This window comes from Mycobacterium gordonae, assembly GCF_002101675.1.
Taxonomy (GTDB): domain Bacteria; phylum Actinomycetota; class Actinomycetes; order Mycobacteriales; family Mycobacteriaceae; genus Mycobacterium; species Mycobacterium gordonae.
In genome coordinates this window covers 1-57,219 of the sequence record NZ_LQOY01000080.1, presented here as the reverse complement: position 1 = coordinate 57,219, position 57,219 = coordinate 1, and the positions used below count along the sequence as shown (strand labels likewise).

Here is a 57,219-nt window from a genome sequence, read left to right as displayed (position 1 = left end):
CGCACCACGCAACAACACCACGGTGAGGTCGTCGTCCTCGGCGATCCTGTCCAGACACCGCGCGATGGTGTCGCGCATCGCCGGGTCATAGGTGTTGCGGCGCTTTGGGTTGTTGATGCACGGGCGCCGACGTCAGAGCCATCCCCGAAGACGGCAAGGTGATCTACGAGCGACCGTATCTGTCGACCTATGACCAGTGGGAGGCGCCGCTCGACGTGCCGCGCGGCGCTGCCGGAAAGGTCGACATCGGTCGTCCGTGAGCTGCTGCATGCTCAGGGCACCCGTGTCCAGGGCTGACAGTTCTGCGACTCGAAGGCCTTGACCGAGGTGTTGATGTTGGCGAACATCGGGCCGACCGAGATATTCGTCTGCAGCACATGCTCCTTGTTCGCGTCGGGCGTGCTGTAGGTGAACCAAGCACACATCGAGTCCTGCGTCGGCACGTTATTGATCCACACCCCGAACGTCGATGCGGACCCGGCAGTGCGGTACAGGCCGGGCGCTATGTCGGGTCCCACCACGAACACACCGTTGCCCGGGATAGGGTCCAGCGGCTCAGCGGCGGCCGGCGGTGCCGACGCGATAGCTGACACACCGGCCATGAGTACCGCGGCGGCACGCAATACGCGCATTCGATTCCCCTGTCATGTGACCCGTAGGGGCAGCGTATGTCCTCCGCTGACACCAGGACAAGGCCGTCAGGTCGCACCCGGCGGAGCGGCTGGAACCACCACGCCCCGTTCGATGAGGTGGTCGATCAGCGGGACCGCGCTGGCGGCCAGATGTTCCGACATTGCTGCGCGGGCCTGCTCCCCGTCGTGCCTGCCCAGCGCGTCCAGCACCCGTCGATGGTCGCGGACGGCCTGGTCGGGCCAGTGCTCGATCGTCGGGAACACCGATTCGGGTGCGTAACGCGTGATCTGCGACATCAGCTGAGCCAGTTTCGCCGAGTCCGCCGCGATGTTGACGGCCCGGTGGAATTCATGGTTCAGGCGCACCGTGCGCTCGTCGTCGTCGGCGGCGTACGCGGCTTCGAGTTGGGTCTGAATCTGGTGGAGTTCGCGCAACTGGTCGTCGCTGATGTTCAGCGCCGCGCGTGCCGCGAGCTCGCCGCCGACGTGGGCCTGGACGTTGGCGACGTCGGCGAGGTCGCGCTGGGTCAACGGCAGCACCACGAAACCGCGCCGGGGTTGTTGGGCCACAAGGCCTTCGGCGCGCAGCGCGAACAGCGCCTCGCGTACCGGCGTCACGCTCACACCCAATTCCATGGCCAGTTGATCCAGCCGCACATACTGACCGGCGGCGTAGGCCCCCTCGAAGATTCGCTTACGGACAAAACCCGCGATGTCCTCCGACAGCTGGGGCCGCGCGCCGAAATCGGGAATTGTCATGGCCTTACACCCGGTACTCGTCGAGCAGGCGCTTGCTGATGATGGACTTCTGGATCTCACTGGTCCCCTCCCCGATGAGCAGGAAGGGGGCGTCGCGCATCAGCCGCTCGATTTCGTACTCCTTGGAGTAACCGTAGCCGCCGTGAATACGGAAGCTCTGCTGGGTCACCTCGGAACAGAACTCGCTGGCAAGGTATTTGGCCATTCCCGCGGCCACGTCATTGCGTTCCCCGGAGTCCTTCAACCGGGCGGCGTTGACCATCATCAGGTGGGCCGCTTCGACTTTGGTGGCCATCTCGGCCAACTGGAATGCGATGGCCTGGTGGTCGGCGATCGGCTTGCCGAATGTCTGTCGCTGCTGGGCGTAGCGCACCGCAAGCTCGAACGCGCGCAGAGCGATTCCGCAGGCGCGGGCCGACACGTTGACCCGACCGACTTCGATGCCGTCCATCATCTGGAAAAAGCCCTGCCCGGGTTTGCCACCGAGGATGTCGTCGGCACCGGCGCCGTAGCCGTCGAAGATGAGTTCGGTGGTGTCGATGCCCTTGTACCCGAGTTTGTCGATCTTGCCGGGGATGATCAGGCCCGGGACGACTTCACCGAAACCCGTTGGCTTCTCGACCAGGAAGGCCGTCAGGTTGCGGTGCGGCTTGTCCGCGCCTTCGTCGGTGCGCACCAGCACGGCGACCAGCGTCGAGCTGCCGCCGTTGGTCAGCCACATTTTCTGGCCGTCGATGGTGTACGTGCCGTCGGAGTTGCGGGTGGCCCGGGTGCGGATCGCGGCCACATCCGAACCCAGTTCCGGTTCTGACATCGAGAAGGCGCCGCGCGTCTCGCCCGTGGCCATGCGTGGCAGGAACCGTTGTTTCTGTTCGTCGGTGCCGTGCTGGCGTAGCATGTAGGCGACGATGAAATGCGTGTTCAGCACGCCCGATACGCTCATCCAGCCGCGCGCTAGTTCTTCCACGCATAGCGCGTAGGTCAACAGCGACTCCCCCAGACCGCCGTATTCCTCCGGAATCATCAGGCCGAACAGGCCCATGTCGCGCAATCCGTCGACGATCGCCTGTGGGTAGGTGTCGCTGTGTTCGAGTTCCTGGGCGTTGGGAATGACTTCCTTGTCGACGAATTGGCGCACCGTTGCCACGATCTCGGTCTGGACTTCGGTCAGGCCGAGGGTCTGGGCGAGTTTAGTCATGCGCTGATTCCTCTCAGCCTGCAATGGTTTTCGCGGTGGCCAGCTGCGCGAGGTCGTCGGCCGTCAATCCCAGGTACTCGGTCAGCACACCGGCGGTGTCGGCTCCCAGCGCGGGCGCCGCCGCACTGGCCGGGTGGACCCCGTCGAACGCGACCGGCATCGCCGGGGCCAGATAATCACCGACGCCGGGCTGGTGCAACCGGGAAAAGAGCGGATTTTCGGTCACTTTCGGATCGTTGGCGACCTCGGAGAAGGTGCGGTATCTCTCGTGCAGCACCGTGGTGGCGGCCAACGCCGCGCTGACCTGCTCGGCGTCGTGCTCGGCGAACCACGTGGCGAACAGACCCGAGAGCACATCGCGGTAGCGGTAGCGGGTTCCTTCCTCACCGAAGTCCACCTCTAACGCTTCGGCGAGTGCCGCCACCGCCGCACCGGTGCCCGTCACCTCGACCAGGTCACGAAAGTGCCTTCGCGTCAACAGGACAACCATAAACCTGAGGCCGTCCCGGCTGACGAAGTCCTGACCGTACTGGCCGAAGATGGAGTTGCCGACCCGCGGCCGCTGGGTTCCGAGCACCTGCGGCTCGGTCAGCAGGCCCAGGTTTCCGGCGGTTGCCAGCGCGACGTCTTCAAGCGCGATGGTGACGCACGCGCCCTCTCCCGTCTGGTCCCGGCGGTGCACCGCCGACACCACCGCGAGCGCGGCGTACAAACCGCAGCTGACGTCCCAGGCCGGCAACACGTGGTTGATCGGGCCGGCGTGCTCGGCTGGGCCGGTGACGAGCGGAAAGCCGACGGCCGCATTCACGGTGTAGTCCACACCGGTGGACCCGTCGCCACGCCCGAGCAACTGGACGTGAATGACGTCAGAGCGCCTGGCCGCCAACGCCTCGTATCCCAGCCACGTCATGCCGGCGGCATTGGTGACGATGATCCCGTCGGATTCCGCGACCAGCCGCTGCACCAGCTCACGGCCCTGATCTGAGCGCAGATCGACAGTGACCGAACGCTTACCCTTGTTCAGGCCTGTCCAGTAGATCGAAGTGCCGCTGTCGGCCAGTGGCCAGCGCTGCACGTCCGACGCACCGCCGATCGGATCGACACGAATCACGTTCGCGCCCAGCTGGTTCAGCGTCATTCCGCATAGCGGCGCGGCGACGAAGCTGGAAACCTCGACGACGGTGATGCCGGCCAGCGGCAGTGCGGGACCGCTCATGTCACCCGCTCGAACACCGCTGCCAGGCCCTGGCCGCCGCCGATGCACATGGTCTCCAGCCCGTAGCGCGCCTGGCGGCGATGGAGCTCGCGTGCCAGGGTTGCCAGCATCCGTCCGCCGGTGGCTCCGACCGGGTGCCCCAGCGAGATGCCCGAGCCGTGCACGTTGGTGCGGTCGTGGTCGGCCGCAGCGAGCTTCCACTCCCGCATCACCGCGAGGGCTTGCGCGGCGAAGGCTTCGTTGAGCTCGATGAGGTCGATATCGCTCAGCCGCAGACCCGCCTTGGCGAGTGCGACCTCGGTGGCCGGCACCGGCCCGATACCCATCACGTTGGGCGCCACCCCGGCCTGACCCCACGACACCATGCGCACCAGCGGCGTCAAGCCCAGGTCAGCCGCCTTCTCCGGGGTGGTCACCACGCACATGGATGCCGCGTCGTTCTGCCCGCTGGCATTGCCGGCAGTGACGGTCGACTCCGGGTCTTCCTTGACGAGAACGGGTTTCAGCTTGCCCAGCGATTCCATCGTCGTGTCGGCGCGCGGATGTTCGTCGGTGTCGATCACTTCGTCGCCGTGGCGGCTGGCCACCGTCACCGGCACGATCTCGTCGGCCAGGACACCGTTCTTCTGCGCTGTGATGGCCCGCTGGTGCGACCGCACCGCGAGCTCGTCTTGCTCGCGCCGCGAGATGCCGTACTGGCGGCGCAGATTCTCGGCCGTCTCCAGCATGCCGCCCGGTACCGGGTAGTGGCGGCCACCGGCAGTGGTACGTCCGCGCGCCAGCCCGTCGTGCACCTGGACACCGGAACGTGATGCACCCCAGCGCATATCGGTGGAGTAGAACGGCACGTTGCTCATGCTTTCGCAGCCACCGGCGATCACCAGGTCGTTGTCGCCGGAAGCGACCTGTAGGCACGCTTGGATCACCGCTTGCAGCCCAGACCCGCAGCGCCTGTCGACCTGCATTCCCGGAACCGTCACGGGCAGCCCGGCATCCAGGGCCACTACGCGCCCGATCGCGGGTGCCTCGCTGCTCGGGTAGCAGTGGCCGAGGATGACGTCTTCGACGGCGTCGGGGGCCAGGCCGGTGCGTTGCAGCAGCCCTTGGAGCGCCGCGACGCCGAGGGCGACGGCGCTCAACGACTTGAACATTCCGCCGTACCGGCCGATGGGTGTCCGGACAGGCTCGCAGATCACCGCTTCCCGGCGAGCAGACGCAAAGGCGCCCAAATTCGTGCCGAATTGGGCGCTTTCGCGTCTGCTCGCGCCACTTGCCGCGTCACCGCTCACAGGTGACGGCCCCCGGTGATCTCCATGACCGTGCCGGTCATGTAGGACGACAGATCGGACGCCAGAAAGAGGGCGACGCTGGCCACTTCACCGGGCTCACCGGCGCGGCCCATCGGAACCTCGGCGACCTTGGAGTCCCAGATGCGCTGCGGCATAGCCTCGGTCATGGCCGAGCGGATCAATCCCGGGGCGATTGCATTGACCCGAACACCGAGGTAGGCAAGCTCTTTGGCGGCGGCCTTGGTCATCCCCACGATGCCCGCCTTGGCCGCCGAATAGTTGGTCTGGCCGATCATCCCGACCTTGCCGGACACCGACGACATGTTGATGATGGCGCCGCGCTTGTTCTCTCGCATAATCGCCGCGGCAAGCCGGGTGCCGTTCCATGTCCCTTTCAGGTGCACGTTGATGACCTGATCGAACTGCTCCTCGGTCATCTTGCGCATGGTCGCGTCCCGGGTGATTCCAGCGTTGTTGACCATGATGTCCAACCCGCCGAATTGCTCCAGGGCGGTGTCCAGCAGTGCCTGTACCTGGTCGGCTTTCGTCACATCACACCGAACAGCCAGCGCCACATCAGGCCCGCCCAGCTTCTCGGCAGCCGCCTCGGTGGCTTCGAGATTCACATCACCGAGCACCACCCGAGCGCCCTCGGCGATGAACCGTTCGGCGATCGCGAATCCGAGCCCCTGTGCCGCACCAGTCACAACCGCGGTCTGACCTTCCAGCAACGCCACCTGTCTCACGCACCCTTCGTCATGGGTCGCAGCCGGACCCGCGTCAAGCAATATCGTATTTCATATATGATATTGCCTTGTCGTGCCAAGCCAGCCCGAAGGAGCCCCTCACCATGACTTCAGAGGTCCCCGAAGTCTCTGACGAGGATTTTCAGGAAATCCTGGCGCAGACCCGCCACTTCATCCGAACTGCCGTGGTTCCTCGTGAACAGGAGATCCTCGACGACGACCGGGTGCCCGATGACCTACGCGATCAGGCCAAGAAGATGGGACTGTTCGGGTACGCGATCCCGCAGCGATTCGGCGGACTCGGCCTCAACCTGGTCCAGGACGTCGAGATGGCGATGGAGTTGGGGTACACCTCGTTGGCACTGCGGTCGATGTTCGGAACCAACAACGGCATAGCCGGACAGGTGCTGGTCGGCTTCGGCACCGACGAACAAAAGCGACGGTGGCTGGAATCGATCGCATCCGGCGACACCGTCGCCTCCTTCGCGCTGACCGAGCCCGGCGCCGGCTCCAACCCGGCCGGCCTGAAGACCAAAGCCGTTCGCGATCAACGGGACTGGGTGATCAACGGGCAGAAGCGCTTCATCACCAATGCTCCGGTCGCCGACCTGTTCATCGTCTTCGCCCGCACCCGGCCCGCAGACGACAAGGGCCCGGGCATCGCCGTCTTCCTTGTCCCGGCCGATGCGCCTGGCGTGGAAGTAGGAGTCAAGGACGCCAAGATGGGCCAGGAAGGGGCCTGGACGTCCGACGTCAGCTTCACCGACGTCCACGTCGACGACAGTGCTTTGATTGGCGGCAACGAGGACATCGGCTACCGCGCGGCCATGACCTCGTTGGCGCGCGGGCGAGTTCACATCGCCGCCATCGCCGTGGGCGCCGCGCAACGGGCGCTCGACGAATCCGTGGCGTATGCCGCCACCGCGACACAGGGCGGCACGGCGATCGGCAACTTCCAGCTGGTGCAGGCAATGCTGGCCGACCAGCAGACCGGCGTGCTGGCCGGACGGGCGCTGGTCCGCGACACCGCACGTCAGTGGGTCGACAATGTTGACCGGCGCATCGCACCGTCGGCGGCCAAGCTGTTCTGCACCGAAATGGCCGGCAAGGTCGCCGATCTCGCGGTGCAGGTCCACGGGGGCAGCGGCTACATGCGGGGGGTGCCGGTCGAACGCATCTACCGCGATGTGCGCCTGCTGCGCCTGTATGAGGGCACCAGCGAGATTCAGCAACTGATCATCGGGTCCAACCTCGTCAAGGCGGCGCAGCGATAGGGAGCCCCAGCGCTCCCAGATATCCGCGCCTGCGCGGATATCTGGACCCCGAAGGCGTAGGTGACATGATTCAGGGATTCGGGGCCAGCATGGACACGCACCTGATTCGCGTGATCAATGCGCCCGACAGGCGGGAACGGCGCCGGGCCGTCGACGACGCCGTCAAGCGCCTGCGGTTGTATGGCGTTGCCACTGACCGGATCCTCGGTTTGCCCGACGGGTCGACAGTTGTGTTTAACCGCAAGCAGATTGAGGAGATGGTGGCGCTTATTCCGACAAATGGGTCGTAATCAACGGACCAGGTTCAGCGTACCCAAGTCTCGAATCGCCTGACATCCGCGGGTGAGCATGGTCAGCACCATGTCATCACCACGGTCGGTAGAGGAGGCGAACGCAAACCCGAGCGCCGAGATCAGTGGCGCCTGAATCACTCCCAGTCGGTAGTCGCGCCAGCAGGTGTCGCGGTCGTAATCGGTGACGCCATGCCCCACGAGCGCTTGGTGGTAGTCATCGACCAGGCTTCGTTCGATACTCGCGCGTAATCGCGAATCAAGGCTGGTGGCCGTGAAATAGGCCAGGTCTCTCGCCGGGAGCCCGATGCCGAGTGTCTGCCAGTCGACCACACTCACCCGGGTGCGGCCGGGATCGAACAACAGATTGTCCAGCCGGTAATCACCGTGCAGCAAGGCGAAACGGTGATGCTCGGAGAGCAGCCACGGCGTCACCATACGCATTGAGGCGCTGAAGGTTTCGCGGTCTAGCTCGGTCATCCGGTTGCCGAGCTTGTCCAGAGTGATGTCGGCACTCAGCTTCGCCACATCCCCGAGACCTTTAGCCGATTCCTCGTCGGGCCGTCCGAATGCGATGCCCGGCAGATCGAGCCAAACCGGATCACACCACGTCGGTCCGTGTAGACCGGCCAACGCGGTCACCGACAACCGCGCCTCCCGCTCACCGCAACCCGCGATCTGATCGCCCTGTACCGCGGGAGCCTGATCGGCCAGCAGCAGCGCGTATTCCATTGCATCGTCGGTGATCTCACAATAGAAGCACTCCGGCACCGGCACCGACACCCGATCCGCCACGGAACTGTAGAACGAGCATTCGCTGCGATAACCGAAAACCACCCGATCCCGCACGGCGTCGTCTTGAGCCGGCAGCTTGATAACGAACGTCGGCGGCAACCCGCCCGCATCTGAACCATAGGTGGCCGTCACGCGGTAGGTGGCTCCGGTTTGCCCGGTGCCGATTGCCGCCACCTCGGCCGCTGCGACCTCGACGGACGTACCGCGCCGGCTGAGCACCGTCGACAACCACTCGGGCGTCACATCAGCGGGGTACCGCGGGATCGACATCAGGGCACTCACCACACGCCTCCAGCCTGGTTATGAGCCACGTAGGTGACTGTAAGGCATACGGCATCGGCTTCCGTACCCCCCGCGCTAGAAGCCTTTCGGCGCCTCTCGGACAGCCCGGACGGCGGACTCCTCGCCGTCGAAGTCGACGCGGGCTGCCCGGCCCACCGCGAACAGCAGCAACTCCTCGGGCTCTCCGGTGACCGTCACTGCCGGCCCCTTGCCTGCGGTCAGCAGCGTCTTGCCGTCGGTGGTGCGCAGCGCAACCCGGCCGGGAACCTTCGCCAGAGTGAGCCGGCCCATCAGCGGGACGGTCCTGGTGAGCCTGCTCTTGAGGTCCGGTTCGAGCACCCGGGGTTCCCAATTGGCGGCTGCGCGGCGAACATCCTCGTGGTGGATGAACATCTCCGCCACGTTGATCACCGGATCGAGCAGCTTGAACGGCGACAAAGTCGGTGGCCCGGCCGCGACCTTGTCCACCAGCTCATCCCAGCCGGTGCGCTCGGCGACCTCGTTCTGCACTTTTTCGGTGTACCCGGCAAGAGCTGGAATGAGGATGCCGGGGGCGGCGTCCGGCCGGGCCTCCCTGACGACCAGATGAGCGGCCAGGTCGCGGGTGTTCCACCCTTCGCACAGGGTGGGCGCCTCGGGACCCACGGCCCGCATCGTCTCCACCAGAGCCGCCCGCTCGCGTTGTGCAATTGACACGTGTACTCCTGTCAGTTTCGAGACGCACCGCGCCACCTGTGGATCGTATCGATTGGCCGACAGCGCGAGGTTTCGAAAGTTTGTGCGATGGCTATCCCGGCTGCGGAGGTGACAGACATGAGCGACAACGACGCACAACAACCCACCCAGGGGAACCCTGAAAAGGACCCATCCGACTGGGTCACCGGCGATGAGCCGATGACCGGCCCCCAGCGCAGCTACGTGCAGACCCTGGCCCAGGAGGCCGGCACCGATGTGCCCGACGACCTGACCAAAGCTCAGGCGTCCGAGATGATCGAGGAACTGCAGCAGAGGACCGGGCGCGGCACCGGTTAAGCTGCGTTCGAACGCAATTCGCGCAGTGCGGTGCGCAATCCGCGGCGTCGGCCTGTCTCGGGATCCACGAAGCTTTCCCGCAGGCCGGCGCGCACGCGGAACTTCAACTCCGAGCGGGTCTCCGGGGCGTCGTCGGAGGAGGCCTTGAGCATGCTGTCCGGCAAAGCAAGTTTGAGGATCGTCCAGAACGACTGGAAATATTGGCGGCCAAGGGATCCCGTTGTGTACGGCAGGTCGTACTTTTCGCACAGCTCGCGCACCCGCACGGAAATCTCGGCATAGCGGTTGCTGGGCAGATCCGGGAACAGGTGGTGTTCGATCTGGTAGCACAGGTTTCCGCTCATGAAGGCCATGATGGGGCCTGCGTTGAAGTTCGCCGATCCCAGCATCTGGCGTAGGTACCACTCGCCCTGGGTCTCGTTCTCGAACTCTTCCTTGGTGAACTTCTCTGCACCGTCCGGAAAGTGGCCACAGAAGATCACCATGTAGGCCCAATAGTTACGGATGAGATTGGCCACGAAATTGGCCTTCATGGTCTGTTTCCAATTGCGGCCGGTCAGAGCCGGGAACACCAGGTAATCCTTGCCGGCCTGCTTGGCGACCTTTGTTCCGATCACGCGCAGATCCTTGCGCGCCTCGGCCCACGTTTTCTCCTTCTTGCGAAGCTTCTTGGACTCGATGTGGTGCAGTGCGACGCCCCACTCGAACAACGTGCCGAGCAACATGTTGTAGATCGGGTTACCCAAATAGTAAGGCTCCCAGGGCTCGTCGCGAGTGACACGCATGATGCCGTAGCCGACGTCGGCGTCCAGGTCTACGACATTGGTGTACTTGTGGTGGACGAAGTTGTGCGAGTGCTTCCACTGCACGCTCGGGCAGGTGGTGTCCCACTCCCACTCGGTGGAATGGATCTCCGGGTCGTTCATCCAGTCCCACTGCCCGTGCGTGATGTTGTGGCCGAGTTCCATGTTCTCAATGATCTTCGCCATTCCCAGCATCCCGGTTCCTGCCAGCCAGGCGAACTTGTTTCGGCTGGCGAACAACGCAACTCGGCCACCGGCGGCCAGCGCGCGCTGGAACTGAATCGAGCGGCGAATGTAGCGCGCGTCGCGCTCACCGCGGGACTCCTCGATTTCGGCTCGGATCGCGTCCAGCTCCTGCGCGAGTTGCTCGACGTCCTCGGCGGTCAGGTGAGCGTATTCCTTGATATCGGTGATAGCCATTGATTACTCCTCTTAGATTTTGAGCGTGCAGTCGCCGGAGGCGGTGGAGATGCAGGTCTGGATGCGGTCGCCTTCGCGATGTTCGGTGCCCGACCTGAAGTCGCGGACGTGGCCCGCTTCCAGCGGCAGGACGCAGGTTTGGCAGATCCCCATCCGGCAGCCGAACGGCATCTGGATGCCCAACTTTTCCCCGGCGTCCAGAAGTGATGTGGCTCCGTCGATTTCGATGGTTTTGTCGGATATCGAGAAGGTGACCGTCCCACCTTCGCCGCCTTTGTCCGTAGCGGCGATCGTGAAGCGTTCCATGTGCAGCTGGTCGGCGAGATCCGCTTCTTCCCAATGCTTCTCAGCGTCATCCAGCAGAGCGGAGGGACCACAGACCCAGGCCGGGCGCTCCTTCCAATCGGTGGCGACTTCGGTGAGGCCGCCGAAGTCCAGGTGACCCTGCGTTTCGGTGAGCCGCAGATGAAGTCGGTAACCGGGCAGCGACTTTTCGAGTTCGCGCAACTCGTCGTAGAAGATCACGTCCGCTTCGCTGGGCGCGGAGTGGACGTGGACGATATCGGCCTGCTGCCCGCGAGACCGGAAGGTTCGCAACATGGCCATCACTGGCGTGATTCCGCTGCCGGCGGTGATGAAGAGGATTTTCTCCGGCGGCGGGTCGGGCAGTGCGAAATCCCCCTTGGGCGCAGCCAGTCGCACGATTGTGCCCGGTTCGACGCCCTTGACGAGGTGCGTGGACAGGAACCCTTCCGGAGTGGCCTTGACGGTGATGGTGATGTGCTTGTTGTCACGACGCGGCACCGAGGTCAGCGAGTACGAACGCCAGTGCCAGCGCCCGTCGATTCGCAGGCCGATGCCGACATACTGACCGGCCTGGTAGTCACCGGAGAAGCCCCACCCTGGCTTGATCGTCACGGTGGCCGAGTCTTCAGTTTCCGGTTGTACACCGACAATCAGGCCACGCAACTCCCGCGCCGACCAGAGCGGGTTCAGAAATTTCAGGTAGTCATCGGGCAGCAAGGGCGTGGTCGCCCGGGCTGCGAGCCCGCGCGCCACATTCGCCCATGGTGTCGAGGCTGTTTGCACGCCTTCTGCTGGCGCCTTGCTCCATCTCAAGACACTGCGAAGTGTCGAACCCATAGTTCTTCCCCGGTGGTGTCAGAAGTTTCCGTGAGACAGTTGAAGCACGGTACGTATGCAACTTCCCGATCCGGGCTTTCGATAAACACTTGTTCGCTGAAATGAGCGGAACGCTTAGAAAGGGTGAGTGCGGGCGGAGGGACTCGAACCCACACGCTCTAAGAGCACCGGCACCTAAAGCCGGCATGTCTGCCAATTTCATCACGCCCGCTGCGTTGCTCGATCGTACCGCCCGGTTTACCCAAGCCGCCGCGGACGCTGAAAGTGAAACCATGGCGGAGAATCGGCGACTTCGTCGCCCTCAGCTCACGCTGGAACGATGCCGTACCAACCACGCGGTACCGTCGTAGGGTGTCCACCCCCGTCCGCACCAGACGCCGCCGGCCGGCCGCGATAGCGCTGGTCGTCTTTGCGGCGTTGGGGTGTCTGGCGCTTGGCTGGTGGCAGTGGACCCGATTCGAGTCGGCATCGGGCGATTACCAAAACCTCGGCTACGCGCTGCAGTGGCCGATGTTCGCCGCGTTCTGCGTTTACGCCTACCGTAAATTCGTCCGCTACGAAGAGCTGCCGCCCGCGCCCCGAGAAACGGTCACCGAGATTCCTGCCGGCCTGCTACCCGAGCGGCCGAAGCCCGAACCACAACAGCCCGATGATCCCGCACTGCGCGAGTACAACGCCTACCTGGCCGAACTCGCCAAGGACGATGCGGCACAGCAGAAAAGGACGACGCATGAGCACACCTGAGACGCCCGAGCGCAGTGCTTCGGCGTTCCCCGCCGACAAAATCCGGACCGCACTGCTGGCGTACCGGGTGATGGCCTGGACGACGGGTATCTGGCTGATCGTGTTGTGTGGCGAGGTCGTCTCGCACCTGGTGTACCACCACGAAATCCGGTGGATCGAAGTCGTGCACGGCTGGGTCTACTTCGTTTACGTGCTCGCGGCGTTCAATCTTGCGATCAAAGTCCGCTGGCCGATCGGCAAGACTATCGGCGTGCTACTCGCCGGCACCATCCCACTGCTGGGCATCATCGTCGAGCAACGGCAGACCAAAGAGGTCAAGGCGAACTTCCCCGTCTGACCGCTTACAACGCCCGCAGCGCCGGCAGCAACAGGGCCAGCGCGCGACCGCGGTGCGATACCGCGTCTTTCTCGGCCGGGCTCAGTTGCGCGGCCGTCCGGCCATCGGCGCCGGCGGGAAGGAAGACGGGGTCGTAGCCGAATCCGCCGTCACCGCGCGACTCATGGGCAATGGCGCCGGGCCACTCGCCGCGCACCACGACCTCATCCATACCGGAGACCAGCGCGCAGGCCGACACGAACGCCGCCCCGCGCCGCTCGTCGGGCACGTCGCGCAACTGCGCCAACAACAGTGCAGTGTTGGCCGCGTCATCACCGTGCCGGCCCGACCAGCGCGCGGACAGCACGCCGGGCATGCCGTTCAACGCGTCCACTTCCAGCCCGGAATCGTCTGCCACGCTTGGCAATCCGGTTGCGGTGTACGCGTCACGCGCCTTGGCCAGCGCGTTGTCCTCGAACGTCGCACCGGTTTCCGGTGCCTCCTCGAACGGCGGCACGTCGTCCAGCGACACCAGCGTCATCCCGGACAGTCCGGCGCTGTCCAGCACCCGCTGCAGTTCGGCCAGCTTCTTGCGGTTGCGGCTGGCCACCAGCAGCCGGCTCAGCTTCCGAACGCTTTCGGCGGCTTCGCCCCCTCGGGCAACACGCCCGGGTAGGGCAACGCCAGCGCTTCGCGCTGAGCGGCGAACAGCTTGTCGCAGGCCCCGAGCGCCATGTCGAGCAGCTTGTCCAGCGTCGACCGCGGGAAGGTGGCGCCCTCGCCGGTGCCCTGGACCTCGACCAGGGTGCCGGTGTCGGTGGCGACGACGTTCATGTCGACTTCGGCGCGCGAGTCCTCTTCATAGGGCAGATCGACGCGGACCCGGCCGTCGACCACGCCGACGCTTACCGCCGCGATCGCACACGACAGCGGCCTGGGGTCGGACAGCTTGCCCGCCGCCGACAGGTAGGTGACTGCGTCGGCCAGCGCCACGTAGGCGCCGGTGATGGCCGCCGTCCTGGTACCCCCGTCGGCCTGCAGTACGTCGCAGTCGACGGCGATGGTGTTCTCGCCCAGCGCGGCGAGGTCGATGCACGCCCGCAGCGACCGGCCGACCAGGCGGCTGATCTCCTGGGTGCGCCCACCGACGCGGCCCTTCACGGACTCCCGGTCCGAGCGGGTGTGGGTCGCTGAGGGCAACATCGCGTACTCCGCGGTGAGCCAACCCAGGCCCGAACCCTTGCGCCAGCGCGGCACCCCTTCGGTGACGCTGGCGGTGCACATGACCTTGGTGCCGCCGAATTCGATGAGCACCGAACCCGCCGGATGATCGGTGAAACCCCGCGTGATGGTGACGGGGCGAAGCTCGTCGTCGAGGCGGCCGTCTTCTCGTTTGGACACGACGCCCACCCTATCGCCGGGCATCGCGATGACGGCGTTCAGTGTGCGGGCACTGCTTTGACAGTGCGATCACGGCGGTACTGGGGCGAAAAACGCGCCGCCACCGCAGACGCAATAGCGTCAGCCGGCTCGCTTGACTTCGATCGTCTCCCCCGGCACGACCGCGTGCACGGGCCCGTCGAACTCCGCCTTGGCCTCGCTGATGACATCCTCGCGGGAGGTCCACGGCGGAATGTGCGTCAGCAGCAACTCCCGCACCCCGGCCCGCGCCGCGGCCCGCCCGGCTTCGGTGCCGGACAGATGCAGGGCGGGAGGATGCTTCGGCGAGTGCGTCCACGAGGCCTCGCACAAGAACACGTCGGCGCCACGGGCCAGCTCGACCAGTTGGTCGCACTCGCCGGTGTCACCGCTGTACACGAGCGAAGCCCCGCTCGGGTCGGTGAACCGCAGCCCGAACGACTCGGTCGGGTGTGCCACGACCCGTGGGAGCACGCTCAGCGCGCCGATGGTCACCGCTTCACCGTCAACCCAGTGGCGCACATCGAAGATGTCCGAGCAGTCGTCGATTTCGCCGCCGTACGGGGAGGAGGCCGCCCCCAGCCGCGACCACGTGTCGCTGGGGCCGTACAGCAAAGCCTTGCCAGTGGGCTTGGCCGTCGGGTGATAGCGGCGCCAGACAAACAGCCCCGGCACATCCAAGCAGTGGTCGGCGTGCAGATGCGACAGCAGCACATGAACCGATCCGGGATCGGCATGCCTTTGCAGCGCGCCCAGCACACCCCCGCCGAAGTCGACGACAAGCGGCGGAGTGTCCGGTGCCCGAAGTAGATAACCCGACGCGGGCGAATCCGGACCCACGACGCTGCCGGAGCATCCGAGCACGGTTAGTCGCACGGACACCACTGTGCCATGCCCGTTACCACGATGGGGAAAACATCGCCGCATTTGGCCGTCAGAATCATCGGCTTTTTCACGAGACGGGAGTATGGCGAGCCGGTTCGACGCCCACCACCGCGGGACCCAGGAACCGGGAGGCCAATTTGGTGAATGCGTCGGGGTCGCCGGTGGCCTCGAACACCCGGGTAGCCGGCGGCCCCTCATGGGGCCGCAACAGGTCGAGTTCGGTCAGCACGCGGACCACCTGCTTGGCCGTCTCCTCGGCGCTGGAGACGAGCGTGACGTTCTCCCCCATCACGAGCTGGATCAGTCCGGACAGCAACGGGTAGTGCGTGCAACCCAGCACCAGGGTGTCGACCTCGGCGCGCTGCAGCGGCTCCAGGTATCCCTCGGCCAGACCCAGCACCTGACGGCCACTGGTGACTCCGCGCTCGACGAAATCGACGAAACGGGGACAGGCCACGGCGGTGATCTCGGTATCCCTGGCGGCGGCGAACGCATCTTGGTAGGCGTGGGAGGTGATGGTCGCCCGCGTGCCGATCACCCCGATACGGCCGTTACGGGTGGCGGCGACCGCGCGGCGCACCGCCGGCAGAATCACTTCGACGACCGGCACGTCGTACCGTTCGCGTGCGTCCCGCAGGCAGGCGGCAGAAGCCGAGTTGCAGGCGATCACCAACGCCTTGACGCCGCGGCTGACCAGGTCGTCGCCGATGGCCAGCGCGTGGGCGCGGATCTCGGGAATGGCCAGCGGCCCGTACGGGCCGTTACCGGTGTCGCCGACGTAGATGATGTCCTCGTCGGGCAGTTGGTCGATGATCGCCCGAGCGACAGTGAGCCCGCCGACGCCGGAATCAAAGACCCCGACGGGAGCCAGCGGCGAACTCATATCTTCGGGTGCGGCGAACGAAGCGCCTTCTTTCGCTCGCGGGCCTTGCGTTCGGGCGCCGACAGCAGGTAGGCCGCCACGACGCCGGCGATCGCGCCACACAGGTGCCCCTGCCACGACACCCCGCCGCACATACCGAGCACCGGCAAGGCGCCGAGTAGCACGCCGCCGTAGACGAACAGCACAACCAGACCGATGATGATGTCCCACACCTGGCGGACGAAGACTCCGAACACCAACAGGAAAGCGAGCCAGCCGAAGATCAGGCCGGAGGCTCCGATGTGGTCTGTCGGGCCGCAACTACTACCGACATTGCCGATGAGCCAGGTACCCAGGCCGCCCAGGATCCAGATGATCGCCGTGGCCCAGACGAACCGGGATAGTCCGGCCAGTGTCATCAAGAATCCCAGCACCAGCATCGGCACGGTGTTGGCGATCAGATGCTGCCAGTTCGCGTGCAACAGCGGGGCGAAGACGATGCCCCACAAGCCGTCGGTGGTCAGCGGCCGGATGCCGTTGCGGTCCAGCCGGCCGCCACTGAGCTGATCGATCAGCTCGACGACATACAACAGGGCGACGAAGGTGATGATGGTGGTTGCGCCGATCACCCAGCCAGGCTTCTTGTTCGGCTGGGTCGCCGGGGCGCGCTTGTTCATGCGCCGCTCCTTGTCCTCATCGCACTACCACCGAACGTCCAGGCTACCGCTCAACAACGCCACTACCCGCCCGCGACCGCCGGCAGGATGGTGACCGAGTCGCCATCGGCGACGGCCGTGTCCAAACCGCCGGAGAACCGCACATCCTCGTCGTTGACATAGATGTTCACGAACCGGTGCAGCCGGCCGTTATCGATGAGCCGGTCCGAGATTCCGGAGTAATTGGCCTCCAGATCATTGATGACCGCCGCGAGCGTGTCGCCGTTCGCAGAGACTCGCTTCTCACCGCCGGTGTGGGGTCGCAGGATGGTCGGGATGGACACGGTGACGGTCATGCTGGCCTTTCTCGCGGTGTGGGCTCAGTACTGCTCGACGATGTACTCCTCGACGATGTCAACAGGTTCCTCGCTCACGACGCCGTTGACAATGCGGTAGCTGCGCAGCTCGTCCCGATGCGGATCGCGGGTGGATACCAACACATAGTGGGCGTCCGGTTCGGCCGCAAGATCGATATCCGTTCGACTCGGATAGGCCTCGCTGCTCGGGTGTGAGTGGTAGATGACGATGGGCACCTCGTCCGCCCGTTCCATGGCCCGCCACACCTTCAGTTGCTCAGCGGAGTCGAACCGGTAGAACGTCGCCGAGCGTTCGGCGTTGAGCATCGGGATGTGCCGCTCTGGCCGATCCGAGCCGTCCGCGCCGGCCAGCACGCCGCAGGCTTCTTCGGGATGGTCGCGGCGGGCATGGGCGACGATCGCCTCGACCAGGTCGGCACGGATCACCAGCATCGGCGCCCCGTCAGTTCCCGAACACACCCGGTAGCACGTCCCGATAAGCCGGTATTCCGGCCACCGACTGCGCGGCAATCACTCCGTCGAGCACCGCCCGGGCCAGGCAGTCGGCGGCGGCCGCGCCCACCGCGGTCAGCAGACCGGTCTCCGGCGACAGCGCGGCCGGGGTGTCGGCCGAGGGGGGCACCTCGACCGCTCCCGTGGCCAGGGCGAAGACCGTGTCGCCGTCCAGCGGGGTGTGCGCCGGCCGGAGCGTCCGGGCCAGACCGTCGTGCGCGGCGATCGCGACGCGACGGCACGCCGCGGGGCTCAGCGCCGCATCCGTCGCCACCACGGCAATCGTGGTGTTCAGCTCGCTCAACGGGGACGGCAACTGAGCGAGCGCCTCGATCTGCTCCAAAGGTGGTGGCGCAAGACCGAATTCAGCTGCCAGCCCGGCCATCCACGGCAACCCCGTCGACGGGTCGACGGCTTCGCCGGCCGCGTTCACCACGGCCAGCGCGCCAACGGTCACTCCGGAGGGCAGGGTGACCGAGGCCGTCCCCACGCCTCCTTTCAGCACCCCGACGCGCGCCCCGACGCCGGCACCGACGGTTCCGACGTGCACCGCAGCCGCGTCACCGGACGCGTCGGCGGCCGCACAGGCCGCATAACCGAATTCGGCCGTCGGCCGGCGATCCCAGCCTCCGACCGGCAGGTCGAAGATCACCGCACCCGGCACGACCGGCACCACGCCGTCGCCCATGGCCACGCCGCGCTGCTGTTCCTCGAGCCAGCGCATGACGCCGTCGGCGGCAGCGAGACCGAAGGCGCTGCCGCCGGCCAGCAACACCGCGTCCACGTAGCGCACGCTGTTGACCGGGTCGAGCAGATCGGTCTCCCGGGTGCCCGGAGCACCGCCGCGGCAATCCACCGCGCCTACCGTGCCCGGCGGTGGCAGCACCACCGTGACGCCGCAAGCCCACCCGGAGCCGAGGGCCGCATCGGCGTCCAACAGGTGGTGATGGCCGACGCGGATCCCGCCGACGTCGGTGATGGAATTCATCCGGCCGGTTTGCCCATCAGCACCAGCACGAGGTACTCCTGCAGGACCGTCAGCCACTGGTAGACGTCGAAGTGCGCGGCCAACGGGTGATCGGCGGACAACCGCTCGGGGCCCTGCGGGCCGATCTCGAGCATGACCCCCAAGGTCAGCCGAAGATCGTTGACCGCCGATATCCAGGCGTTGGCGCTTTCCTCCGTCAACTCGAACCTGCCGCCGTTGTTCGGCAGGGTGTCCAGCAACTGTTGCGCCGCAACACGTTTGGCGGCGATGATCTCCGGTTCGTGCAAGCTTCGCAGTGCCGAGTTCAGAGCCTCGGACGCGTCGAGGGTCAGCGGATCGCCTTCGTCGCTGCGGTAGAAATCTGGCAACAGCCGGCCGAGCGTCGCGTCAGCCGGGCGCTCGGAATGCCCGGTCTTGATGCCGGTGATCTCTTCGAGTTCGTCCGACGGCGACGTGGCCTGGCGTTCGTCGAGCAGGCCGATCATCGCGCTCACCAGGTTTTGGAGCAGAGCCGCTTCATGCGGGGCCAGCGACGACCGGAAACGGGGACCGTTGCGGGTTTCGACGCGCTTCCATTTGCGCACCAGCAGAACTCAGCGGTCCTGCTGCATCGTCGCCCACAACCCGGCGGCATGCAGCTTGGACACGTCGACCTCCATGGACTCCCGACTGCCCGACGACACCACGGCCTTTCCTTCGTTGTGCACCTGCAGCATCAGCTTGGTCGCGTGCGGCTCGCTGTAGCCGAACAATTTCTGGAAGACGTAGGTCACGTAGGTCATCAAGTTGACCGGGTCGTCCCAGACGATGGTCACCCACGGACTCGTCGTAGCTTCGACCGGAGCGGATTCCCGTTGCCCGGTGCCGCCTGGCTTGGCCGGCGCGATCGCTACAACCATGGGGCTAAGGATACCGAGCCGGGCTTACTTTGCAGCCAGCCGATACCTTTGCGATGTGAAGGACTCGGTACTAGCTGGGCTGCTGACCGACAAATACGAGTTGACCATGCTGGCCGCGGCCCTGCGCGACGGTACCGCGCAGCGGCGCACCAGCTGGGAAGTGTTCGCGCGGCGGCTACCGGCGGGCCGGCGCTACGGGGTCGTCGCCGGGACCGGCCGGCTGCTGGAAACCTTGCCGCGGTTCAGGTTCGATGCCGATGCTTGTGAGCTGTTGGCCGGGTTCCTGGACGCCGACACGGTGGAGTATCTGCGGGCATTCCGTTTCCGCGGCGACATCGACGGCTACGCCGAAGGCGAATTGTATTTCCCGTACTCACCGGTGTTGTCGGTGCACGGCAGCTTCGCCGAGTGCGTGCTGCTGGAAACTGTGGTGCTGTCGATTTTCAATCACGACACGGCGATAGCGTCGGCGGCGGCGCGCATGGTCAGCGCGGCCGGTGATCGCTCGGTCATCGAGATGGGTTCGCGGCGCACTCACGAGCAGGCCGCCGTCGCAGCCGCGCGAGCCGCCTACATCGCCGGGTTCGCCGGCACATCCAACCTCGAGGCGCAGCGGCGATACGGGGTGCCGTCGGTGGGCACCGCCGCGCACGCGTTCACCATGGTGCACACCACCGACCAAGGGCCCGACGAGTTGGCGGCATTCCGCGCGCAGGTCGAGGCGCTGGGGCCGGACACCACGCTGCTGGTCGACACTTACGACGTGACCACGGGAGTCGCCAACGCAGTGACTGCGGGCGGCCCGGAGTTGGGCGCCGTCCGAATCGACTCCGGTGATCTCGCCGTGCTGGCCCACCAGGTCCGCGCCCAACTCGACGAGCTGGGGGCACGCAAAACGCGCATTGTGCTGTCCAGCGATCTGGACGAATTCGCCATCGCCGGGTTGCTCGCCGCGCCGGTGGACAGTTACGGCGTAGGTACGTCATTGGTCACCGGCTCGGGTGCACCGACGGCGGGCATGGTCTACAAGCTGGTGGAGGTGGACGGGATCGCCGTGCAGAAGCGCAGCAGCCAGAAGGAGTCGCACGGCGGCCGCAAAGCGGCGCTGCGGCTGTCTCGACCGACCGGCACCGTTACCGAGGAGGTGGTGCATCCGTTCGGGCGCCCGCCGTCGGTCAGCGAGCCGCACCGGGTGCTCACCACGCCGCTGGTGCGCGGTGGCGAGATCCTGGTCGCCAACGATCTGGTGGCGGCGCGGGAGTTGGTGGCGTCGGGGCTGCGCAGCCTGCCTTGGGAGGGGCTGGCTTTGTCGCCCGGCGATCCGGCGATACCGACGCAGACGATTTCGGTCTGACCGAGCGACCGTGACCGAGTCTGTTCGGGAGTTGTTGGCGATCGCGGTAGCGGCGCTCGGTGGCAGCGAGCGCCCCGGTCAAGTCGACATGGCCAACGCGGTCGCGCATGCCTTCGAAACCGGCGAACACCTGGTCGTCCAGGCCGGCACCGGCACCGGTAAGTCGTTGGCGTACCTGGTGCCCTCGATCGTCCGGGCAGTCGGCGACGAAGCACCGGTGGTGGTGTCGACCGCCACCATCGCGTTGCAGCGCCAGCTCGTCGACCGCGATCTGCCCCGGCTGGCGGAGGCCCTGGCCGACGCGTTGCCCCGTCCGCCACGGTTCGCGTTGCTCAAAGGACGTCGAAATTACTTATGCCTGAACAAGATTCATAACGGCAGCGCGGGAGGCGACACCGACGACCGGCCGCAGGAGGAGCTGTTCAACCCGATGGCCGTCACCGCGTTGGGGCGCGACGTGCAACGTCTCACCGAGTGGTCAGCGGACACCGGCACCGGTGACCGTGACGACCTGAAGCCCGGGGTGCCCGACCGATCCTGGTCTCAGGTCAGCGTTTCGGCGCGGGAATGCATCGGCGTGGCGCGCTGCTCGTTCGGCTCGGAGTGCTTCTCGGAACGGGCTCGGGCACGCGCCGGCACCGCGGATGTCGTCGTCACCAACCACGCCCTGCTGGCGATCGACGCCGTGTCCGACTCCGCGGTGTTGCCGGAGCACTCCCTGCTGGTGGTCGACGAGGCGCACGAGCTGACCGACCGGGTGACCTCGGTGGCCACCGCGGAACTGACGTCGGCGACTTTGGGGGTGGCGGCACGGCGGCTGGGCCGGCTGGTGAGTCCGGAACTTCTCGATCGCCTGGAGGCAGCCTCGGCCACCTTCTCCTCGGCGATCCATGATGCCCAGCCGGGCCGCATCGACCACCTCGACGACGAGCTGGCGACCTACCTGACCGCGCTGCGCGACGCCGCCAGTGCTGCCCGGTCGGCGATCGAGAGCACCAGCGACGCCCGGGCGGCGGCGGCACGCGCCGAAGCGGCCGCCGCGCTGATCGAGATCTCCGACACCGCAGCACGGATTCTCGATTCGTTCGGGCCCGCCATCCCCGACCGCACCGACATCGTCTGGCTGGATCACGAAGAGAACCGGGGTTCGCCGCGCGCGGTGCTGCGCGTGGCACCGCTGTCGGTGGCCGGACTTCTGGCCAGCAAGGTGTTCTCGCGTTCGACGACGGTGCTGACATCGGCGACCCTGACGATCGGCGGGGCATTCGACGCGATGGCCGAGGCCTGGGGACTGACGGGGGCGGAGACTCGGTGGCGGGGCGTTGACGTCGGATCACCGTTCGACCACGTCAAATCCGGGATTCTCTACGTCGCCGCGCATCTGCCGCCGCCGGGCCGGGACGGCACCGGCACGGCCGAGCAGCTAACCGAAATCGAGGAATTGATCACCGCTGCAGACGGGCGCACGCTGGGACTCTTCTCGTCGATGCGCGCGGCGCGGGCGGCCGCCGAGGCGATGCGCGACCGCCTGAGCACGCCGGTGCTGTGTCAGGGCGACGACAGCACCTCGGCCTTGGTCGAGCAGTTCGCCGACGACCCCGAAACCTCGCTGTTCGGCACGCTGTCGCTGTGGCAGGGCGTCGACGTTCCGGGGCCGTCGCTGTCGTTGGTGCTGATCGACCGCATCCCGTTTCCCCGCCCCGACGACCCGCTGCTGAGCGCCCGTCAGCGTGCGGTGGCCGCCCGCGGCGGCAATGGCTTCATGGCCGTGGCGGCCGGCCATGCGGCGCTGTTGCTGGCGCAGGGGTCGGGCCGGCTGCTGCGTCGGGTCACCGACCGCGGGGTGGTGGCGGTGCTGGATTCGCGCATGGTGACGGCGCGCTACGGCGAGTACCTGCGCGCGTCATTGCCGCCGTTCTGGCAGACCACCAACCCCGAACAGGTCCGTGCCGCGCTACGCCGCCTGCGCGACTCCCCCTCGCGAGCAGACGCGCAGGCCCCCGAAATCGACGGGAAATAGGGGCCTTAACGTCTGCTCGCGCGGCTCCCCCGCGCGCGCTCAGGCCAGCGTGACCAGGCCGAGTTCGTTGCTGCCGGCCAGCATCGGATGCCGCGGCAGCACCCGCACCGTGTAACCCAGCGCTCCGGCCAGCGGCAGCGGCGTGGTCGTGGAGAAGACCTGGTTGCCACCCTCAGCGCTGCCCGTGTACGTCATCTCAACTGTCAGCGGATCCAGCAGCTCGTCGCCATTGTCCACCCGGCCGAGCACCGCTTGTACCGTCACCTCGTCGGGCGCCAGCCCGGCCAACTGCACGGTCGCGGTCAACGTCAGCTTCGACCCGAGCAGTGGAGTGTCCGGGAGTCCGGTGCTGTCGACATCGGTCACCACGATCCGCGGCCACGCCTCCTCGACCCGCCGGCGGTACGCGGTCAGTTCACGTGCCGCCTCGAACTGCCCACCTGCGACGGTGGTGCGCACCGACTGCGCCGCCGGGGAGTAGTAGCGCTCGACGTAGTCGGTGACCATCCGGGAGGCCAGGACTTTCGGCCCGAGGGTCTGCAGGGTGTGCCGCACCATCTCGATCCAGCGCGGCGGGACGCCGTGGTCGTCGCGTTCGTAGAACTTCGGTGCCACCGCCTGCTCGAGCAGGTTGTAGAGGGCGCTGGCCTCCAGGTCGTCACGCCGGCCTTCATCGGCCACTCCGTCCGCCGACGGTATCTCCCAACCATTTTCGCCGTCGTACCACTCATCCCACCAGCCGTCACGGATGGACAGGTTGAGCCCGCCGTTGAGCGCGCTCTTCATACCCGACGTGCCGCAGGCCTCCAGGGGCCGCAGCGGGTTGTTGAGCCACACGTCGCAGCCCCAGTAGAGCAACCGCGCCATCGACATGTCGTAGTTGGGCAGGAACGCGATCCGGTGCCGCACCTCCGGCCGGTCGGCGAACCGCACCACCTGCTGAATCAACGCCTTGCCGCCGTCATCGGCGGGGTGCGACTTGCCGGCGACGATCAGCTGAATCGGCCGTTCCTCGTCAAGCAACAGACCCTCCAGCCGGGCCGGATCGCGCAGCATCAGCGTCAGACGCTTATACGTCGGAACTCGCCGGGCGAACCCGACCGTCAGCACATCGGGATCGAATGCCTTTGCGATCCAACCCAATTCGGCTTCCGAGGCGCCCCGCTCCAGCCACGACTGACGCAGCCGCGCCCGGACATCCTCGACCAGCAGCGCACGCAGCTGCGAGCGGATCCCCCACAGATGCCCGGCGTCGACCTGCTGCAACCGCAGCCACACCGCGGGCTCGCTGAACGAATCCGAGCCGGCCAGCTCACGCCCGAGCTGCAGCCACTGTGGCGCGGCCCAGGTGCGGGCGTGCACGCCGTTGGTGATCGACCCGATCGGCACCTCGTCGGGGTCGAACCCCGGCCAGAGTTCGTTGAACATCGACCGGCTCACCTGGCCGTGCAACAGCGACACCCCATTGGCACGCTGCGCCAACCGCAGCCCCATGTGGGCCATGTTGAACTTCTCCGGATCGTCCTCGGCGCCCAGGGCGAGGATTCGCTCGGTCGGCACCCCCGGCAGCAGCGTGCTCACGCCGTCACCTTCGTCGTCGAAATAGCGCTGCACCATCTCCACCGGGAACCGGTCGATGCCCGCGGGCACCGGGGTGTGGGTGGTGAAGACCGTGCTGGACCGCACCACCGTTAACGCGGTGTCGAAGTCCAGTCCCGCGTCGGTGACCAACTCCCGGATGCGTTCGGCGCCCAGGAACCCGGCGTGGCCTTCGTTCATGTGGAACACCTCGGGGGCCGGGCGCCCCTCGACCGCGGTGAAGGCGCGAATCGCCCGGACCCCGCCGATGCCGGCCAGGATCTCCTGCTTGATGCGGTGTTCCTGATCACCACCGTAGAGCCGGTCGGTGACGCTGCGCAGCTCGTGCTCGTTCTCCGGAACGTCGGAATCAAGGAGCAGCAGGGGCACCCGGCCGACCTGGGCCACCCAGATCCGCGCCCGCAGCCGCGCGGCCTCCGGCAGTGCCAGCTCAACCAGCACGGGATCTCCAGTGGCGTCGGTAAGCAACCTCAGCGGTAATCCCTGTGGATCCAGTGACGGATAGGTCTCCTGCTGCCAGCCGTCAGCGGTCAATGACTGCCGGAAATATCCCGAGCGGTAGTACAGACCGACCGCGATCAGCGGCAGGCCCAGGTCAGAAGCCGACTTCAGATGGTCACCCGCCAGAATCCCGAGACCACCGGAGTAGTTGGGCAGCACTTCGGCGACGCCGAATTCCATCGAGAAATACGCGATCCCGGTGGGCATGCCGACACCGGCAGCTTCCTGCTGCTGATACCACAGCGGACGGGTCAGGTAGTCGTTCAGATCGGCCGCGAGCTCGTCGAGCCGGCGCAGGAACTCCTCGTCGGCCGCGAGTTCGTCGAGCCGGGCCGGCTTCACCGCGCCCAGCACCGCAACCGGATCCTTGCCGCACTTGAACCACAGGTCGGGATCGATGGTCGCGAAGAGGTCCTGCGTGGGTTTTTCCCACGACCACCGCAGATTGGTGGACAGCTGGTTTAGCGCGGCCAGACGATCGGGAAGGTGGGCACGGACGGTAAAGCGGCGGAGGGCTTTCACGCATCTCAACCTTAGTGCCGTTTTCGCTGCGTGCAGCCTTGGATAGCGACTAGTTGTGCAGTGCGCTTCGGCATCCGTCGGTGTAGCCGGACACTAGGGTGGGTATGGGGCGCAAAGAGGCGACAGACTTCGAGCTGACGAGTGACACCTCAACGACGACCGGTGTGGCCGCTGGGGTGATGAATCCGGAAGGCCCCGGCAACGATGCGGCGCAACGATGGGCCGCCGCGGAGCCGGGCAATCGAATGGAGTGATTGGTGCCCGGTCGTATCGAGATCGACGACGTTCAACCCGTGGTCTCGTGTGGTACGTACCCCGCCAAGGCGGTGGTCGGTGAGGTGATCCCGGTCAGCGCCGCGGTGTGGCGTGAAGGGCACGAGGCCGTGGCGGCGACGCTGGTCGTGCGGTACCTGGGCACGCGCTACCCCCAGGTGACCGATGCCCGCGGAACGAAGACCGTACAAGCCGCCGTGCAGGCGGGCGAGCAGGACGCCGCGGTCGCCGAAAAGGTGAAACCCCGGCATTTCGCGATGACGATGGGCCTGGAACCGTTCGTGTTCCACGGGCAATTCGCCCCAGACAGGGTGGGATTGTGGACTTTCCGGGTAGACGGGTGGGGTGACCCGATTCATTCCTGGCGTCATGGGCTGGTCGCCAAACTCGATGCGGGCCAGGGCGAAAAGGAACTCTCCAACGATCTGCTGGTGGGCGCCGCACTTTTCGAGCGCGCCGCCACCGGGGTGCCGCGCCAGCAGCGCAAGCCGCTGCTGGATGCCGCCGCTGCGCTGCGTAAGCCCGGTGATCCATTGACCCGCACCGCGTTGGCGCTGGCACCCGAGATCGAAGAACTGCTCGATCAGTTCCCGTTGCGGGAATTGGTGACCCGCGGACAGCAGCACGGCGTCTGGGTGGACCGGCCACTGGCCCGTTTCGGTTCCTGGTACGAGATATTCCCGCGCTCCACCGGCGGCTGGGACGCTGACGGTCACCCGGTGCACGGCACTTTCGCCACTGCGGCGGCGGCGCTGCCCCGGATCGCCGGGATGGGTTTCGACGTGGTGTACCTGCCGCCGATCCACCCGATCGGCAAGGTGCACCGTAAGGGCCGCAACAACAATCCGACCGCCGCTCCCGGCGACGTGGGATCGCCGTGGGCGATCGGCAGCGACGAAGGCGGCCACGACGCCATCCATCCCGCTCTGGGCACGATCGACGACTTCGACGATTTCGTCTCCGCCACAAAAGATCTGGGCATGGAGGTGGCCCTAGACCTGGCGCTGCAGTGCGCCCCGGACCACCCTTGGGCCCGTGACCACCGCAACTGGTTCACCGAACTGCCCGACGGCACCATCGCCTACGCGGAGAACCCGCCGAAGAAATACCAGGACATCTACCCGCTCAACTTCGACAACGATCCGGCCGGGCTATACAACGAGGTGCTGCGCGTGGTACGGCACTGGATCGACCACGGGGTCAAGGTGTTTCGGGTCGACAACCCGCACACCAAGCCACCGGACTTCTGGGCCTGGCTGATCGGTCAGGTCAAAGCCGTCGACCCCGATGTGCTGTTCCTGTCCGAGGCGTTCACCCCGCCGGCCCGCCAGTACGGGCTGGCCAAGCTCGGTTTCACGCAGTCCTACAGCTACTTCACCTGGCGCACGGCCAAGTGGGAGCTCACCGAGTTCGGCAACGACATCGCCAGACTCGCCGACTTCCGCACCCCGAACCTGTTCGTCAACACGCCAGACATCCTGCACGAGGTACTACAGCACCATGGGCCGGGCATGTTCGCGATCCGTGCGGTGCTGGCGGCGACGATGAGCCCGGCGTGGGGGGTGTATTCCGGCTACGAACTGTTCGAGCACCGGGCGGTGCGGGAAGGCAGCGAGGAATACCTGGACTCGGAGAAGTACGAATTGCGACCCCGCGATTTCGCCGGAGCGCTGGCCGAAGGTCGGTCGCTGGAGCCGTTCATCACCCGGCTCAACGAGATTCGCCGGCTGCACCCTGCTCTGCAGCAGTTGCGCACCATCCACTTCCACAGCGTGGACAACGACGCGTTGCTGGCCTACAGCAAGTTCGACGCGGAAACCGGTGACTGCGTCCTGACGGTGGTGACACTGAACGCGTTCGGGCCCGAGGAAGCGATCCTGCATCTGGACATGGCGGCGTTGGGCATGGAGCCCTACGAACGCTTCTGGGTGCGCGACGAAATTACCGGCGAGGAATACCAATGGGGGCAATCCAATTACATCCGCATCGACCCGGGACGGGCGGTCGCTCATGTCATCAACATGCCGCTCATACCCGAAGAATCCCGAATCACGTTGCTACGCAGGAGGTGAGGGCAAGTGAATCGCACCGATGAACTCGCCAATACGCATCTGGCGCCCGACCCCGCCGAACTGGCCAGCCTGACGGCCGGCACCCACCACAACCCGCATGGCATTCTGGGCGCCCACGAATACGGCGACCACACCGTTATCCGGACATACCGGCCGCACGCGGTCAGCGTCGTCGCACTCGTGGGCGAGGACCGGTTGCCGTTGCAGCACATCGACTCGGGCGTGTGGGCGGTTGTGTTGCCGTTCGTCGACCTTGTCGACTACCGGCTCGAGGTGACCTACGACGGTTCGGAACCCCACACCGTCGCCGACGCCTACCGTTTCCTGCCCACCCTGGGCGAGGTCGACCTGCACCTGTTCGCCGAGGGACGCCACGAACGCCTCTGGGAGGTGCTGGGCGCCCATCCCCGTTCGTTCACCACGCCCGACGGCGTGGTCACCGGCGTGTCGTTCGCGGTGTGGGCACCGAATGCCAAGGGTGTTAACCTGATCGGCGAGTTCAACGGCTGGACCGGGACCGACGCCCCGATGCGGGTGTTGGGCTCGTCCGGCGTCTGGGAACTGTTCTGGCCCGATTTTCCGATCGACGGCCTGTACAAGTTCAGGGTGCACGGGGCCGACGGCGCGGTTACCGATCGCGCCGACCCGTTCGCGTTCGGCACCGAGGTGCCGCCGCAGACGGCCTCACGCGTGACGGTAAGCGACTACACCTGGAACGACCAGGAGTGGCTGGAACGGCGCGCGCAGGCCAACCCCGTCTTCGAGCCGATGAGCACTTACGAAGTGCACCTCGGGTCCTGGCGTCCCGGTCTGGGCTACCGGGAACTCGCCACACAGCTCACCGAATATGTGGTGGAACAAGGGTTCACGCACGTCGAGCTGCTGCCCGTCGCCGAGCACCCCTTCGGCGGCTCGTGGGGCTACCAGGTGACGTCGTACTACGCACCCTCGTCCCGCTTCGGCACGCCCGATGAATTCCGGACACTGGTCGACGCGCTGCACCAGGCCGGCATCGGTGTCATCGTGGACTGGGTGCCGGCGCACTTCCCCAAAGACGCGTGGGCATTGGGACGCTTTGACGGCAACCCCCTCTACGAACACTCCGATCCCAAGCGCGGTGAGCAATTGGACTGGGGTACCTACGTTTTCGATTTCGGGCGTCCCGAGGTGCGGAACTTCCTGGTGGCCAACGCGCTGTACTGGCTACAGGAGTTCCACATGGACGGCCTGCGGGTCGACGCGGTGGCCTCGATGCTGTACCTGGACTACTCACGTCCCGAAGGTGGTTGGACGCCCAACATCTACGGCGGCCGCGAGAACCTCGAGGCGGTGCAGTTCCTGCAAGAAATGAACGCGACCGCCCACAAGGCGGCACCCGGCATCGTCACCATCGCCGAGGAATCGACGTCGTGGCCCGGCGTCACTCGTCCGACCAATCTTGGCGGACTTGGCTTTTCGATGAAGTGGAACATGGGCTGGATGCATGACACGCTTGACTACTTCAGTCGTGACCCGATCCACCGGGCCTACCACCACCACGAGATGACGTTCTCGATGCTGTATGCGTTCAGCGAGAACTATGTGCTGCCGATCAGCCACGACGAAGTGGTCCACGGCAAGGGCACGCTGTGGGGGCGGATGCCCGGCGACAACCACGCCAAGGCGGCCGGAGTGCGCAGTCTGCTCGCCTACCAGTGGGCGCATCCGGGTAAGCAATTGCTGTTCATGGGTCAGGAATTCGGCCAGCGCGCCGAGTGGTCAGAGGAACGCGGCCTGGATTGGTGGCAGCTCGACGAGCAGGGTTTCTCCAACGGTGTGCTGCGACTGGTGCGCGACATCAACGGGATCTACACGAGCCACCCGGCGCTGTGGAGCAGGGACACCACACCCGAAGGGTATTCGTGGATCGACGCCAACGACTCGGCCAACAATGTGCTGAGCTTCCTGCGCTACGGCAGCGACGGCTCGGTGCTGGCCTGTGTCTTCAACTTCGCGGGGGCTGAGCACAGCAACTACCGGTTGGGCCTGCCGCAGGCTGGGCGCTGGCGCGAGGTGCTCAACACCGACGCCACCATCTACAACGGTTCGGGCATCGGGAACCTCGGCGGCGTCGACGCTACCGACGACCCGTGGCACGGCCGGCCGGCCTCAGCGGTACTGGTGTTGCCCCCGCTGTCTGCGATCTGGCTGGAACCCGCCTGACTCTAGGGCGAGCAGACGCCAAAGCCCCCGGGAGCGGACGCTCCACGGGGCTTTGGTGTCTGCTCGCGCAGGAAAGCGTCAGTACAGTGCGTTGGCGAGGTTGCGGCGGCCGGCGACCACCTCGGGGTCGGCGGGGTCGAAGAGTTCGAACAGTTCGATGAGCCGGGTGCGCACCTTGCTGCGGTCGTCACCAGATGTCCGGCGTACCAACGCAATCAGACGGTCGAAGGCCCCGGTCACGTCCTGGCTGAGGATCTGAACATCGGCGGCCGCGAAGGCCGCGTCGATGTCGTCGGGCGCCGCATCGGCTGCCGGGACCGCGTCCGGCGGATGCGCGGTCGCGCGCGTGAGGAACCCGATCTGGCGGATGGCTCCCTTGGCTTCCACACTGCCGGGGTCGGCCGCCAGGACCGCCTCGTAGGACTGCTTGGCCGCCTCGAAGTCACCGGCGTCGAGTTCCTGACGCGCCTGGGCGACTACCGGATCCACTTCCTCCGGTTGCCCACCGCCGGGTGCGCCTTTGAGTTTCCCCGCGGTGGCGTCGAGCAGCGAGTCGATCCAGCGCCGTAACTGATCGGCCGGTTGCGGGCCCTGGAAACTTGAAACCGGTTGGGCGGCGGCCAATGCCACCACGGTCGGGACCGCCTGCACGCCGAAGATCCGCGCTATGCCGGGCGCGGCGTCGACGTTGGCCGCGGCCAGCGCCCAGGTGCCGTTGTCGTCAGCCGCCAGACCGGCCAGCGTCTCGAGCAGGTCGACGCACACCTCGCTGCGCGGCGACCACAGCAACACCACGACCGGAATCTCGTCGGACCGGTTGATCACCTCGTCCTCGAAATTGGTCTCGGTGACCTGAATGATCCCGGGGCCGGAAGGCCCACCGGAACCGCCCGGCGGCCCGGGCGGCGCACTGGCCTTCTGTTGAGCGCGTTGTTTGAGACCGGACAGGTCGACCGCACCGGCCAACGCTGGCCCGATCGAGGGTCGGGGACGTGTCACGCCGTCAAGTCTGTCACGCCGTCACGATCCGCTCACGGCGACCTCCTGGGCCGACAAAAAGTGGCCGGAATTCGCGCCTGGCCCTCGCCGGCGGACGATATGACCAATCTCACAGTAGTGCCGACAGTAACGGTCACGGGCGCTCGCCAGCAAACTTGCCAGCCAGCCCCGGACCGCTATCCGGCGCGGAGGATCAGCGCGTCGCCCTGGCCGCCGGCCCCGCACAGCGCCGCCACACCGTAGCCCGATCCGCGACGCGCTAATTCGAGCGCGACGTGCAGCGTGATCCGCGCTCCCGACATTCCGATCGGGTGACCGACGGCAATCGCTCCTCCGTTGACGTTGACGATCTCGGGGTTGACGCCCAGTTCCCTGGTCGAGGCGAGGGCCACCGCCGCAAACGCCTCGTTGATCTCCACCACGTCGAGCTGGTCGACCGAGATGCCCTCGCGGTTGAGCGCCCTCTTGATCGCGTTGGCCGGCTGCGACTGCAGCGTGGAATCCGGTCCGGCCACCACGCCGTGTGCACCGATTTCCACCAGCCAGCTCAGACCCAGCTCCTGGGCCTTTTCCTTATTCATCACCACGACCGCGGCAGCGCCGTCGGAGATCTGCGACGCCGAGCCGGCCGTGATGGTGCCGTCCTTGCGGAAGGCGGGTTTCAGGCCGGCCAGCGAGTCGGCGGTGGTGTTCGCCCGGATGCCTTCGTCCTCGCTGAACTGCAGCGGGTCGCCCTTGCGCTGTGGGATCTCCACCGGGACCACCTCGTCGGCGAAGACGCCGTCTTTCCATGCGGCGGCGGCCTTTTGGTGCGACTGCGCTGCGTACTCGTCCTGCTCATGGCGGGTGAACTTGTCGACGTCGTTGCGCTGTTCGGTCAGCGCGCCCATCGGCTGGTCGGTGAACACGTCGTGCAGGCCGTCGTAGGCCATGTGGTCGAGCACCGTGACGTCGCCGTACTTGTAGCCGGCCCTGCTGTCCATCAGCAGGTGCGGCGCCTTGGTCATCGACTCCTGCCCGCCGGCCACCACCACGTCGAACTCACCGGCACGAATGAGCTGGTCAGCCAGAGCAATCGCGTCGATCCCGGACAGGCACATCTTGTTGATGGTCAGCGCCGGGACATCCCAGCCGATGCCCGCCGCCACGGCGGATTGGCGCGCCGGCATCTGCCCGGCGCCCGCGGTCAGCACCTGGCCCATGATCACGTACTCGACCAGTGATGGCGGCACGTTCGCCTTCTCCAGCGCCGCCTTGATCGCTATTCCACCGAGGTCGCTGGCGCTGAAGTCCTTCAGTGAACCCATCAACTTGCCGATGGGCGTACGCGCCCCAGCAACGATCACCGACGTCGTCATGAAACCTCCTAAACGGCACGGGAACGGCTGATCGGGCCAACCCGGAGAAGCGGATTCTTTCTTATGAGGTTACCGTTATGTAATGACGACCGATCAAGTTGACGCCCGTCCCACTCTGGCTACGTCACTGGTGACCGGACTCGATCACGTCGGCATTGCAGTCGCCGACCTGGATGCTGCGATCGAGTGGTACAACGACCACCTCGGCATGATCCTGGTGCACGAAGAAATCAACGATGACCAGGGCATTCGCGAAGCGATGCTGGCGGTCCCCGGTACCAGCGCGCAGATCCAGCTGATGGCACCGCTGGACGAGAACTCGGTGATCGCGAAGTTCATCGACAAGCGCGGCCCCGGCATCCAGCAGCTCGCCTGCCGGATCAGGGACCTCGATGCCATGAGCGAGCAGTTGCGCTCTCAGGGCGTGCGGCTGGTCTACGAGAAGCCCCGCCGCGGCACCGCGAACTCGCGCATCAACTTCATCCACCCCAAGGACGCCGGTGGGGTGCTGATCGAGCTCGTCGAGCCCGCACACCACTAAGACCACCTGCGGGTGGGACCGCGGGTAGCGCGGTTGGTCCAGCACGGCGTGTGCCAGTGTCTGCGATCGTCCGTCGCTTCCGCCGCCCCGACCGGCCACACCACCACATGCGAAGTGCCGGGACGGATCTCGTGGTCACACCCGGGACAGCGATAGGTCTTCACCGCGCGCGCGGCGGCAACGGGGCGAACCTCGTATTCGTACCCGTCCGCTCCGGTCTCCACTCGACTCGATAGCCGCAAGGGCTGCCGAGGTGGCATTCTGCGGCGCCGAGCCATCTCAGAACAGCCGGTATTCGTCGCTGTCCATTCCCCGCATCTTGTCGTAATCCAGCGTCAGACAACGGATTCCACGATCGGTCGCTAGAGTGCGGGCTTGCGGTTTGATCTGCTGAGCGGCGAATACGCCTTTCACGGGCGCCAGCACACTGTCTCGATTGAGCAATTCCAGGTAGCGGGTGAGCTGCTCCACGCCGTCGATCTCGCCGCGCCGCTTGATCTCCACGGCGACCGAGCCCCCGTTCTCGTCGCGACACAACAGGTCGACCGGCCCGATCGCGGTCATGTACTCGCGGCGGACCAACGTGTAGCCGTCACCCAGCAGCTGGACATGCTCGGCCAGCAGCGCCTGCAGGTGTGCCTCGACCCCGTCCTTGACCAGACCCGGATCGATGCCCAGATCGTGGCTGGAGTCGTGCTCGACCACCTCGACGGTGATACGCAACTGTTCGCCGGTCTTGTTCTCGACCACCCATACCGGGCCCGGCTCCTCGGTCAGCCAGCACGGTGGGCTCATCCAGTTCAGCGGTTTGTAGGCGCGGTCGTCAGCGTGCACGCTGACCGAACCGTCCGCCTTGAACAACAACAACCGGCGCGCCGAGGGCAGGTGCGCGGTGAGACGGCCGACGTAGTCGACGGTGCACTGGGCAATGACGAGACGCACCCGATCACCTTAAGACGTGGGCAACAGTGCAGACGTCGAGCGTGCCCGATCGACATCGGGCCTAAGCGACGGACCCAGTCCGCCTCGCCACCAGCCCCGAACGATGGTCGGTGGCGGGCGCTGAGGTTTGTGGACACGAGCGGCCAACCCAGCTGGCCCAGCTCCTTGACTCGACTCGACCGAAAATCGGGTTCCACGAATTAAGCTGACGCCACCATGTCGGACAAAGAGGTCCCAGTAACGAGCGCCGCCCAGCGTTTGGGCCGGTTCCTGGAAAGGCTGACCCGTCAGAGCGGCCGGCCCGGCACCCCCGCCTATGGTTCGTGGATACTCGGGCACGTTTCCGAGAGCCAATCGCGCCGGCAGTTGCGCATCAAGCTGATCGTCAACCTGTACAACCTACAAGCGAACCTGACCGGCCTGGCAGTCAGTTCGCTGATCATCAGCTTCGCCTTTCCAAGCCCCAACATCTACCGGGATGCACCGCGGTGGGTGACCTTCGCGTTCGTCCCGACCTATGCCACGCTCGCGCTCACCTTCGGCACCTTCTGGGTCAGCAGCCGGATCATTACGGTCTCTACCCGGTGGGCGATCGAGGAGCGCGAGCCCAGTGCGACCGATGCCCGCAACGTGCTCCTGGCGCCATTCCGGGTGTCCCTGGTCCACGTGATTCTGTGGACCCTCGGGGCGGTGGTCACTGCCGCGTTGTACGGCATGTCGAACCGCTTGTTCATCCCGATCGTGCTGGTCACGGTCACTATCACCGGCGTGCTGGTAGCCACCAACTCTTACCTGTTCACCGAGTTCGCCTTGCGACCGGTGGCGGCGCAGGCACTCGAGGCGGGACGGACCTCACGACGGATCGCCCCGGGGATCATGGGCCGGACCATGACGGTGTGGACGCTGGGCTCGGGGGCTCCGCTCGCCGGTATCGCCCTCATAGCTCTGTTCGCCTTGCTGGTCCGGGATCTGACCGAAACGCAACTCGGAGTGGCGGTACTGATCGTTTCCGTGATCACGCTGGTCTTCGGGTTCCTGGTCATGTGGATCATGTCGTGGCTGACCGCGACCCCGATTCGGGTGGTGCGAGCCGCACTCAAACGTGTCGAGGAAGGCGATCTGCAGAGCGATCTGGTGGTATTCGACGGGACTGAACTCGGCGAGCTGCAAAAGGGATTCAACGCCATGGTGAAGGGGCTGCGCGAACGCGAGCGGATACGGGACCTCTTCGGTCGCCACGTCGGACGCCAGGTGGCCGCCGCCGCCGAACGGGAGCGACCCCAACTCGGCGGCGAGGAACGCCACGTCGCCGTCATCTTCATCGACATCGTCGGCTCGACACAATTGGTCCGCAGTCTCCCGCCGGTCGACGTCGTCCACCTGCTCAACCGGTTCTTCACTATCGTCGTCGACGAGGTCGACCGAAACTGCGGACTGGTCAACAAGTTTGAGGGTGACGCGGCGTTGGCGATCTTCGGCGCTCCAATTCACGTCGACTGCCCCGAGGACGCCGCGCTGGCCGCCGCCCGGAGCATTTGCGAGCGACTGGCCACCGAGATGCCCGAGTGCAGGGCAGGGATCGGCGTGGCGTCCGGACAGGTCGTCGCCGGCAACGTCGGCGCGAACGAGCGCTTCGAATACACCGTCATCGGCGGCCCGGTCCACGAGGCGGCCCGGTTATGCGAACTGGCGAAATCACATCCCGGCAGGTTGCTGACGAGCTCTTCGACGCTGCTCAATGCTAGCGAAAGTGAGTGCAGCCGTTGGCTTTTGGCTGAGACGGTGACGCTGCGCAGCCATGACGAGCCAATTCAGCTGGCACATCCCCAATGATTGCGTTCGGAGTGGCTCTACCCAAGAACGTGTGAATCCGACGCGGCTGCACACTCGGGACCGGCACAGCTTCTCCGACCCCGCCGGCGGAGCGAGCCGGCACTTGATGCCGCAGGCCCGGCATGTCGACGCGCTCACCCGGCACAGCCCGCGTCCGACATCCTCCTCCGCGAGCCGCCGGGCGGACTCGATCAGACCCGACGTCATCCAGATCGCCCCGCAAGAATTAGGCTGACGCCACCATGTCGCCCAATACGGCCCCCAAGAAAAGCGTCGCGCAGCGTCTGGGCCGGGTCCTGGAGAAGGTGACCCGACAGAGCGGCCGGCTGCCGGATACTCCCGCATACGGTTCCTGGCTGCTCGGTCGGGTATCGGAGGACCAACACCGCCGCCGGGTCCGCATTCAGGTCATCATGACCGTGCTGATCGTCGCCGCGAATCTGATCGGTATCGCCGTTGCGGTTCTGGTGGTGACCGTCGCGGTTCCGGTACCCAGCGTGTTCGACGACGCCCCGCTGTGGGTGTCGTTCATCGCGGTCCCCGCCTACATCGTGGCGGCATTGATCGTCGGGGCCTACACGATCACCCGCGGCACCGTCGAGGCGCTGCGCTGGGCGATCGAGGAGCGCAAGCCAACCGACCGGGACGGACGCAACACGTTCATGGCACCGTGGCGCGTCGCGATGGGCCATCTCATCCTGTGGGGCATCGGGACGGTGCTGACCACCGTGCTCTACGGCATGGCCGACACGATGTTCATCCCGAGGTTTCTGGTGGCGGTGAGCTTCTGCGGCCTGCTGGTCTCCACCGGCAGCTATCTGCTCACCGAGTTCGCCCTGCGACCGGTGGCCGCTCAGGCGCTCGAGGCCGGGCCACCGCCCCGGCGGTTGGCGCCGGGAATCATGGGCCGGACCATGATGGTGTGGCTGCTCGGTTCGGGTGTGCCGGTCGTCGGAATCGGCCTGATGGCCTTCTTCGAGATGACATTGAAGAACCTGACGCAAACGCAGTTCGCCGTCGGGGTGTTGATCATTTCCGCCGCCACACTGATCTTCGGGTTCATTCTGTTGTGGATCCTGGCTTGGTTGACGGCGACACCGGTGCGGGTGGTGCGCGCCGCGCTCAAGCGAGTGGAACAAGGTGACCTGCGCGGAGATCTGGTCGTGTTCGACGGAACCGAACTCGGGGAACTGCAAAGGGGATTCAACGCCATGGTCGACGGACTGCGCGAGCGTGAGCGGGTTCGCGACCTGTTCGGCCGGCACGTCGGACGCGACGTGGCACTCGCCGCCGAACGCGAGCGACCCAAACTCGGCGGCGAAGAACGCCACGTCGCGGTGATCTTCATCGACATTGTCGGCTCGACGAAGTTGGTGACCAGTCGTCCACCGGTGGAGGTAGTTCACCTGCTCAACCAGTTCTTCACGATCGTCGTCGAAGAGGTGGACCGCCACCACGGGCTGGTCAACAAGTTCGAAGGGGACGCGTCGCTGGCGATTTTCGGCGCCCCCAATCACCTGGACTCTCCGGAAGACGAGGCCTTGGCCTGCGCGCGGACCATCGCCGACCGACTGGCCCAGGAGATGCCGGAATTGCAGGCGGGCATCGGCGTGGCGGCGGGCACCGTGGTCGCCGGAAACGTCGGCGCCAAAGAGCGATTCGAGTACACGGTGATCGGCGAGCCGGTCAACGAGGCGGCGCGGCTCTGCGAGCTGGCGAAGTCCCGCCCGGGCAAACTGCTGACCTCGGCGCAGACCCTGGAAGGAGCCGGCGAGCAGGAGACCGCGCGCTGGACGCTGGGTCGTAGCGTCAAACTGCGCGGCCACGATCAGCGCACCAAGTTGGCCTCTCCGGCGGAGCCGGCTAAGCCCCGCAAGTAGTGGCCGGTGGCGCGGGGCACGAGCGCGGCCAGCACCCCGGCTCGGCACATTGATGTCGGTTTTCCGCCAGTGTTGTCGGCCCAGGGGTGTAACTGTGGAAGCGTGCACGAGGACTTCGAACGCTGCTACCGAGCGGTCCAGGCCAAGGACGCCCGGTTCGACGGCTGGTTCGTGACCGCGGTTTTGACCACCCGGATCTACTGTCGGCCCAGTTGCCCCGTGCGGCCGCCGTTCGCCCGGAACGTGCAATTCCTCCCGACGGCCGCTGCCGCTCAGCGAGCAGGATTCCGGGCCTGCAAGCGCTGCCGCCCCGACGCCTCTCCGGGTTCACCGGAGTGGAACGTGCGCGGTGACGTCGTGGCACGGGCCATGCGCCTCATCGCCGACGGCACCGTGGATCGCGAAGGGGTGACCGGTCTGGCGGCACACCTCGGCTACACCACGCGGCAGCTGGAGCGGCTGTTGCAGGCGGAGGTCGGCGCCGGGCCGCTCGCGCTGGCCCGCGCACAGCGGATGCAGGCCGCCCGGGTGTTGATCGAGACCACCGAGCTTCCGTTCGGCGATGTGGCATTCGCCGCCGGTTTTTCCAGCATCCGCCAGTTCAACGACACCATTCGACTGGCATGCGACAGCACCCCGTCGCTGCTGCGTAAGCAGGCCGCGGCACGATTCGGATCTGCCTCATCGGCGGGGGTGCTGTCGCTGCGGCTGCCGGTGCGCACTCCATTCGCCTACGACGGCGTGTTCGGCCACCTTGCTGCCACTGCTGTGCCGGGCTGTGAGGAGGTCCGCGACGGCGCGTACCGGCGCACCCTGCGGTTGGCCGCGGGCAACGGAGTGGTGTCTCTGGTACCGGCGCCCGACCACGTGCGGTGCGTGCTGATACTGGACGACTTCCGCGACCTTGCCACCGCCACCGCGCGGTGTCGGCGTCTGCTCGATCTGGACGCAGATCCCGAAGCGGTGGTGGAGGCGCTCAGTGCCGACCCCGAACTGGCTCCCGTCGTCAGTAAGGCGCCGGGACAACGTATTCCGCGCACGGTCGACGAAGCCGAGCTGGCCGTGCGGGCCGTACTGGGTCAGCAGGTCTCGACAAAGGCCGCACGCACCCACGCCGGCCGGCTGGTCACCGCGTATGGGCGGCCCGTCCCCGACGGTGCCGGCACTCTGACGCACACCTTCCCCTCCGTGGAGGAGCTCGCCGACATCGATCCGGTTCACCTCGCGGTACCCAAGTCCCGGCAGCGGACTTTGACCGCGCTCATCACCGCACTCGCGGACGGCACTATCACCCTGGACGCGGGCTGCGATTGGACCCGAGCACGCCAGCAACTGCTCGAACTGCCGGGGATCGGTCCGTGGACGGCGGAAGTGATCGCCATGCGCGGGCTCGGCGATCCCGACGCTTTTCCGGCCAGCGACCTCGGTCTGAGGCTCGCGGCCAAACAACTGGGACTGCCGAGCCGCGAGCGGACGCTGTCCGAGCACAGCGCCCGGTGGCGTCCCTGGCGGTCTTACGCTACCCAGCATCTCTGGACCACCCTCGAACACCCGGTAAACCACTGGCCACCCCAGGAGGTCGCATGATTCACTACCGCACAATCGACAGCCCCATCGGTCCGCTGACCTTGGCCGGACGCGACGGAATGCTGACCAATTTGCGGATGGTCGACCAGACCTATGAACCGAGCCGCGCGGACTGGACTCTCGATGAGAGCGTGTTTTCCGACGTGGTGGGCCAACTCGAGGCCTATTTCGCCGGCGACCTCTGTGATTTCGACGTGCAGATGGATCTGCGCGGCACAGAATTTCAGCGGCGCGTGTGGCAGGCGCTGCTGACCATTCCGTACGGCGAAACGCGGTCCTACGGGCAGATCGCCGAGCAGATCGGAGCCCCGGGTGCCGCGCGGGCTGTGGGACTGGCCAATGGGCACAATCCCGTCGCCATTATCGTGCCGTGTCATCGCGTGATCGGAGCGGCCGGCAAATTGACCGGCTATGGCGGTGGGCTCGATCGCAAACAAACGCTGCTCTCCTTGGAGAAGCGGCGGACGCCGGCAGACCTGACATTGTTCGACTAGCCTGCGCGAGCAGACGCAAAAGCCCCCTTTTTGGCGTCGAAAAGGGGGCTTTTGCGTCTGCTCGCGCAACTGGGTCCCGCCCCGGGAATGCAAAAACACCCCCAAATTAATGGGGGTGTTTTTGTGTATGTTCGGCGGTGTCCTACTTTTCCACCCGAAGAGGGCAGTATCATCGGCGCTGACAGGCTTAGCTTCCGGGTTCGGGATGGGACCGGGCGTTTCCCTGTCGCTGTGGCCGCCGTAACTCTATTTAAATTTGTGTTTGGTGGCGGGGTGCGGTGTTGATCGACCTTGCGGTCGACGAACGAATAGTGGTTGCGATTGGTTGTGTTGGTAAGTTTTCGGCCGGTTAGTGCCAGTTCCCTGCACTCATTACTGAGCTTCCAGGTCTGGCCTATCAATCCAGTGTTCTGCTGGGGGCCTTATCCCTCCTAGAGGGTGAGAAACCTGATCTTGGAGAAGGTTTCCCGCTTAGATGCTTTCAGCGGTTATCCTGTCCGAACGTAGCTATCCAGCAGTGCCCCTGGTGGGACAACTGGTGCACTAGAGGTTCGTCCGTCCCGGTCCTCTCGTACTAGGGACAGGTTTCCTCAAGTTTCTGACGCGCGCGGCGGATAGAGACCGAACTGTCTCACGACGTTCTAAACCCAGCTCGCGTGCCGCTTTAATGGGCGAACAGCCCAACCCTTGGGACCTGCTCCAGCCCCAGGATGCGACGAGCCGACATCGAGGTGCCAAACCATCCCGTCGATATGGACTCTTGGGGAAGATCAGCCTGTTATCCCCGGGGTACCTTTTATCCGTTGAGCGACACCCCTTCCACTCAGAGGTGCCGGATCACTAATCCCGACTTTCGTCCCTGCTTGACTTGTAAGTCTCGCAGTCAAGCTCCCTTGTGCATTTACACTCAACACCTGATTGCCGTCCAGGTTGAGGGAACCTTTGGGCGCCTCCGTTACATTTTAGGAGGCAACCGCCCCAGTTAAACTACCCACCAGGCACTGTCCGTGAACCGGATATACGGTTCGACGTTAGGTGTCCAATACGATCAGAGTGGTATTTCAACAACGACTCCACCTCAACTAGCGTCGAGGTTTCACAGTCTCCCACCTATCCTACACAAACCGTACCGAACAACAATACCAAGCTATAGTGAAGGTCCCGGGGTCTTTTCGTCCTGCCGCGCGTAACGAGCATCTTTACTCGTAGTGCAATTTCGCCGAGTCTATGGTTGAGACAGTTGAGAAGTCGTTACGCCATTCGTGCAGGTCGGAACTTACCCGACAAGGAATTTCGCTACCTTAGGATGGTTATAGTTACCACCGCCGTTTACTGGGGCTTAAATTCTCCGCTTCACCCTTACGAGTTAACGGGTCCTCTTAACCTTCCAGCACCGGGCAGGCGTCAGTCCGTATACATCGTCTTGCGACTTCGCACGGACCTGTGTTTTTAGTAAACAGTCGCTTCTCACTGGTTTCTGCGACCGGCTTCCGCTCCCACCGAAAAGGTGTTCACGATGTGCCGGCCCCCCTTCTCCCGAAGTTACGGGGGTATTTTGCCGAGTTCCTTAACCATAGTTATCTCGTACGCCTTGGTATTCTCTACCTGACCACCTGTGTTGGTTTGGGGTACGGGCCGTGTGTGAACTCGCTAGAGGCTTTTCTTGGCAGCAGAGGATCACTGAATTCGCCTCAATCGGCTATGCGTCACCTCTCAGGATGTATGAGCGACGGATTTGCCTATCGCTCTCCCTACGGGCTTGCCCCAGTATTACCACTGACTGGTACAGCTACCTTCCTGCGTCACCCCGTCGCTTGACTACTACCAACCGGGGTCCCACGCAGCCGGTCACCGTCGCACCCCGAAGGGATTGATCAGCGACCATTTGGGTGGTTAGCACAATTGATTCATCACGGGCGCGCACACACGGGTACGGGAATATCAACCCGTTGTCCATCGACTACGCCTGTCGGCCTCGCCTTAGGTCCCGACTCACCCTGGGCGGACTGGCCTGGCCCAGGAACCCTTGGTCTTTCGGCGGGCAAGGTTCTCACTTGCCTATTCGCTACTCATGCCTGCATTCTCACTCCCCCATCCTCCACCTACGGTTACCCGACGGCTTCGCTGAATGAGGGACGCTCCCCTACCCACACCTACTTACGTAGATGTGCCGCGGCTTCGGCGGTGTGCTTGAGCCCCGCTACATTATCGGCGCACAATCACTTGACCAGTGAGCTATTACGCACTCTTTCAAGGGTGGCTGCTTCTAAGCCAACCTCCTGGTTGTCTCTGCGACTGCACATCCTTTTCCACTTAGCACACGCTTTGGGGCCTTAGCCGGCGATCTGGGCTGTTTCCCTTTCGACGTACGGAGCTTATCCCCCGCCGTCTCACTGCCACGCTTGACACCACGGCATTCGGAGTTTGGCTGACGTCAGTAACCTAGTAGGGCCCATCGGCCATCCAGTAGCTCTACCTCCGTGGTGAACCACGCAACGCTGCACCTAAATGCATTTCGGGGAGAACCAGCTATCACGGAGTTTGATTGGCCTTTCACCCCTACCCACAGCTCATCCCCTCAGTCTTCAACCTAAGTGGGTTCGGGCCTCCACGCGGTCTTACCCGCGCTTCACCCTGGCCATGGGTAGATCACTCCGCTTCGGGTCCAGAACATGCCACTACACCCCTTACGGGGATACGCCCTATTCAGACTCGCTTTCGCTGCGGCTACCCCACACGGGTTAACCTCGCGACATGTCCCTGACTCGCAGGCTCATTCTTCAAAAGGCACGCCATCACCCCACGAGGAGGCTCTGACGGATTGTAGGCGCACGGTTTCAGGTACTCTTTCACTCCCCTCCCGGGGTACTTTTCACCATTCCCTCACGGTACTAATCCGCTATCGGTCATCGAGAAGTATTTAGGCTTACCGGGTGGTCCCGGCAGATTCACAGCAAATTCCACGGGCTCGCTGCTACTCGGGAGATTGATCAAGGCAGGTGTCGAGTTTTCGCGTACCGGGCTCTCACCGTCTGCGGCAGACCGTCCCAGGCCACTTCCGCTAACTACGACACTTTTTTACTGCCTCCCAGCCAGGTAGAGCTGAGAAGATCATTCCCACAACCCCGCACACACAACCCCTACCCGGTATCACATGCATGCGGTTTAGCCTTTTCCGCGTTCGCTCGCCACTACTAGCGGAATCACAATTGTTTTCTCTTCCTACGGGTACTGAGATGTTTCACTTCCCCGCGTTACCTCCCGTACCCTATATATTCAGGCACGGGTAACACGACATAACTCGTGCTGGGTTTCCCCATTCGGAAATCCTCGGATCAACGCTCGGTTGACAGCTCCCCGAGGCATATCGCAGCCTCCCACGTCCTTCATCGGCTCTCGATGCCAAGGCATCCACCATGCGCCCTTAGACACTTACAAACACTACAAAAACCAAAGAATAAAAATTGCACAAAAAGAACACGTTGCCGCGAACGACAACGCATACATTTTGATGCTCGCAACCACTATCCAGTTCTCAAACACCACACCCCACCACCAAGATGGGGGGACAGCACCCGAGGGTGTTGCCTCAGGACCCAATAGTGTGTCTGGCTTTGCTTGTTGTCGTGCACCCGGTCTTCGTCCACTACAGACGATGACCCCTCACGGCTTGCACCCCACCAATTGGAGTGCTTCTCGTGGTGCTCCTTAGAAAGGAGGTGATCCAGCCGCACCTTCCGGTACGGCTACCTTGTTACGACTTCGTCCCAATCGCCGATCCCACCTTCGACAGCTCCCTCCCAAAGGGTTAGGCCACTGGCTTCGGGTGTTACCGACTTTCATGACGTGACGGGCGGTGTGTACAAGGCCCGGGAACGTATTCACCGCAGCGTTGCTGATCTGCGATTACTAGCGACTCCGACTTCACGGGGTCGAGTTGCAGACCCCGATCCGAACTGAGACCGGCTTTAAAAGGATTCGCTTAACCTCGCGGCATCGCAGCCCTTTGTACCGGCCATTGTAGCATGTGTGAAGCCCTGGACATAAGGGGCATGATGACTTGACGTCATCCCCACCTTCCTCCGAGTTGACCCCGGCAGTCTCTCACGAGTCCCCGGCATTACCCGCTGGCAACATGAGACAAGGGTTGCGCTCGTTGCGGGACTTAACCCAACATCTCACGACACGAGCTGACGACAGCCATGCACCACCTGCACACAGGCCACAAGGGAACCGACATCTCTGCCGGCGTCCTGTGCATGTCAAACCCAGGTAAGGTTCTTCGCGTTGCATCGAATTAATCCACATGCTCCGCCGCTTGTGCGGGCCCCCGTCAATTTCTTTGAGTTTTAGCCTTGCGGCCGTACTCCCCAGGCGGGGTACTTAATGCGTTAGCTACGGCACGGATCCCAAGGAAGGAAACCCACACCTAGTACCCACCGTTTACGGCGTGGACTACCAGGGTATCTAATCCTGTTCGCTCCCCACGCTTTCGCTCCTCAGCGTCAGTTACTGCCCAGAGACCCGCCTTCGCCACCGGTGTTCCTCCTGATATCTGCGCATTCCACCGCTACACCAGGAATTCCAGTCTCCCCTGCAGTACTCAAGTCTGCCCGTATCGCCCGCACGCTCACAGTTAAGCCGTGAGATTTCACGAACAACGCGACAAACCACCTACGAGCTCTTTACGCCCAGTAATTCCGGACAACGCTCGCACCCTACGTATTACCGCGGCTGCTGGCACGTAGTTGGCCGGTGCTTCTTCTCCACCTACCGTCAGCCCGAGAAAACCCGGACCTTCGTCGATGGTGAAAGAGGTTTACAACCCGAAGGCCGTCATCCCCCACGCGGCGTCGCTGCATCAGGCTTTCGCCCATTGTGCAATATTCCCCACTGCTGCCTCCCGTAGGAGTCTGGGCCGTATCTCAGTCCCAGTGTGGCCGGACACCCTCTCAGGCCGGCTACCCGTCGTCGCCTTGGTAGGCCATCACCCCACCAACAAGCTGATAGGCCGCGGGCCCATCCCACACCGCAAAAGCTTTCCACCACAGGACATGTGTCCTGTGGTCCTATTCGGTATTAGACCCAGTTTCCCAGGCTTATCCCGATGTGCAGGGCAGATTACCCACGTGTTACTCACCCGTTCGCCACTCGTGTACCCCGAAGGGCCTTACCGTTCGACTTGCATGTGTTAAGCACGCCGCCAGCGTTCGTCCTGAGCCAGAATCAAACTCTCCAAACAAAAACCCCTCGATAACGAGGTGAATTCACAATCAGAGAAAATCTGATCTAACAAAAAGACACCAAAACTGGCATCAATGATTGCGACTACACCCACACACGGGGAGTGCTAGGTGTAGTCAAAAAAACAACAACAAAACAATTCACCAAACACACTATTGAGTTCTCAAACAACACTTCTCGCTATGTTTTCGCCCGTTTCGGGGCAACCCTGCCAGCTTAATACAGATCCGGCTGGGGCGTCAAGTCCTGGTTTCGATCATCTTCTTTGGGAGGTGATCTCGCCGATCGGGCGTGACTCGGCTACTGTACCCGCTCGATCTCCGCTCCCAAAATCGCGAGGTTCTCCACGAACAACGGGTAGCCGCGATCGATGTGAAAAACGTCGTGGACCTCGGTGTCTCCGTCTGCGACGAGACCCGCGAGGACCAGGCCGGCGCCGGCCCGGATGTCCGAACACCACACCGGCGCGCTCGAGAGCTGAGGCAAACCGCGCACCACGGCGTGGTGTCCGTCGGTGCGGGCGTCCGCACCCAACCGGATCATTTCCTCGACGAACCGGAAGCGCGCCTCGAACACGTTCTCGGTGATCATGGAGGTGCCGTCGGCGATTGAGGCCAGCGCAATCGCCATGGGCTGCAAGTCAGTCGGGAACCCCGGAAACGGCAACGTGGCGACATTGACCGCCTTCGGGCGCTCATACTGCACCACCCGGAAGCTGTCGTCGGTCTGGGTGACCGTGGCCCCCGCGTCATGCAGCTTGTGCAGGACCAACTGCAGATGCGACGGATCTATTCCCGTCACCGTGATGTCGCCGCGGGTCATCGCCGCGGCGATGCCCCAGGTCGCAGCCACGATGCGGTCCCCGATGACGCGGTGCTCGGTCGGGTGCAGCCGTGGCACACCGGTGATGGTCATGGTCGGAGACCCGGCGCCTTCGATCTGGGCGCCCATCTGGTTCAGCATCGTGCAGAGGTCGACCACGTCGGGTTCGCGCGCCGCGTTATGGATGACGGTGACGCCCTCGGCCACCACCGCGGCCATCAAAATATTCTCGGTGGCGCCCACGGACGGGAACTCGAGCTGAATCTCGGCCCCGCGCAACGTCTCTGCCTCAGCGACCACGCATCCGTGCTCGATATTGCATTGCGCGCCCAGCTGACGCAGGCCGGCTTGGTGCATGTCCAACGGCCGCGAGCCGATCGCATCGCCGCCAGGTAGCGCCACCCTGGCCTTCTTGCATCGGCCGACCAGCGGCCCCAGCACACATACCGACGCCCGGAACTGGCGCACGGCCGCGAAGTCGGCGTCATACTTGGGTTCATCCGGGGAGGTGATGCGGGCGACGTCGCCGTCGAGTTCAACGGTCGCGCCCAAGCCCCGCAACACCTCGGCCATCAAGGGAACGTCGAGGATGTCGGGACAGTTCGTAATGGTGCTGGTGCCCTCGGCCAGCAGCGTCGCGGCCATCAGCTTCAAGACGCTGTTCTTGGCGCCCCCGACGGCGACTTCGCCTGACAACCGGTTGCCACCAGTCACCACGAATCGCTCCGCCACCCGGGTCAGTCTAGTGAAGCGGTATCCCCTTGTCAGTCAGCGGACTCAGTCAGCCGGGTACCGTTTTGCCCATGGCAGTCCATCTGACCCGCATATATACCCGGACGGGTGACGACGGCACCACGGGATTGAGCGATTTCTCACGGGTGTCCAAGAACGACCCGCGCCTGGTGGCCTACGCAGATTGTGATGAGGCCAACTCGGCGATCGGGGTGGCGGTGGCACTGGGCGGCCCTTCGGAGCAGATCGGTGACGTGCTGCGGCAGATCCAGAACGACCTGTTCGACGCCGGCGCGGACCTTTCCACTCCGGTGGTGGATAACCCTGAGCATCCCCCGCTGCGCATCACCCAGGCCTACATCGATCGGCTCGAGGACTGGTGTGACACCTACAACGAATCCCTGCCTGCCCTGAATTCTTTTGTGCTGCCTGGTGGTTCGCCGCTGTCGGCGCTGTTGCACGTGGCCCGCACCGTGGTCCGCCGCGCCGAGCGGGCGGCGTGGGCCGCCGTCGACGCGCACCCCGACGACATGAGTGTGTTGCCCGCCAAGTACCTCAACCGGCTTTCGGATCTGCTGTTCATCCTGTCGCGGGTAGCCAATCCGGACGGGGACGTGCTGTGGCGGCCCGGCGGCGGCGGCGCGAAGGGTGACGAGCTGGGGGCACCTCCCGCTTGAGGGGGAACATGAAGGTGCCCTTTTAAGGTGCGGAATGGGTACGTTGGCGTCTGCTCGCCCAGTCAGACGCTGCGGCGCCGGGCGCGCGGTGAGGGCCGCGACTCGAGCCACGACTGAAAAGCGGTCAAAGCCCCTCTGTCCAAGGCGATTTCGTATCCCAGCCGCCGATCCTGGGTGGTGTCACGCAGTTCCAGTACCACGATTTCGTCGGTCATGATGTCGAATTCGTCGCCCCGTGGCGCGCGTCTGGCCACCACCTCCACCCCGCGCCGGCTCAGCCGGCGATCCGGCCAGAGACGCAGGCTGGAGAGCCGGTAGAACGCCGCTTCACCGCCTCGATAACGGATCACACCGTGACGCCACCCGTGCCCGCCCACCGCGGGGATATCCCGCATGATGGCAGCCGTTCCGCCCCGGCGCAGTTTCCACAACCTGAAACTCAGGGCAAGTACGGCCGCTCCCAGCAGGACGACGAGCACGACCATGCCGACCATGGGCGCGCTCATCGCGGGAATCAGTCGAGCGCGCCGACGGCGCGCAACCTCGCGCGCCCCCGGGCCGCAACGTGGGGATCGTCCGATTCGGAGTCCTGTCTGGCAGCGCTCTCGTCGATGTCCTTCTCGAACTCCGCGGACTCGGCGAGAACAGTCACGCCCTCTTCGGTCACCGTGAGGAAACCGCCATCGACCGCGACCCGCAGGTCGTCTTCGCCTTCCCGTTCGACACGCACCATGGCGTCGTCGACCAGCTGGGCCACCAGCGGAATGTGGTGGGGCAGGATGCCGATCTCCCCAGAGGTGGTGCGGGTGAAGAGGAACGTCGCCTCGCCCGACCAGATCTCACGGTCGACGGCGACGATCTGAACGTTCAATTCAGCCATGCCACACCACCTTTCGAGTCAGCCGGAAGGAGTCCCGCGTCATAGCTTGACGTCGAAGGTCTCGGCCTTCTTGGCCAAGTCGTCGAGTCCGCCGATGAGGAAGAACGCCTGCTCGGGCACGTGGTCGAAGTCACCCTTGGACAGCCGGTCGAACGCCTCGATCGTCTCCTTGACCGGAACCGTCGAACCGGGCTGACCGGTGAACTGCTCGGCCGCCATCATGTTCTGCGACAGGAACCGCTCGATCCGCCGTGCCCGGTTAACCAGCTGCTTGTCCTCCTCGGACAGCTCGTCGATACCGAGAATCGCGATGATGTCCTGAAGGTCCTTGTAGCGCTGCAGGATTCGGATGACTTCCTGTGCGACCCGATAGTGCTCGTCGCCAACGACGCTGGGGTCAAGGATGGTCGAGCTGGATGCCAGCGGGTCCACCGCGGGGAAGATGCCCTTGGAGAACACCGACCGGGAAAGCTCGGTGGTGGCGTCCAGGTGGGCGAACGTGGTGGCCGGCGCCGGGTCGGTGTAGTCGTCGGCGGGCACGTAGACGGCCTGCATCGAGGTGATGGACCGGCCACGGGTCGAGGTGATGCGCTCCTGCAACTCGCCCATCTCGTCGGCCAGCGTCGGCTGGTAACCCACGGCGGACGGCATACGACCGAGCAGGGTCGACACCTCCGAGCCGGCCTGGGTGAACCGGAAGATGTTGTCGATGAACAGCAGCACGTCCTGGCCGGCTTCGTCGCGGAACCATTCGGCCATGGTCAGCGCGGACAGCGCCACCCGCATACGGGTGCCGGGCGGCTCGTCCATCTGACCGAACACCAGCGCGGTGTCCTTGAGCACGTCGGCTTCCTTGAGCTCGACCCACAGGTCGTTGCCCTCACGGGTACGCTCCCCCACCCCGGCGAACACCGAAGTGCCACCGAAGTTTCGGGCAATACGGTTGATCATCTCCTGGATGAGCACCGTCTTGCCCACGCCGGCGCCACCGAACAGCGCGATCTTGCCGCCACGTACATAGGGGGTCAGCAGGTCGACGACCTTGAGGCCGGTCTCCAGCATCTCGGTGCGAGGCTCGAGGTCTTCGAAGTTCGGCGGCTTGCGGTGAATCGACCAGTGGTCGAAGTCTTCTCCGTAGCCCGGCTCGTCCAGGCAGTAGCCCAGCGCGTTGAAGACGTGGCCCTTGACCTTCTCGCCCACCGGCACCGAGATCGAGTTGCCCGTGTCGGTGACTTCGGTGCCGCGCACCAGGCCGTCGGTGGGCTGCAGCGAAATGGTGCGCACCAGGTTGTCACCGAGGTGCTGCGCCACCTCCAGCGTCAGCGTCTTCTTCAGCGACTCGAACGGGATGTCGGCGTGCAGCGCGTTGAACAGTTCCGGAATGGAGCCCCGCGGAAACTCGACGTCGACGACGGGGCCGGTGATCCGAACCACGCGGCCGTTGGTGTCGGAGCCCGACTTCTTGTCGGTCTTCTCGTCTACAGCAGTCATATTCTTTCGCTTCCTCGTGGGGCCTACTTGGAGGCGTCGGCGAGCGCGTTTGCGCCACCGACGATTTCGCTGATCTCTTGGGTGATCTGGGCCTGGCGCTCACGGTTGGCTTGCAACGTCAGGTCCTTGATGAGGTCGTCGGCGTTATCGGTCGCCGATTTCATGGCGCGCTGGCGCGACGCGAGTTCCGAGGCCGCCGATTCGAGCAGCGCCGCATACACGCGGGTGGTCAGATACCTCGGCAGCAGCGCCTCGAACAACGTCGTCGCGTCCGGCTCGAACGAGTACAACGTGTGCGGTCCGGTGTCCTCTTCGACGTACTCCACCACCAGTGGCGCAATACGGTGAGCGACGGCGGTCTGCGACATCATCGACTTGAACTCGGAGAAGACGATGTGCAGTTCGTCGACGCCCCGTCCCTCCTCGTCCTCGTCGTCGCCGACGCCCGCCATGAAGGCGTCGACCAGGGTGTCGGCGATCTCCGAGGCGTTCTCGACCTGGGGCTGCTCGGAAAACCCGGTCCAGGATTCCTTGATGTCCCAGTTCCGGAACGAGAAGTAGTTCAAGGCTTTCCGTCCCACGGTGTAGAGCACCGGGTCCTTGCCCTCTTCTCGCAGCAAAGAAAAGAGCTCCTCGGAGCGACGGAAGATGCTCGAGTTGTAGGCGCCGCACAGACCACGGTCGGAGGACACCACCAGCACGCCGGCCCGCGTGGGATCCTCCCGCTCGACGAGCAGCGGGTGGTCCAGGGCGGCCTCGGCGGACAAGGTGGTGAGCATCGACGTGATCTGAAAGGCGTAGGGCCGAGCGGACTCCAGTCGGGCCTGTGCCTTACCGATGCGCGACGTCGCAATCAGCTCCTGGGCCTTGGTGATCTTCTTGATCGACCCCGCCGACTTGATCCGTCCGCGTAGTTCGCGAAGTGTGGCAGCCATTCTTAGCTACTTCTTGTCCTTCTTGGTGTCCTTCTTGGGCTTTTCCTTCTTGACCTTCACCGATTCCTTACCGAGTTCCTCTTCGTCCATGGCCTCGACGTGCTCGTCAGGAACCACCGACTCACCGGAGCTGGCCGCGAAGCCCTTCTTGAACTTGTTGATGATCTCGGTGAGCTTCTCTTCTTCCTCTTCACCGAGCTTTCCGCTGCTGCGGATGCCTTCGAGGAACTTCTCCTCCGATGCCCGCATGTGGTCCAGCAACTCGGCTTCGAACCGCTTGACGTCCTCGACCGGCACCGAGTCCAGGTGCCCGCCGGTGCCCAGGAAGATCGAAACCACCTGCTCCTCAACGGGCATCGGCGAGTACTGCGGTTGCTTGAGCAACTCGACCAGACGTTCACCGCGGGAGAGCTGCTTCTTGGACGTCTCGTCGAGGTCGGAAGCGAACGCGGCGAACGATTCCAGTTCGCGGTACTGCGACAGGTCCAGACGCAGCGAACCCGCGACCTCTTTCATCGCCTTGATCTGCGCGGCGCCGCCGACCCGGGACACCGACACACCGACGTTGATGGCGGGCCGGACGCCCTGGTTGAACAGGTCGCTCTCCAGGAAGCACTGCCCGTCGGTGATCGAGATGACGTTGGTGGGGATGTAGGCCGAGATGTCGTTGGCCTTGGTCTCGATGATCGGCAGGCCGGTCAGCGAGCCGCCACCGAGCTCGTCGGACAGCTTGGCGCAACGCTCGAGAAGCCGGGAGTGCAGGTAGAACACGTCGCCGGGGTAGGCCTCGCGACCCGGCGGGCGGCGCAGCAGCAGGGAGATCGCGCGGTAGGCCTCGGCCTGCTTGGTCAGGTCGTCGAAGACGATCAGAACGTGCTTGCCCTCGTACATCCAGTGCTGGGCGATCGCCGAACCCGTGTACGGCGCAAGCCATTTGAAGCCGGCCGAGTCCGACGCGGGGGCCGCGACGATGGTGGTGTAGTCCATCGCACCGCCTTCGTCCAGCGCGCGCCGCACTGACGCGATCGTGGTGCCCTTCTGCCCGATCGCGACGTAGACGCAGCGAACCTGCTTCTTCTCGTCGCCGGTCTCCCAGTTCTGCCGCTGGTTGAGGATCGTGTCGACGCACACGGCGGTCTTGCCGGTCTTGCGGTCGCCGATGATCAACTGCCGCTGGCCACGACCGATCGGGGTCATCGCGTCGATGGCCTTGATGCCGGTCTGCAGCGGCTCTTTCACGCTCTGGCGCTCGACCACCGAGGGCGCCTGCAACTCCAGTGCGCGCCGGGTGTCGGTCTCGATGTCGCCGCCACCGTCGATCGGCTGGCCGAGCGGGTTGACCACCCGGCCCAGGAAAGCGTCGCCGACGGGCACCGAGAGGACGTCACCGGTCCGCTTGACCTGCTGGCCCTCCTCGATCTTCTCGAAGTCACCGAGGATCACGGCGCCGACGCTGTGCTCGTCCAGGTTCAGCGCGACACCGAGAACTCCGCCGGGGAACTCCAGCAGCTCCTGGGTCATGACGGACGGCAATCCCTCGACGTGCGCGATGCCGTCGCCGGCATCCACCACGGTGCCGACTTCCTCACGAGAGGTGTCGGCGGTGAAGGACTCTACGTATTCTTCGATGGCGCTCTGGATGGCATCAGCGGAGATTGTCAACTCGGCCATGGCTTTTCGTCTTCCTACTTCGTTGTGTTGACTCGGTCGGGTTTCCGTCGGGCTTTGAATTAGTCGGGTAACTGGGCCTCGGCAGCGGCCAGCCGTGACTTGAGAGTGCCGTCGATCACCTCGTCACCCACCGAGAGCAGCAGCCCGCCGAGCAGGTCGGAATCGACCTGCAGCTGGACCGCCACCGGGTGACCGTAGATGCGGCCCAATACCTCGCTGAGCCGGGTGCGTTGAGCGTCACTGAGTTCCGCCGCAGCACTGACCTGCGCCACGACTTCGCCGCGGCGGGCGACCGCCACCTGGGCGAGCAGCAGCACCGCCTCTTCGGCCGGCGTGCCCCGCAACAACTCGACCGTCTGAGACAGCAGCGCCAGAGCGACCGGATTCACCGAGCTGCCCGAGCTCTCAAGTACGTTGCGCAGCAACCCGACTCGCCGGTCGGCGTCGGTCGTGTAATCGCCCAACAGGATGCCGAGTCGCGGCTGTGCGTCGAGGATGCGCGAGAACCGGAACAGCTGGTCTTCGACTTCGTCGACGCTGCCGTCCTGTTCGGCGACCGCGAGCAGAGCCTGGCGCGAGACATGCTCGATCGCGTCGACCAGATCGCCGTTCGCCGACCAACGCTCGGAAACGGCGGTGCGCAGCACGTCGAGGGTGGGATCGGCGACCTTGCCCTCGAACAGCCGCTCGATCAACCTGACACGAGGGGATGCGTCTTCGGCCGGCACGGTGAGATAGCGGGTGACCACGACCTCCTGGTTCAGCATCTTCGCCACCGACACCAGCTCGTCGGACAGCGTGGTCAGACCCTGGTTGTCGAGGTCTTTTGCGAGGGTGTCGAAACGGTCCACCAGATTGCCCACCGCGTGGCGGCTCGCCGAGCGCATCTTGGCCAGCACCGGGTATTCCACCTCGACCGGCTCAGGTGCCATGTCGTCGAGTTCGTCAAGGAAACGGTCGACGGTCGATGCCTGCTGCTGGGCGTCGGCAACATAGCTGCGCACCAATTCGCTTGCCTGGCGCACCGATTCGTGACCCAGCTCCAACCGGAGCTGACGGGTCAGTTGCGCCCGCAGCAGCTCGGTTTGACGCGCGCCCTGCGCCTTGATGCGTTCCGCCTCGCTTTCGGCCTGCGCCCGCATCTGCTCTTCGATGCGTTCGGAGTCGGACTTGGCCTCTTCGACGAGCTGCGCGGCCTCTTCCTTCGCGCGTTCCACGGCCCTACTGTGTGCTGTGGTCGATTCGGTGAGGCGCTGCGCCGCCTTCTCCGAGTCCTTCAACTGCTGACGCACCGTCTCCTGGCGGGCGGTCATCAGTCGGCGGACCGGCGGCACGACATACCGCCAGACCAGCAGCACGATGGCCGCGAACCCGATCAGCTGTCCGATAAATGTCGACATATGGTGACTACCTCGTCGCTTTCGAAGTCGCTTCTGACGTCGCAGCTGCGGGGTTGACTTCCACGCCGAGCACTCGAGAGGCCAGCGTCGCGGAGATGGAACCGACATTGGCACGCAGATCCAATTCCACGGCGTCGCGCTCCCGCTTCAATTGCTCGTTGGCCTGGGCCAACATCTCTGCCACCTGCTGCTCGGCGCGAGCTCGCGCGTCGTCGATGACCTTCCGACCCTCTGTCCGCGCATTGTCGCGGAAGGCGCCCGCTTCAACCCGCGCGTCCTTCAAGGCCTTCTCGTAGTCGGCATCGGCGGCGGCGAACTGCTCGGCCGCCTTCTTGCTGTCGGCCTGAGTCTTGGCCACCATGTTGTCGCGTTCCTTGAGCACCCTCAGAATCGGCGGCACGACGAACGTGCCGATAACTCCGAGCACCACCAGGAAGATGGCCAGCACGAAGAAGAAGGTGCCGTTCGGGATGAGGAAGTTGCTTTGGCCGCCTTCCTCTGCTGCAAAGTTCACAGCCGAAGCAAGAGAGGTCGGGTCACCCATCACAGCGAATTACTTGACGGGCGTGGCGAAGACGAATAGCGCCATGAACGCCAGGTTGATGAAGTAAGCAGCCTCAACCAGACCGACCGTGATGAAGAACGGGGTGAAGAGACGGCCCTGTGCCTCGGGCTGGCGAGCGACACCGGAGATCAGCGCGTTACCGGCGACACCGTCACCGATACCGGCGCCGATGGCGCCACCGGCCATGATCAGTCCACCGCCGATGAGGGCGCCGGCTGCGATAGTGGGGTCCATTTTTATCCTCCTTGATAACTCTGGTAGCGGTTTACCAGGATTTTTTTAGTGGTGGTCCTCTTCTAGTTCCATCGCCTGGCTGAAGTACAGGATCGTCAGCAGCGCGAAGATGAAGGCCTGGATGGCGCCGACGAACAGGTCGAACGACTTCCAGATCGCGTTCGGCAGCCACAGTACGTAGGGCGGGAAAAGCGCGATCAGCGCGACCAGGATGCCGCCGGCGAAGATGTTGCCGAAAAGTCGGAGCGACAACGAAATCGGCTTGGCGAGTTCTTCGACGACGTTGATCGGCGCGAGGATCGCCACGTGTCCCTTGAGCACCTTGATCGGGTGCCCGATGATGCCGCGACGCCAGATCCCGGCCGCGTGATAGCAGACGAACACGAACAGGGCCAGCGCCAGCACGTAGTTGATGTCGGCCGCGGCCGACGAGAGCAGCTCGGTGGTCTTGCCTTCTTTGTCCTTGTACTGCAGCGGTAGCACCGACAGCCAGTTCGAGATCAGGATGAACACGAAGATGGTCACCGCGAGCGGCAGCACGAACGGCGCGATCCGCATCCCGATTGCGGCCTCGACCTGACTGCGCATCTGAATGGTGATCGCCTCGAAGAACAGCTGTACGCCGCCGGGCACGTCGGTCGAGGTGACCTTGGACTTCAGGTAGAAAGCCAACCCGATGACGATCAGTGCGGCGAGCGCCGTCGACGTGATGGTGTCGACGTTGACCGTCAGACCAAGCCATTTGGCGGTGTCGTGATGGCCGACCTCAATTGAGCCTTCGGCCAGGATCGACTCAGTCATCGCCGGCGCTCCTCCCTTCCGTGCCGTCCAATCCCGTCACTACTGCACCTTCCTGCCCCTCGAGCGGCCCGTCCGGCTCGCCGGTGCGCAGCTTCTTCCACACCGGCAGCGCGGTCGATGCCACCAGCAGCACCTGGAAGAGCGCCAGGCCGAACACCACGCCCAGACCTTCGGGCCGGAAGATGAAGGCGATGATCAGCGCCAGAATGGTGATGATCGCGACGCGCGAAGCCGAGTTGATGGCCATCGATCGCTTCAGCGGGTGATCGCGCGCGGTGATCGACTCCACCGAACGCCGCACCATCAGTGCGTTGAGCAAACCAAGCAGCAACCCGATTCCGAAGAACGCCCCGACCACCGGATGACCGGCGTAGCCGGCGACCAGTGTCGCCACCGCCGTCACCCCCAGGCTGATGAGGAACAGCCGAACGGGACGGAACGCAACAGCGGGAAACACCAACGGCGCGTCCTGCGCTGGTGTCGTCACTGCAGCACCTCAATCCCAGGTTGGTGGAGCGGAAACCACGTGATCGACTGATCCGTGGCCCGCCGAGCGTATCGCAAGGGTCACGCTGGACTTACCCAAGGGGTAGCTCCCTGTGTCGGTCTTCGTCCGGCGGCACCGGAAGCCCATCCGACGGGCCGGGGAGCCGGCAACCCGCGAGGTTTATTTCGGGGTTCTACCAGCACCTTACCATAGGGGAACCGGACCTACTACTGATCGTCGTAGTACTCGTCGCGGCGACGCAGCAACGGAATCACGGTCGCGACGCCCGCGACGGCGATTGCTCCCAACATGACCGCGGCAGTATGGCGCGGGTCGAAAAAGATCGTGCTCGCCGCGCCGAAGGCGACGATGCCCACCCACAGATAGATCAGCAGGACCACCCGGCGATGCGAGTGGCCGATCTGCAGCAGCCGGTGGTGCAGGTGCATCTTGTCGGGGGTGAAGGCGCTGCGGCCGGCCCGGGTGCGCCGGACGATCGCCAGCAGCAAGTCGAGCATCGGCACGAACATGACGGCCACGACCAGCAGGAACGGCGATAGCAGAGCAAACACGTCGCGAGCGCCGTAGGCGTTCTGCGAAATGGGGCCGGCGGCGGTCGTGGAGGCCGCCGCCAGCATCAGGCCGATCAGCATCGAACCGGAGTCGCCCATGAAGATCCGGGCCCGGTGGAAGTTGTGGGGCAGAAAGCCCAGGCAGGCACCCGCGAGGACCACGGAGATCACCGCGGGCGGGTAGTAGAGCACGTCACCGCCGTGGTCACGCAACAGACCCACCGAGAACATGCAGATTGCGAGGGCCGTGATGAGGCCCAGGCCGGCCGCCAATCCGTCGAGGCCGTCGACGAAGTTCATCGCGTTGACGATCGAGACGGTCAGCGCCAGTGTCAGCAGAATCGAGGAGGCCTGGTCGAGCACGATCGTGCCGACGCCCCCGACCGGGATGTACAGCACGCTCCACGCCACACCCATGGTGACCAGCACACTGGCGGCGGTGATCTGACCGGCGAACTTGGTCAGGGCGTCCAGACCCCAGCGGTCGTCGATCAAACCGATACTCATGATCACCGCGCCGGCGACGAGCACCGCGGGCATGCCGGTGGAGTAGACGAAGCCGCGGGTGAGCGCGGGCAGCTGCGAGGCCAGGAAGACGGCCGAGCCGACGCCGAGGAACATGGCCAGACCGCCCATGCGGGGCGTGGGTGTCACGTGTACGTCGCGTTCCCGGGGATAGGCGACCGCCCCGAGTCGGGTGGCGAGCACGCGCACCGGCCCGGTCGCGAAATAGGTGATGATCGCGGCGGTCAGCCCGACCAGAGCGAGCTCGCGCAGCGGAACTCCGGCGCTGCGATCGGACAAAGCGAGCAAACGGCCGGCAAGGCTGGCCACATCGCTGGACACCTCGAGACCGTACTTCACCAACCTGAGACCGGTGTGCCCGCACCTTCGGTCGCGTGGGTCGCCGAACGTGAAACCAGGGTGAAAATCGGGCCTCAATGTCAAGTGGTTAGTGCAACGCGGTTAGGCGGCTTGATCGAGCAGGGCTGCTAAGCGTTGGGCGGGGGTGTC

General features: G+C 64.9%; 53 protein-coding genes, 1 tRNA gene, 3 rRNA genes and 3 pseudogenes (1 of these 60 only partly in view). 18 read left to right on the top strand and 42 right to left on the bottom strand.

Annotated elements, in window-relative coordinates:
• Positions 1-117: pseudogene (locus AWC08_RS12850) on the bottom strand (enoyl-CoA hydratase/isomerase family protein) (it extends 701 nt beyond the left edge of the window).
• Between AWC08_RS12850 and AWC08_RS35265 the strand changes: the two are divergent.
• A pseudogene (locus tag AWC08_RS35265) lies at positions 117-209 on the top strand (enoyl-CoA hydratase/isomerase family protein); the annotation flags it as partial. The pseudogenes AWC08_RS12850 and AWC08_RS35265 sit on opposite strands and share 1 nt — an antisense overlap.
• A 63-nt stretch (positions 210-272) precedes the next feature.
• On the opposite strand, the gene AWC08_RS12845 reads toward AWC08_RS35265, so the two are convergent.
• The 6 genes from AWC08_RS12845 to fabG form a co-directional block, all read right to left on the bottom strand.
• A complete protein-coding gene (locus AWC08_RS12845) occupies positions 273-632 on the bottom strand; it encodes a hypothetical protein (protein ID WP_065135114.1) in 360 nt (119 codons plus the stop codon).
• Positions 633-698: 66 nt separating this feature from the next.
• Positions 699-1,391: a GntR family transcriptional regulator gene (locus AWC08_RS12840; RefSeq protein WP_065135115.1), complete on the bottom strand. Its 693-nt coding sequence runs from the start codon at positions 1,389-1,391 to the stop codon at positions 699-701.
• A 4-nt stretch (positions 1,392-1,395) separates the two neighbouring features.
• Entirely contained in the window at positions 1,396-2,589 is a 1,194-nt protein-coding gene (locus AWC08_RS12835; protein WP_065135116.1) for an acyl-CoA dehydrogenase family protein, read from the bottom strand.
• Between the two features lie 13 nt (positions 2,590-2,602).
• Positions 2,603-3,805: a CoA transferase gene (locus tag AWC08_RS12830; RefSeq protein WP_065135117.1), complete on the bottom strand. Its 1,203-nt coding sequence runs from the start codon at positions 3,803-3,805 to the stop codon at positions 2,603-2,605.
• Positions 3,802-5,034, bottom strand: a complete 1,233-nt coding sequence (locus tag AWC08_RS12825; protein WP_065135127.1) for an acetyl-CoA C-acetyltransferase — start codon at positions 5,032-5,034, stop codon at positions 3,802-3,804. Before AWC08_RS12825 ends, AWC08_RS12830 begins: the two co-directional genes overlap by 4 nt.
• A gap of 56 nt (positions 5,035-5,090) precedes the next feature.
• Positions 5,091-5,840, bottom strand: a complete 750-nt coding sequence (gene fabG, locus AWC08_RS12820; protein ID WP_065135118.1) for a 3-oxoacyl-ACP reductase FabG — start codon at positions 5,838-5,840, stop codon at positions 5,091-5,093.
• 104 nt (positions 5,841-5,944) lie between these two features.
• On the opposite strand from fabG, the gene AWC08_RS12815 reads away from it, so the two are divergent.
• A complete protein-coding gene (locus AWC08_RS12815; protein WP_065135119.1) occupies positions 5,945-7,114 on the top strand; it encodes an acyl-CoA dehydrogenase family protein in 1,170 nt (389 codons plus the stop codon).
• 44 nt (positions 7,115-7,158) lie between these two features.
• Positions 7,159-7,404 (top strand): annotated as a pseudogene (locus AWC08_RS12810) (TetR/AcrR family transcriptional regulator); the annotation flags it as partial.
• On the opposite strand, the gene AWC08_RS12805 reads toward AWC08_RS12810, so the two are convergent.
• Entirely contained in the window at positions 7,405-8,472 is a 1,068-nt protein-coding gene (locus tag AWC08_RS12805; RefSeq protein ID WP_232007786.1) for a phosphotransferase family protein, read from the bottom strand.
• 84 nt (positions 8,473-8,556) lie between these two features.
• Complete coding sequence (locus AWC08_RS12800; RefSeq protein ID WP_065135121.1) at positions 8,557-9,177, bottom strand: TIGR03085 family metal-binding protein; 621 nt, start codon at positions 9,175-9,177, stop codon at positions 8,557-8,559.
• A gap of 117 nt (positions 9,178-9,294) precedes the next feature.
• Between AWC08_RS12800 and AWC08_RS12795 the strand changes: the two genes are divergently transcribed.
• On the top strand, positions 9,295-9,513 hold the full coding sequence (locus AWC08_RS12795; RefSeq protein WP_065135129.1) for a DUF3072 domain-containing protein: 219 nt from the start codon (positions 9,295-9,297) through the stop codon (positions 9,511-9,513).
• Here AWC08_RS12795 and AWC08_RS12790 read toward each other — a convergent pair.
• The 3 genes from AWC08_RS12790 to AWC08_RS12780 all read right to left on the bottom strand — a co-directional run bounded on the left by AWC08_RS12790 (position 9,510) and on the right by AWC08_RS12780 (position 12,090).
• Positions 9,510-10,736 (bottom strand): fatty acid desaturase family protein, encoded by a 1,227-nt coding sequence (locus AWC08_RS12790; protein WP_065135122.1) that lies wholly within the window; start codon positions 10,734-10,736, stop codon positions 9,510-9,512. The two genes, AWC08_RS12795 and AWC08_RS12790, sit on opposite strands and share 4 nt — an antisense overlap.
• A gap of 12 nt (positions 10,737-10,748) precedes the next feature.
• Complete coding sequence (locus AWC08_RS12785) at positions 10,749-11,879, bottom strand: ferredoxin reductase (protein WP_069433168.1); 1,131 nt, start codon at positions 11,877-11,879, stop codon at positions 10,749-10,751.
• Between the two features lie 128 nt (positions 11,880-12,007).
• Positions 12,008-12,090 (bottom strand) — tRNA-Leu (locus AWC08_RS12780).
• 140 nt (positions 12,091-12,230) lie between these two features.
• Between AWC08_RS12780 and AWC08_RS12775 the strand changes: the two genes are divergently transcribed.
• Entirely contained in the window at positions 12,231-12,623 is a 393-nt protein-coding gene (locus tag AWC08_RS12775) for a hypothetical protein (RefSeq protein WP_065136115.1), read from the top strand.
• Positions 12,610-12,960, top strand: coding sequence for a DUF3817 domain-containing protein (locus AWC08_RS12770; protein WP_065136114.1), 351 nt, complete (start codon positions 12,610-12,612; stop codon positions 12,958-12,960). The genes AWC08_RS12775 and AWC08_RS12770 overlap by 14 nt, the downstream gene beginning before the upstream one ends.
• A gap of 4 nt (positions 12,961-12,964) precedes the next feature.
• Here the strand turns inward: AWC08_RS12770 and rdgB are convergent, their stop codons facing one another.
• The 10 genes from rdgB to clpS form a co-directional block, all read right to left on the bottom strand.
• Positions 12,965-13,564, bottom strand: coding sequence for an RdgB/HAM1 family non-canonical purine NTP pyrophosphatase (gene rdgB, locus AWC08_RS12765; RefSeq protein ID WP_065136113.1), 600 nt, complete (start codon positions 13,562-13,564; stop codon positions 12,965-12,967).
• Positions 13,561-14,340 (bottom strand): ribonuclease PH, encoded by a 780-nt coding sequence (gene rph / locus AWC08_RS12760; RefSeq protein WP_065136119.1) that lies wholly within the window; start codon positions 14,338-14,340, stop codon positions 13,561-13,563. The genes rdgB and rph overlap by 4 nt, the downstream gene beginning before the upstream one ends.
• A gap of 120 nt (positions 14,341-14,460) precedes the next feature.
• The gene (locus AWC08_RS12755) at positions 14,461-15,240 is read right to left on the bottom strand and encodes a cyclic nucleotide-degrading phosphodiesterase (RefSeq protein ID WP_065136118.1); all 780 of its coding nucleotides are present in this window, start codon (positions 15,238-15,240) and stop codon (positions 14,461-14,463) included.
• A 70-nt stretch (positions 15,241-15,310) separates the two neighbouring features.
• A complete protein-coding gene (murI, locus tag AWC08_RS12750) occupies positions 15,311-16,126 on the bottom strand; it encodes a glutamate racemase (protein WP_065136112.1) in 816 nt (271 codons plus the stop codon).
• Entirely contained in the window at positions 16,123-16,782 is a 660-nt protein-coding gene (locus AWC08_RS12745; RefSeq protein WP_065136111.1) for a rhomboid family intramembrane serine protease, read from the bottom strand. Before AWC08_RS12745 ends, murI begins: the two co-directional genes overlap by 4 nt.
• Positions 16,783-16,844: 62 nt before the next feature.
• Positions 16,845-17,117 (bottom strand): MoaD/ThiS family protein, encoded by a 273-nt coding sequence (locus AWC08_RS12740; RefSeq protein WP_065136110.1) that lies wholly within the window; start codon positions 17,115-17,117, stop codon positions 16,845-16,847.
• 24 nt (positions 17,118-17,141) lie between these two features.
• Positions 17,142-17,570, bottom strand: a complete 429-nt coding sequence (locus AWC08_RS12735; RefSeq protein WP_069433169.1) for a M67 family metallopeptidase — start codon at positions 17,568-17,570, stop codon at positions 17,142-17,144.
• A gap of 10 nt (positions 17,571-17,580) precedes the next feature.
• On the bottom strand, positions 17,581-18,618 hold the full coding sequence (locus AWC08_RS12730) for a P1 family peptidase (protein ID WP_069433170.1): 1,038 nt from the start codon (positions 18,616-18,618) through the stop codon (positions 17,581-17,583).
• Positions 18,615-19,202 carry an oxidative stress transcriptional regulator AosR gene (gene aosR / locus AWC08_RS12725; RefSeq protein WP_069433171.1) on the bottom strand — a complete coding sequence of 196 codons (588 nt, stop codon included), beginning with the start codon at positions 19,200-19,202 and terminating at the stop codon, positions 18,615-18,617. The genes AWC08_RS12730 and aosR overlap by 4 nt, the downstream gene beginning before the upstream one ends.
• Before the next feature lie 9 nt (positions 19,203-19,211).
• Positions 19,212-19,517 carry an ATP-dependent Clp protease adapter ClpS gene (gene clpS / locus AWC08_RS12720; protein WP_065136106.1) on the bottom strand — a complete coding sequence of 102 codons (306 nt, stop codon included), beginning with the start codon at positions 19,515-19,517 and terminating at the stop codon, positions 19,212-19,214.
• Between the two features lie 55 nt (positions 19,518-19,572).
• Here clpS and AWC08_RS12715 point away from each other — a divergent pair, with 55 nt between their 5' ends.
• Both AWC08_RS12715 and AWC08_RS12710 read left to right on the top strand, forming a co-directional pair.
• A complete protein-coding gene (locus AWC08_RS12715) occupies positions 19,573-20,871 on the top strand; it encodes a nicotinate phosphoribosyltransferase (RefSeq protein ID WP_256100380.1) in 1,299 nt (432 codons plus the stop codon).
• Positions 20,837-22,891 carry an ATP-dependent DNA helicase gene (locus AWC08_RS12710; protein WP_142283553.1) on the top strand — a complete coding sequence of 685 codons (2,055 nt, stop codon included), beginning with the start codon at positions 20,837-20,839 and terminating at the stop codon, positions 22,889-22,891. Before AWC08_RS12715 ends, AWC08_RS12710 begins: the two co-directional genes overlap by 35 nt.
• Positions 22,892-22,930: 39 nt before the next feature.
• Here AWC08_RS12710 and AWC08_RS12705 read toward each other — a convergent pair whose 3' ends face one another.
• Entirely contained in the window at positions 22,931-25,513 is a 2,583-nt protein-coding gene (locus AWC08_RS12705; RefSeq protein WP_069434965.1) for a glycosyltransferase family 1 protein, read from the bottom strand.
• 104 nt (positions 25,514-25,617) lie between these two features.
• On the opposite strand from AWC08_RS12705, the gene AWC08_RS36480 reads away from it, so the two are divergent.
• From AWC08_RS36480 to glgB, 3 genes are read left to right on the top strand one after another with little or no spacing between them, the layout of a single operon-like run.
• Complete coding sequence (locus AWC08_RS36480; protein ID WP_156781407.1) at positions 25,618-25,767, top strand: hypothetical protein; 150 nt, start codon at positions 25,618-25,620, stop codon at positions 25,765-25,767.
• 3 nt (positions 25,768-25,770) lie between these two features.
• The gene (locus tag AWC08_RS12700) at positions 25,771-27,858 is read left to right on the top strand and encodes an alpha-1,4-glucan--maltose-1-phosphate maltosyltransferase (RefSeq protein ID WP_065136116.1); all 2,088 of its coding nucleotides are present in this window, start codon (positions 25,771-25,773) and stop codon (positions 27,856-27,858) included.
• A gap of 6 nt (positions 27,859-27,864) precedes the next feature.
• On the top strand, positions 27,865-30,060 hold the full coding sequence (glgB, locus tag AWC08_RS12695) for a 1,4-alpha-glucan branching protein GlgB (protein ID WP_069434966.1): 2,196 nt from the start codon (positions 27,865-27,867) through the stop codon (positions 30,058-30,060).
• Between the two features lie 78 nt (positions 30,061-30,138).
• Here the strand turns inward: glgB and AWC08_RS12690 are convergent, their stop codons facing one another.
• Together AWC08_RS12690 and AWC08_RS12685 are read right to left on the bottom strand one after the other, a co-directional pair.
• Entirely contained in the window at positions 30,139-31,059 is a 921-nt protein-coding gene (locus AWC08_RS12690) for a tetratricopeptide repeat protein (RefSeq protein ID WP_065136102.1), read from the bottom strand.
• Between the two features lie 176 nt (positions 31,060-31,235).
• Complete coding sequence (locus AWC08_RS12685; RefSeq protein ID WP_065136101.1) at positions 31,236-32,417, bottom strand: acetyl-CoA C-acetyltransferase; 1,182 nt, start codon at positions 32,415-32,417, stop codon at positions 31,236-31,238.
• 82 nt (positions 32,418-32,499) lie between these two features.
• Here AWC08_RS12685 and mce point away from each other — a divergent pair, with 82 nt between their 5' ends.
• Positions 32,500-32,958, top strand: coding sequence for a methylmalonyl-CoA epimerase (gene mce, locus AWC08_RS12680; protein ID WP_065136100.1), 459 nt, complete (start codon positions 32,500-32,502; stop codon positions 32,956-32,958).
• Here mce and AWC08_RS12675 read toward each other — a convergent pair.
• Positions 32,955-33,236, bottom strand: coding sequence for a hypothetical protein (locus tag AWC08_RS12675; RefSeq protein ID WP_082986612.1), 282 nt, complete (start codon positions 33,234-33,236; stop codon positions 32,955-32,957). The two genes, mce and AWC08_RS12675, sit on opposite strands and share 4 nt — an antisense overlap.
• A 1-nt stretch (position 33,237) precedes the next feature.
• The gene (gene nucS / locus AWC08_RS12670; protein WP_065136099.1) at positions 33,238-33,900 is read right to left on the bottom strand and encodes an endonuclease NucS; all 663 of its coding nucleotides are present in this window, start codon (positions 33,898-33,900) and stop codon (positions 33,238-33,240) included.
• Between the two features lie 216 nt (positions 33,901-34,116).
• Between nucS and AWC08_RS12665 the strand changes: the two genes are divergently transcribed.
• The 5 genes from AWC08_RS12665 (at position 34,117) to AWC08_RS12650 (ending at position 39,694) form a co-directional block, all read left to right on the top strand.
• Entirely contained in the window at positions 34,117-35,733 is a 1,617-nt protein-coding gene (locus tag AWC08_RS12665; protein ID WP_085087858.1) for an adenylate/guanylate cyclase domain-containing protein, read from the top strand.
• A gap of 31 nt (positions 35,734-35,764) precedes the next feature.
• Entirely contained in the window at positions 35,765-35,968 is a 204-nt protein-coding gene (locus tag AWC08_RS35260; protein WP_142283548.1) for a hypothetical protein, read from the top strand.
• 7 nt (positions 35,969-35,975) lie between these two features.
• Positions 35,976-37,613 carry an adenylate/guanylate cyclase domain-containing protein gene (locus AWC08_RS12660; RefSeq protein ID WP_065136258.1) on the top strand — a complete coding sequence of 546 codons (1,638 nt, stop codon included), beginning with the start codon at positions 35,976-35,978 and terminating at the stop codon, positions 37,611-37,613.
• Positions 37,614-37,715: 102 nt separating this feature from the next.
• The gene (locus AWC08_RS12655) at positions 37,716-39,200 is read left to right on the top strand and encodes a DNA-3-methyladenine glycosylase 2 family protein (RefSeq protein ID WP_065136259.1); all 1,485 of its coding nucleotides are present in this window, start codon (positions 37,716-37,718) and stop codon (positions 39,198-39,200) included.
• A complete protein-coding gene (locus AWC08_RS12650; protein WP_069434554.1) occupies positions 39,197-39,694 on the top strand; it encodes a methylated-DNA--[protein]-cysteine S-methyltransferase in 498 nt (165 codons plus the stop codon). Before AWC08_RS12655 ends, AWC08_RS12650 begins: the two co-directional genes overlap by 4 nt.
• A 129-nt stretch (positions 39,695-39,823) precedes the next feature.
• On the opposite strand, the gene rrf is transcribed toward AWC08_RS12650, so the two are convergent.
• The 4 genes from rrf to murA form a co-directional block, all read right to left on the bottom strand.
• Positions 39,824-39,937, bottom strand: a 5S ribosomal RNA gene (gene rrf / locus AWC08_RS12645).
• Positions 39,938-40,023: 86 nt separating this feature from the next.
• Positions 40,024-43,132: ribosomal RNA gene (locus tag AWC08_RS12640) — 23S ribosomal RNA — on the bottom strand.
• 274 nt (positions 43,133-43,406) lie between these two features.
• A 16S ribosomal RNA gene (locus AWC08_RS12630) occupies positions 43,407-44,936 on the bottom strand.
• Together the 16S, 23S and 5S rRNA genes form the textbook arrangement of a ribosomal RNA operon.
• A gap of 302 nt (positions 44,937-45,238) precedes the next feature.
• Positions 45,239-46,492, bottom strand: coding sequence for a UDP-N-acetylglucosamine 1-carboxyvinyltransferase (gene murA, locus AWC08_RS12625; RefSeq protein ID WP_065136261.1), 1,254 nt, complete (start codon positions 46,490-46,492; stop codon positions 45,239-45,241).
• A 71-nt stretch (positions 46,493-46,563) separates the two neighbouring features.
• Between murA and AWC08_RS12620 the strand changes: the two genes are divergently transcribed.
• Positions 46,564-47,169: a cob(I)yrinic acid a,c-diamide adenosyltransferase gene (locus tag AWC08_RS12620; RefSeq protein WP_065136262.1), complete on the top strand. Its 606-nt coding sequence runs from the start codon at positions 46,564-46,566 to the stop codon at positions 47,167-47,169.
• A 62-nt stretch (positions 47,170-47,231) separates the two neighbouring features.
• Here the strand turns inward: AWC08_RS12620 and AWC08_RS12615 are convergent, their stop codons facing one another.
• The 11 genes from AWC08_RS12615 to rfe form a co-directional block, all read right to left on the bottom strand.
• Positions 47,232-47,675, bottom strand: a complete 444-nt coding sequence (locus tag AWC08_RS12615) for a DUF2550 domain-containing protein (RefSeq protein WP_065136263.1) — start codon at positions 47,673-47,675, stop codon at positions 47,232-47,234.
• A gap of 8 nt (positions 47,676-47,683) precedes the next feature.
• Positions 47,684-48,049, bottom strand: a complete 366-nt coding sequence (locus tag AWC08_RS12610; RefSeq protein ID WP_065136264.1) for a F0F1 ATP synthase subunit epsilon — start codon at positions 48,047-48,049, stop codon at positions 47,684-47,686.
• 39 nt (positions 48,050-48,088) lie between these two features.
• Positions 48,089-49,540: a F0F1 ATP synthase subunit beta gene (gene atpD / locus AWC08_RS12605; RefSeq protein WP_065136265.1), complete on the bottom strand. Its 1,452-nt coding sequence runs from the start codon at positions 49,538-49,540 to the stop codon at positions 48,089-48,091.
• 23 nt (positions 49,541-49,563) lie between these two features.
• A complete protein-coding gene (locus AWC08_RS12600; protein WP_065136266.1) occupies positions 49,564-50,475 on the bottom strand; it encodes a F0F1 ATP synthase subunit gamma in 912 nt (303 codons plus the stop codon).
• Positions 50,476-50,481: 6 nt separating this feature from the next.
• A complete protein-coding gene (atpA, locus tag AWC08_RS12595; protein WP_065136267.1) occupies positions 50,482-52,146 on the bottom strand; it encodes a F0F1 ATP synthase subunit alpha in 1,665 nt (554 codons plus the stop codon).
• Positions 52,147-52,205: 59 nt separating this feature from the next.
• Positions 52,206-53,546 carry a F0F1 ATP synthase subunit B/delta gene (locus AWC08_RS12590; protein WP_069434553.1) on the bottom strand — a complete coding sequence of 447 codons (1,341 nt, stop codon included), beginning with the start codon at positions 53,544-53,546 and terminating at the stop codon, positions 52,206-52,208.
• A gap of 7 nt (positions 53,547-53,553) precedes the next feature.
• Complete coding sequence (locus AWC08_RS12585; protein WP_065136269.1) at positions 53,554-54,090, bottom strand: F0F1 ATP synthase subunit B; 537 nt, start codon at positions 54,088-54,090, stop codon at positions 53,554-53,556.
• 9 nt (positions 54,091-54,099) lie between these two features.
• Positions 54,100-54,345, bottom strand: coding sequence for a F0F1 ATP synthase subunit C (locus AWC08_RS12580; RefSeq protein WP_003406686.1), 246 nt, complete (start codon positions 54,343-54,345; stop codon positions 54,100-54,102).
• A gap of 45 nt (positions 54,346-54,390) precedes the next feature.
• Complete coding sequence (atpB, locus tag AWC08_RS12575; RefSeq protein WP_065136270.1) at positions 54,391-55,146, bottom strand: F0F1 ATP synthase subunit A; 756 nt, start codon at positions 55,144-55,146, stop codon at positions 54,391-54,393.
• Positions 55,139-55,633 carry an ATP synthase subunit I gene (locus AWC08_RS12570; RefSeq protein ID WP_065136271.1) on the bottom strand — a complete coding sequence of 165 codons (495 nt, stop codon included), beginning with the start codon at positions 55,631-55,633 and terminating at the stop codon, positions 55,139-55,141. The genes atpB and AWC08_RS12570 overlap by 8 nt, the downstream gene beginning before the upstream one ends.
• Positions 55,634-55,860: 227 nt before the next feature.
• Positions 55,861-57,069: a UDP-N-acetylglucosamine--decaprenyl-phosphate N-acetylglucosaminephosphotransferase gene (rfe, locus tag AWC08_RS12565; protein ID WP_142283547.1), complete on the bottom strand. Its 1,209-nt coding sequence runs from the start codon at positions 57,067-57,069 to the stop codon at positions 55,861-55,863.
• Between the last annotated feature and the right edge of the window lie 150 nt (positions 57,070-57,219).

Bases quoted from the DNA above. Each gene is read 5' to 3' on its own strand.
- AWC08_RS12845 (WP_065135114.1), bottom strand. From the start codon at position 632: ATGCGCGTATTGCGTGCCGCCGCGGTACTCATGGCCGGTGTGTCAGCT.
- AWC08_RS12840 (WP_065135115.1), bottom strand. From the start codon at position 1,391: ATGACAATTCCCGATTTCGGCGCGCGGCCCCAGCTGTCGGAGGACATC.
- AWC08_RS12835 (WP_065135116.1), bottom strand. From the start codon at position 2,589: ATGACTAAACTCGCCCAGACCCTCGGCCTGACCGAAGTCCAGACCGAG.
- AWC08_RS12830 (WP_065135117.1), bottom strand. From the start codon at position 3,805: ATGAGCGGTCCCGCACTGCCGCTGGCCGGCATCACCGTCGTCGAGGTT.
- AWC08_RS12815 (WP_065135119.1), top strand. From the start codon at position 5,945: ATGACTTCAGAGGTCCCCGAAGTCTCTGACGAGGATTTTCAGGAAATC.
- AWC08_RS12795 (WP_065135129.1), top strand. From the start codon at position 9,295: ATGAGCGACAACGACGCACAACAACCCACCCAGGGGAACCCTGAAAAG.
- AWC08_RS12790 (WP_065135122.1), bottom strand. From the start codon at position 10,736: ATGGCTATCACCGATATCAAGGAATACGCTCACCTGACCGCCGAGGAC.
- AWC08_RS12785 (WP_069433168.1), bottom strand. From the start codon at position 11,879: ATGGGTTCGACACTTCGCAGTGTCTTGAGATGGAGCAAGGCGCCAGCA.
- AWC08_RS12770 (WP_065136114.1), top strand. From the start codon at position 12,610: ATGAGCACACCTGAGACGCCCGAGCGCAGTGCTTCGGCGTTCCCCGCC.
- murI (WP_065136112.1), bottom strand. From the start codon at position 16,126: ATGAGTTCGCCGCTGGCTCCCGTCGGGGTCTTTGATTCCGGCGTCGGC.
- AWC08_RS12745 (WP_065136111.1), bottom strand. From the start codon at position 16,782: ATGAACAAGCGCGCCCCGGCGACCCAGCCGAACAAGAAGCCTGGCTGG.
- AWC08_RS12740 (WP_065136110.1), bottom strand. From the start codon at position 17,117: ATGACCGTCACCGTGTCCATCCCGACCATCCTGCGACCCCACACCGGC.
- AWC08_RS12735 (WP_069433169.1), bottom strand. From the start codon at position 17,570: ATGCTGGTGATCCGTGCCGACCTGGTCGAGGCGATCGTCGCCCATGCC.
- AWC08_RS12730 (WP_069433170.1), bottom strand. From the start codon at position 18,618: ATGAATTCCATCACCGACGTCGGCGGGATCCGCGTCGGCCATCACCAC.
- clpS (WP_065136106.1), bottom strand. From the start codon at position 19,517: ATGGTTGTAGCGATCGCGCCGGCCAAGCCAGGCGGCACCGGGCAACGG.
- AWC08_RS36480 (WP_156781407.1), top strand. From the start codon at position 25,618: ATGGGGCGCAAAGAGGCGACAGACTTCGAGCTGACGAGTGACACCTCA.
- AWC08_RS12685 (WP_065136101.1), bottom strand. From the start codon at position 32,417: ATGACGACGTCGGTGATCGTTGCTGGGGCGCGTACGCCCATCGGCAAG.
- mce (WP_065136100.1), top strand. From the start codon at position 32,500: ATGACGACCGATCAAGTTGACGCCCGTCCCACTCTGGCTACGTCACTG.
- AWC08_RS12675 (WP_082986612.1), bottom strand. From the start codon at position 33,236: ATGGCTCGGCGCCGCAGAATGCCACCTCGGCAGCCCTTGCGGCTATCG.
- AWC08_RS12665 (WP_085087858.1), top strand. From the start codon at position 34,117: ATGTCGGACAAAGAGGTCCCAGTAACGAGCGCCGCCCAGCGTTTGGGC.
- AWC08_RS12660 (WP_065136258.1), top strand. From the start codon at position 35,976: ATGTCGCCCAATACGGCCCCCAAGAAAAGCGTCGCGCAGCGTCTGGGC.
- AWC08_RS12650 (WP_069434554.1), top strand. From the start codon at position 39,197: ATGATTCACTACCGCACAATCGACAGCCCCATCGGTCCGCTGACCTTG.
- AWC08_RS12620 (WP_065136262.1), top strand. From the start codon at position 46,564: ATGGCAGTCCATCTGACCCGCATATATACCCGGACGGGTGACGACGGC.
- AWC08_RS12615 (WP_065136263.1), bottom strand. From the start codon at position 47,675: ATGAGCGCGCCCATGGTCGGCATGGTCGTGCTCGTCGTCCTGCTGGGA.
- AWC08_RS12610 (WP_065136264.1), bottom strand. From the start codon at position 48,049: ATGGCTGAATTGAACGTTCAGATCGTCGCCGTCGACCGTGAGATCTGG.
- atpD (WP_065136265.1), bottom strand. From the start codon at position 49,540: ATGACTGCTGTAGACGAGAAGACCGACAAGAAGTCGGGCTCCGACACC.
- AWC08_RS12600 (WP_065136266.1), bottom strand. From the start codon at position 50,475: ATGGCTGCCACACTTCGCGAACTACGCGGACGGATCAAGTCGGCGGGG.
- atpA (WP_065136267.1), bottom strand. From the start codon at position 52,146: ATGGCCGAGTTGACAATCTCCGCTGATGCCATCCAGAGCGCCATCGAA.
- AWC08_RS12590 (WP_069434553.1), bottom strand. From the start codon at position 53,546: ATGTCGACATTTATCGGACAGCTGATCGGGTTCGCGGCCATCGTGCTG.
- AWC08_RS12585 (WP_065136269.1), bottom strand. From the start codon at position 54,090: ATGGGTGACCCGACCTCTCTTGCTTCGGCTGTGAACTTTGCAGCAGAG.
- AWC08_RS12580 (WP_003406686.1), bottom strand. From the start codon at position 54,345: ATGGACCCCACTATCGCAGCCGGCGCCCTCATCGGCGGTGGACTGATC.
- atpB (WP_065136270.1), bottom strand. From the start codon at position 55,146: ATGACTGAGTCGATCCTGGCCGAAGGCTCAATTGAGGTCGGCCATCAC.